The sequence below is a fragment of the Rhizobium phaseoli genome, assembly GCF_010668805.1.
Lineage (GTDB): Bacteria > Pseudomonadota > Alphaproteobacteria > Rhizobiales > Rhizobiaceae > Rhizobium > Rhizobium phaseoli_A.
Genome location: NZ_WUFT01000015.1, coordinates 113,105 through 162,323 on the forward strand (window position 1 = coordinate 113,105; position 49,219 = coordinate 162,323).

Annotated in this window: 46 protein-coding genes and 2 pseudogenes (1 of these 48 only partly in view); 26 read left to right on the forward strand and 22 right to left on the reverse strand. The window is 60.9% G+C overall.

All coding sequences use genetic code 11. The annotated features are described in order from the left end of the window. The 4 genes from leuA to GR197_RS22680 form a co-directional block, all read right to left on the reverse strand. Positions 1 to 241: the beginning of a 2-isopropylmalate synthase gene (gene leuA / locus GR197_RS22670; protein WP_164013631.1), read on the reverse strand. 1,490 nt of this gene lie to the left of the window's left edge; the window shows 241 of its 1,731 coding nt (coding positions 1–241); it begins with the start codon at positions 239 to 241; its stop codon lies beyond the left edge, outside the window. 155 nt (positions 242 to 396) lie between these two features. Continuing rightward, complete coding sequence (locus tag GR197_RS32675; protein WP_281409533.1) at positions 397 to 522, reverse strand: hypothetical protein; 126 nt, start codon at positions 520 to 522, stop codon at positions 397 to 399. Between the two features lie 80 nt (positions 523 to 602). Beyond that, a complete protein-coding gene (locus GR197_RS22675) occupies positions 603 to 1,802 on the reverse strand; it encodes a benzoate/H(+) symporter BenE family transporter (protein ID WP_164013633.1) in 1,200 nt (399 codons plus the stop codon). A 194-nt stretch (positions 1,803 to 1,996) separates the two neighbouring features. Then, positions 1,997 to 2,581 (reverse strand): ATP-dependent Clp protease proteolytic subunit, encoded by a 585-nt coding sequence (locus GR197_RS22680; RefSeq protein WP_164013635.1) that lies wholly within the window; start codon positions 2,579 to 2,581, stop codon positions 1,997 to 1,999. 278 nt (positions 2,582 to 2,859) lie between these two features. Between GR197_RS22680 and GR197_RS22685 the strand changes: the two genes are divergently transcribed. After that, positions 2,860 to 3,642, forward strand: coding sequence for a DUF2076 domain-containing protein (locus GR197_RS22685; RefSeq protein ID WP_164013637.1), 783 nt, complete (start codon positions 2,860 to 2,862; stop codon positions 3,640 to 3,642). A 135-nt stretch (positions 3,643 to 3,777) separates the two neighbouring features. Here the strand turns inward: GR197_RS22685 and queF are convergent, their stop codons facing one another. From queF to GR197_RS22715, 6 genes are all read right to left on the reverse strand, one after another. Beyond that, complete coding sequence (gene queF, locus GR197_RS22690; protein ID WP_164013639.1) at positions 3,778 to 4,242, reverse strand: preQ(1) synthase; 465 nt, start codon at positions 4,240 to 4,242, stop codon at positions 3,778 to 3,780. Beyond that, positions 4,242 to 5,156, reverse strand: coding sequence for a CDF family cation efflux transporter EmfA (emfA, locus tag GR197_RS22695; protein ID WP_164013641.1), 915 nt, complete (start codon positions 5,154 to 5,156; stop codon positions 4,242 to 4,244). Before emfA ends, queF begins: the two co-directional genes overlap by 1 nt. Before the next feature lie 205 nt (positions 5,157 to 5,361). After that, entirely contained in the window at positions 5,362 to 6,033 is a 672-nt protein-coding gene (locus tag GR197_RS22700; protein WP_164013643.1) for a DUF2161 domain-containing phosphodiesterase, read from the reverse strand. 14 nt (positions 6,034 to 6,047) lie between these two features. Then, positions 6,048 to 6,284 carry a hypothetical protein gene (locus GR197_RS22705; RefSeq protein WP_037078786.1) on the reverse strand — a complete coding sequence of 79 codons (237 nt, stop codon included), beginning with the start codon at positions 6,282 to 6,284 and terminating at the stop codon, positions 6,048 to 6,050. A gap of 118 nt (positions 6,285 to 6,402) precedes the next feature. Then, entirely contained in the window at positions 6,403 to 8,592 is a 2,190-nt protein-coding gene (locus GR197_RS22710; protein WP_164013645.1) for an anthranilate synthase, read from the reverse strand. Between the two features lie 263 nt (positions 8,593 to 8,855). Then, positions 8,856 to 11,105, reverse strand: coding sequence for a TonB-dependent hemoglobin/transferrin/lactoferrin family receptor (locus GR197_RS22715; RefSeq protein WP_164013648.1), 2,250 nt, complete (start codon positions 11,103 to 11,105; stop codon positions 8,856 to 8,858). A 254-nt stretch (positions 11,106 to 11,359) separates the two neighbouring features. Between GR197_RS22715 and GR197_RS22720 the strand changes: the two genes are divergently transcribed. Beyond that, positions 11,360 to 12,337 carry an extensin family protein gene (locus tag GR197_RS22720; RefSeq protein ID WP_164013650.1) on the forward strand — a complete coding sequence of 326 codons (978 nt, stop codon included), beginning with the start codon at positions 11,360 to 11,362 and terminating at the stop codon, positions 12,335 to 12,337. Positions 12,338 to 12,406: 69 nt separating this feature from the next. On the opposite strand, the gene GR197_RS22725 is transcribed toward GR197_RS22720, so the two are convergent. Next, positions 12,407 to 14,086, reverse strand: a complete 1,680-nt coding sequence (locus tag GR197_RS22725; protein ID WP_164013651.1) for a formate--tetrahydrofolate ligase — start codon at positions 14,084 to 14,086, stop codon at positions 12,407 to 12,409. Positions 14,087 to 14,246: 160 nt separating this feature from the next. Between GR197_RS22725 and GR197_RS22730 the strand changes: the two genes are divergently transcribed. After that, entirely contained in the window at positions 14,247 to 14,777 is a 531-nt protein-coding gene (locus GR197_RS22730; RefSeq protein WP_164013653.1) for a TIGR00645 family protein, read from the forward strand. A gap of 182 nt (positions 14,778 to 14,959) precedes the next feature. On the opposite strand, the gene GR197_RS22735 is transcribed toward GR197_RS22730, so the two are convergent. Further along, positions 14,960 to 16,624: a hypothetical protein gene (locus GR197_RS22735; protein ID WP_164013655.1), complete on the reverse strand. Its 1,665-nt coding sequence runs from the start codon at positions 16,622 to 16,624 to the stop codon at positions 14,960 to 14,962. Positions 16,625 to 16,953: 329 nt separating this feature from the next. On the opposite strand from GR197_RS22735, the gene GR197_RS22740 reads away from it, so the two are divergent. After that, entirely contained in the window at positions 16,954 to 17,679 is a 726-nt protein-coding gene (locus GR197_RS22740) for a helix-turn-helix transcriptional regulator (RefSeq protein WP_164013657.1), read from the forward strand. 62 nt (positions 17,680 to 17,741) lie between these two features. After that, positions 17,742 to 18,203, forward strand: coding sequence for a PAS domain-containing protein (locus GR197_RS22745; RefSeq protein WP_164013659.1), 462 nt, complete (start codon positions 17,742 to 17,744; stop codon positions 18,201 to 18,203). An 11-nt stretch (positions 18,204 to 18,214) separates the two neighbouring features. Here the strand turns inward: GR197_RS22745 and GR197_RS22750 are convergent, their stop codons facing one another. The 3 genes from GR197_RS22750 to GR197_RS22760 all read right to left on the reverse strand — a co-directional run bounded on the left by GR197_RS22750 (position 18,215) and on the right by GR197_RS22760 (position 21,306). Next, positions 18,215 to 19,345, reverse strand: a complete 1,131-nt coding sequence (locus tag GR197_RS22750) for a DUF2333 family protein (protein ID WP_164013661.1) — start codon at positions 19,343 to 19,345, stop codon at positions 18,215 to 18,217. A 148-nt stretch (positions 19,346 to 19,493) separates the two neighbouring features. Then, on the reverse strand, positions 19,494 to 20,567 hold the full coding sequence (locus GR197_RS22755; protein WP_164013662.1) for a hypothetical protein: 1,074 nt from the start codon (positions 20,565 to 20,567) through the stop codon (positions 19,494 to 19,496). A gap of 136 nt (positions 20,568 to 20,703) precedes the next feature. Next, entirely contained in the window at positions 20,704 to 21,306 is a 603-nt protein-coding gene (locus tag GR197_RS22760) for a thymidine kinase (RefSeq protein WP_164013664.1), read from the reverse strand. A gap of 236 nt (positions 21,307 to 21,542) precedes the next feature. Between GR197_RS22760 and GR197_RS22765 the strand changes: the two genes are divergently transcribed. The 6 genes from GR197_RS22765 (at position 21,543) to GR197_RS22790 (ending at position 27,323) form a co-directional block, all read left to right on the forward strand. Beyond that, positions 21,543 to 22,499 (forward strand): choline ABC transporter substrate-binding protein, encoded by a 957-nt coding sequence (locus tag GR197_RS22765; protein ID WP_164013667.1) that lies wholly within the window; start codon positions 21,543 to 21,545, stop codon positions 22,497 to 22,499. 73 nt (positions 22,500 to 22,572) lie between these two features. Continuing rightward, on the forward strand, positions 22,573 to 23,418 hold the full coding sequence (gene choW, locus GR197_RS22770; RefSeq protein ID WP_164013669.1) for a choline ABC transporter permease subunit: 846 nt from the start codon (positions 22,573 to 22,575) through the stop codon (positions 23,416 to 23,418). After that, positions 23,415 to 24,467, forward strand: coding sequence for a choline ABC transporter ATP-binding protein (gene choV, locus GR197_RS22775; protein WP_164013670.1), 1,053 nt, complete (start codon positions 23,415 to 23,417; stop codon positions 24,465 to 24,467). The genes choW and choV overlap by 4 nt, the downstream gene beginning before the upstream one ends. 31 nt (positions 24,468 to 24,498) lie before the next feature. Further along, on the forward strand, positions 24,499 to 25,248 hold the full coding sequence (locus tag GR197_RS22780) for a HugZ family protein (protein WP_164013672.1): 750 nt from the start codon (positions 24,499 to 24,501) through the stop codon (positions 25,246 to 25,248). A gap of 117 nt (positions 25,249 to 25,365) precedes the next feature. Next, positions 25,366 to 25,683, forward strand: coding sequence for an ArsR/SmtB family transcription factor (locus tag GR197_RS22785; protein ID WP_164013673.1), 318 nt, complete (start codon positions 25,366 to 25,368; stop codon positions 25,681 to 25,683). Between the two features lie 314 nt (positions 25,684 to 25,997). After that, positions 25,998 to 27,323, forward strand: a complete 1,326-nt coding sequence (locus tag GR197_RS22790; protein WP_164013674.1) for an aspartate aminotransferase family protein — start codon at positions 25,998 to 26,000, stop codon at positions 27,321 to 27,323. Positions 27,324 to 27,398: 75 nt separating this feature from the next. Here the strand turns inward: GR197_RS22790 and GR197_RS22795 are convergent, their stop codons facing one another. Continuing rightward, positions 27,399 to 28,313 carry an HD-GYP domain-containing protein gene (locus tag GR197_RS22795; RefSeq protein WP_164013677.1) on the reverse strand — a complete coding sequence of 305 codons (915 nt, stop codon included), beginning with the start codon at positions 28,311 to 28,313 and terminating at the stop codon, positions 27,399 to 27,401. A gap of 128 nt (positions 28,314 to 28,441) precedes the next feature. Further along, the gene (locus GR197_RS22800) at positions 28,442 to 28,744 is read right to left on the reverse strand and encodes a hypothetical protein (protein WP_164013430.1); all 303 of its coding nucleotides are present in this window, start codon (positions 28,742 to 28,744) and stop codon (positions 28,442 to 28,444) included. A 24-nt stretch (positions 28,745 to 28,768) separates the two neighbouring features. On the opposite strand from GR197_RS22800, the gene GR197_RS22805 reads away from it, so the two are divergent. The 3 genes from GR197_RS22805 (at position 28,769) to GR197_RS22815 (ending at position 31,950) form a co-directional block, all read left to right on the forward strand. After that, the gene (locus tag GR197_RS22805) at positions 28,769 to 29,872 is read left to right on the forward strand and encodes a branched-chain amino acid ABC transporter substrate-binding protein (RefSeq protein ID WP_164013679.1); all 1,104 of its coding nucleotides are present in this window, start codon (positions 28,769 to 28,771) and stop codon (positions 29,870 to 29,872) included. A gap of 119 nt (positions 29,873 to 29,991) precedes the next feature. Further along, positions 29,992 to 31,689, forward strand: a complete 1,698-nt coding sequence (gene ade / locus GR197_RS22810; protein WP_164013681.1) for an adenine deaminase — start codon at positions 29,992 to 29,994, stop codon at positions 31,687 to 31,689. 63 nt (positions 31,690 to 31,752) lie between these two features. Further along, positions 31,753 to 31,950 (forward strand): hypothetical protein, encoded by a 198-nt coding sequence (locus GR197_RS22815; protein ID WP_164013683.1) that lies wholly within the window; start codon positions 31,753 to 31,755, stop codon positions 31,948 to 31,950. 267 nt (positions 31,951 to 32,217) lie between these two features. Here the strand turns inward: GR197_RS22815 and GR197_RS22820 are convergent, their stop codons facing one another. Continuing rightward, positions 32,218 to 33,864, reverse strand: coding sequence for an alpha-glucosidase family protein (locus GR197_RS22820; protein ID WP_164013685.1), 1,647 nt, complete (start codon positions 33,862 to 33,864; stop codon positions 32,218 to 32,220). A 285-nt stretch (positions 33,865 to 34,149) separates the two neighbouring features. Between GR197_RS22820 and GR197_RS22825 the strand changes: the two genes are divergently transcribed. The 7 genes from GR197_RS22825 to GR197_RS22855 all read left to right on the forward strand — a co-directional run bounded on the left by GR197_RS22825 (position 34,150) and on the right by GR197_RS22855 (position 41,156). Then, entirely contained in the window at positions 34,150 to 35,730 is a 1,581-nt protein-coding gene (locus tag GR197_RS22825) for a peptide ABC transporter substrate-binding protein (protein ID WP_164013686.1), read from the forward strand. A gap of 48 nt (positions 35,731 to 35,778) precedes the next feature. Further along, positions 35,779 to 36,702, forward strand: a complete 924-nt coding sequence (locus GR197_RS22830) for an ABC transporter permease subunit (protein ID WP_164013688.1) — start codon at positions 35,779 to 35,781, stop codon at positions 36,700 to 36,702. Continuing rightward, a complete protein-coding gene (locus GR197_RS22835) occupies positions 36,699 to 37,616 on the forward strand; it encodes an ABC transporter permease (protein WP_164013690.1) in 918 nt (305 codons plus the stop codon). Before GR197_RS22830 ends, GR197_RS22835 begins: the two co-directional genes overlap by 4 nt. Position 37,617: 1 nt before the next feature. Then, the gene (locus GR197_RS22840) at positions 37,618 to 38,625 is read left to right on the forward strand and encodes an ABC transporter ATP-binding protein (RefSeq protein WP_164013692.1); all 1,008 of its coding nucleotides are present in this window, start codon (positions 37,618 to 37,620) and stop codon (positions 38,623 to 38,625) included. Then, the gene (locus tag GR197_RS22845; RefSeq protein ID WP_164013694.1) at positions 38,618 to 39,604 is read left to right on the forward strand and encodes an ABC transporter ATP-binding protein; all 987 of its coding nucleotides are present in this window, start codon (positions 38,618 to 38,620) and stop codon (positions 39,602 to 39,604) included. Before GR197_RS22840 ends, GR197_RS22845 begins: the two co-directional genes overlap by 8 nt. 132 nt (positions 39,605 to 39,736) lie before the next feature. Beyond that, positions 39,737 to 40,078, forward strand: coding sequence for a hypothetical protein (locus GR197_RS22850; protein WP_164013696.1), 342 nt, complete (start codon positions 39,737 to 39,739; stop codon positions 40,076 to 40,078). A 157-nt stretch (positions 40,079 to 40,235) separates the two neighbouring features. Next, positions 40,236 to 41,156 (forward strand): PfkB family carbohydrate kinase, encoded by a 921-nt coding sequence (locus tag GR197_RS22855; protein WP_164013698.1) that lies wholly within the window; start codon positions 40,236 to 40,238, stop codon positions 41,154 to 41,156. 59 nt (positions 41,157 to 41,215) lie between these two features. On the opposite strand, the gene gstI is transcribed toward GR197_RS22855, so the two are convergent. Next, entirely contained in the window at positions 41,216 to 41,407 is a 192-nt protein-coding gene (gene gstI, locus GR197_RS22860) for a glutamine synthetase translation inhibitor GstI (protein ID WP_164013700.1), read from the reverse strand. 430 nt (positions 41,408 to 41,837) lie between these two features. Between gstI and GR197_RS22865 the strand changes: the two genes are divergently transcribed. From GR197_RS22865 to GR197_RS22875, 3 genes and pseudogenes are all read left to right on the forward strand, one after another. After that, entirely contained in the window at positions 41,838 to 42,878 is a 1,041-nt protein-coding gene (locus GR197_RS22865) for a glutamine synthetase beta-grasp domain-containing protein (protein ID WP_164013702.1), read from the forward strand. A gap of 239 nt (positions 42,879 to 43,117) precedes the next feature. Further along, the gene (locus tag GR197_RS22870) at positions 43,118 to 44,299 is read left to right on the forward strand and encodes a glycosyltransferase family 4 protein (protein ID WP_164013704.1); all 1,182 of its coding nucleotides are present in this window, start codon (positions 43,118 to 43,120) and stop codon (positions 44,297 to 44,299) included. 96 nt (positions 44,300 to 44,395) lie between these two features. After that, a pseudogene (locus GR197_RS22875) lies at positions 44,396 to 44,533 on the forward strand (MarR family transcriptional regulator); the annotation flags it as partial. A 216-nt stretch (positions 44,534 to 44,749) separates the two neighbouring features. Here the strand turns inward: GR197_RS22875 and der are convergent. From der to GR197_RS22890, 3 genes are all read right to left on the reverse strand, one after another. After that, positions 44,750 to 46,174, reverse strand: coding sequence for a ribosome biogenesis GTPase Der (gene der / locus GR197_RS22880; protein ID WP_164013706.1), 1,425 nt, complete (start codon positions 46,172 to 46,174; stop codon positions 44,750 to 44,752). A 16-nt stretch (positions 46,175 to 46,190) separates the two neighbouring features. Beyond that, positions 46,191 to 46,874 (reverse strand): tetratricopeptide repeat protein, encoded by a 684-nt coding sequence (locus tag GR197_RS22885; RefSeq protein WP_164013708.1) that lies wholly within the window; start codon positions 46,872 to 46,874, stop codon positions 46,191 to 46,193. A gap of 216 nt (positions 46,875 to 47,090) precedes the next feature. After that, entirely contained in the window at positions 47,091 to 47,669 is a 579-nt protein-coding gene (locus tag GR197_RS22890; RefSeq protein WP_164013711.1) for an NnrU family protein, read from the reverse strand. A 123-nt stretch (positions 47,670 to 47,792) separates the two neighbouring features. Between GR197_RS22890 and GR197_RS22895 the strand changes: the two genes are divergently transcribed. Both GR197_RS22895 and GR197_RS22900 read left to right on the forward strand, forming a co-directional pair. Beyond that, positions 47,793 to 48,782 carry a polysaccharide deacetylase gene (locus GR197_RS22895; protein WP_164013713.1) on the forward strand — a complete coding sequence of 330 codons (990 nt, stop codon included), beginning with the start codon at positions 47,793 to 47,795 and terminating at the stop codon, positions 48,780 to 48,782. 254 nt (positions 48,783 to 49,036) lie between these two features. Beyond that, positions 49,037 to 49,219: pseudogene (locus tag GR197_RS22900) on the forward strand (IS110 family transposase); the annotation flags it as partial.

Sequence of the window (49,219 nt, forward strand, 5' to 3'; positions counted from 1 at the left end):
AGCCCATCTCCAGCAGCAGCTGGAACATGCGCGCCTTGCGATCGTGACCCATCGGGTCGACCAGCGCCTGGTTGCCGTCGCGCAGGTCGACCGAGCACCAGACCGGCGCCTTGGTGATGGTCTTCGTCGGCCAGGTGCGGTCGGGAATGTTCACCTGCGGATACGCCCGGTATTTCACCGCAGCGTCGGGCATGCCTTTTGTCGGGGCAGTCTTCCGTGAGGATTGCGTCTTCGCGTCCATCGTATCGTCTCCTCGTCCCGGCATTTGCCCGCTCTTAGCCGATCGTATCGGGCTTGGCGATAAACAAATGCGGACCTTTGTCGGTCAATAGGTCAATTTTGAAAGTGAGTCGCGAGGAGCGATGGCCGGGCGGGCTTTCGGCCGCCGGGCGCTCCTCAAAGGACCCGGCAACCGCGCGTAAGGCCGAGGAGAAGAAGCGAGGTCAGGGCGCGCGTATTGTCACGCAGGGCGATGCGGCCGCGTGCAATCGTGTCGGAAATTCTGGCGCCAGTGGTCTTCATGGCCGCGCTTATAACCTCGGGCGGTGGAACTGGCAAGCCCTTGCCAGGCTTTTGGCGGCCGATGGCGCAACGACATTCCGCTATCGCGGCTGGCTTCGATCTTTCCAAACACTCACCAGCTTCGCCAGCGCCAGCATCAACCCGCCCGCGATCAAGCCCCAGAAAGCGCCGGAAATGCCGCCGAAGGAAACGCCTGAGGCGGTGACGAGAAAGGTGATCGCCGCCGCCTCGCGCGACTCGGGGGCCTGAAACGCCGACATTGCCGAGGAGGAGAAGGCGCCGACCAGCGCCAATCCCGCCACCGCCTGGATCAGGACGGGGGGTGCGAGCGCCACGAAGGCCGTCACCGCCCCGGCGAGCAGCCCGAGGATGATATAACCAACGCCGGCGATCAGCGCTGCCCAATAGCGCCTCTTCGGATCGGCATGGGCATCCTGTCCAGCACACATCGCCGCGGTGATTGCGGCCAGATTGACGGCGTGGCCGCCGAACGGCGCCGACAGCAGCGAGAAGAAACCGGTAACGGCAAAGAGCGGGCCGGGTTTCGGATCGTAGTGATTGACCTTCAGCACCGCGATACCTGGAATATTCTGCGAGGCCATGGTGACGATGAACAGCGGCAGCGCGATCGAGACAAGGCCGGCAAGATTGAACACCGGCCAGACGATCTCCGCCGTCGGCACCAGCGACCGTTCGAGCGAACTCAGTGCACCGTCGGGAATATCGACGCCAAAGACCAGCACCAGCACGAAGGCTGCGAGCGCTGCCGGTACCGCCCAGAGCCGCTTGAAGGCGCCGACGACGATCCAGGCGATGACGATCGGCAGGCCGAGAAGCGGGTTGAAGCCGATCGCCTTCACCGGCGCGAAGCAGAGGCCGATCAGCACGCCTGATAGCATCGCATTGGCGAGCGGCGCGGGAATGGCGGCAACCGCCCGGCCGAGCGGCTTGAAAAGTCCGGCGACGACAATCAACGCAGCACAGATCAGAAATGCGCCGACCGCCGCATTGAAGCCGCCCTCGATCGCCCCGGTGCTTGCCAGCAGCGCCGCGCCCGGCGTCGACCAGGCAATACTGATCGGCAATCGCGTCACGGCACAGAGCACGATTGCGCAGACACCCATGGAGATCGACAATGCCATCAGCCCCGAAGCCGCTTGCGCATCCGTCGCACCGACCGCTTCGAGCCCGTGCAGCACGACGGCAAACGAGCTGGCCGAACCGACGAAGGCGGTCAGCAGCCCCATGAACAGGGCCTGGACGGAAAAATCTTTGAGCATGGCGGAACTCTTGGACTGTGAGAACGGCGCATGGAGCATGATGGTTGTCGCAGGCGCAAGTCCTGATTCAAGCCTTTCCGTTCAGTCCTCGCCGGCAGGAGCGCTATACAAGCTCAAGCACTTCTGAAAGCAAACCGCCCTTACCTGCGATCTGCAGGCAAGGGCGGGTTCTTAGCAGCTTTGAATTAGAGAACTCAGATATCTGCCTGCGACGTCACGATCCGCGAGACGAGGCCATAGTCCTTCGCTTCTTCGGCCGAAAGCCAGTAGTCGCGATCGGTATCCCTGGCGATCTTGTCGAGCGGCTGACCGGTGGCCTCAGCCATGATCTTGTTCAGGCGGTCGTTCATCTTGATGATCTCGCGCGCCTGGATCTCGATATCGGATGCCATGCCGCGCGTGCCGCCAGAGGGCTGATGCAGCAGGAAGCGGGTATTCGGCAGGCACAGGCGCCGCTCCTTAGGAGTGGCGACATAGATTAGCGCGCCGGCGGAGGCGACCCAGCCGGTGCCGATCATCCAGACCTTCGGCTTGATGAACTTGATCATGTCATGAATGGAATCGCCGGATTCGACGTGGCCGCCGGGCGAGTTGACATAGATGCGGATGTCCTCGTCACTGGCTGCGGCAAGCGCCACGAGCTGCGAGCAGACCTTCTGCGCCAATTCCTGATTGATCGGTCCGTAGATGAAGATCGAACGCGACTTGAAAAGATTCGCCTCCGTTTCCTTGCCGAGCGGCAGTTCCTTCGTCTTGTCGTCCTGGTCTTCGTCGTTCATTCGAACCTCTTGGAGATGAATTCGGCTTCCCCGCACATAGTGCGACTCAATGCCTAAAACAATGTGGGAAAAACACAAGGCACCGAAGCGATGGAGATATCCTTAAGAAGCCGCGCGCTGTTCTGCAAGCCTTACCGAATTGTAACGGGCAAAGGCTTTGAAAAGCCTAAATCGGTTCCTACCTCAACCTCACGCAGCGAAAGCTGCACCGAAACATCGAGCATTCTTAACGCGTCCGGTCGGACACGGGAGCGCTCTGGAGCAACAGGAGACAGGACATGTCACCCGAAGAACGCCAACTGCTGACTGCCCTCTTCGATCGTGTACGCACCGCAGCCGCACAGCCGCGCGACCGCGACGCCGAAGCCCTGATCGACCAGGCGACGCGCGAGCAGCCCTCGGCCACCTATTATCTCGCTCAGGCCGTCATCGTTCAGGAAAAGGGACTGGAGGCGGCGGCCAACCATATCAAGGAGCTCGAGGAGCATGTCCGCCAGCTGGAAGCCGGCGCGAACGATCACCGCCAGGCCGAACAGGGCGGCGGCTTCCTGAGCTCGATCTTCGGCAACACCCAGACGCAGCAGCCGGCACCCATCCCGTCCAGCCCCGGCGCTTCCGGTCCCTGGGGCCAGCAATCCCGCGCCTATGACGAACCCCGCGGCTACGACCGCGATGCCCGCCAGCCGCAGCAGCAGCCGACCGGCCCCTGGACCCAGCAAGCCTCTGCGCCTTCGGCCGGCGGCGGCTTCCTGCGCGGCGCGCTCGGCACGGCAGCGGGCGTTGCCGGCGGCATGCTGCTTGCCAATTCACTGAGCGGCATCTTCGGCAATCACATGTCCTCGCTCGGCTGGGGCTCGCCCTTCGGCGCAAACCCCTTCGGCAATGCCAGCGCGCCCACCGAGGAAACCGTCATCAACAACTATTATGGCAATGACGACAAAAGCCAGGCCTCCGACAACGCTGTCGATGACAACGACAATGCCAATGTGCAGCAGGCCGATTACGACGACGGCGATGATTACACCGACGACTCATCCGGTGGCGACGTTACGGATGTTTGAGGTTTAACGAGCAGAAATGGGCGGCAGTTGGTTTTAGATTGCCGCACCGTATACCGGCCCTTCGTTTAAACTCAGGGCGTTCGCCGCTGCAATCGATTCACTGGATCGATTGCTCGGGCTGCGCCCGACCGCGGCTCACCCACGCCCGCGATAGGCGGCGACGCCCTGCTCCGGCAGCCACACGCCTTCCGGTGGCGTGCCCGTCTGCCAGAACACGTCGATCGGAATGCCGCCGCGCGGATACCAGTAGGCGCCGATCCTCAACCACCTGGGATCGAGCAGCTCGACGATGCGCTTGGCAATGTAGATCGAGCAATCCTCATGAAAAGCGCCGTGATTGCGGAAGGAATGCAGGAAGAGCTTCAGCGACTTCGATTCCACCAGCCATTCGCCGGGAATGTAGTCGATGACGATATGGGCGAAATCCGGCTGGCCGGTCATCGGGCAGAGCGAGGTGAATTCTGGCGCGGTGAAGCGCACCACGTAATCGGTGCCGGCATGGTTGGACGGCACTTTTTCAAGTACCGCCGCCTCCGGCGACTGCGCGGTTTCGGTTTGCTGGCCCAGCATCGACAGGCTGGAGGTATCGGTATTCGGCATCATGCCTCCTTGACGACTTTGACGCGGATGCCATGGGCCTTTTCGCCCTCCGGCTCCACGTGAATGGCAATTTTGGCGCCCTCGTGCACCGCACTGATGGCATCCTCAAGGCGGTCGCATATATCATGCGCCTGGCGCACCGACATAGTGCCGGGCACCACCATGTGAAAATCGATGAAGGTGACGGCGCCGGCCCGCCTGGTCTTCAGGTCGTGCACGCCGATCGAGCCTGCCGCATGAGTGGCGATCGCCTGCTTGATCGCTTCCTCCTCGCGCGGTTCGACGGCTTGGTCCATCAGCCCGCCGATCGATTGCGAGATCACCTTCCAGCCCTGATAGATGATGTTGACGGCAACGAGGATGGCAAGCACCGGATCGAAGATCGCATAGCCGGTCGCCAGCGCCAGCAGCAGGCCGGCGAGCACGCCGATGGAGGTCACCACATCCGACATGATATGCTGCCCGTCTGCGGCAAGCGCCGCCGAGCGATACTTGCGCCCGGTCCTGATCAACAGCCGCGCCCAGACCGCATTGATGACACCGGCCGCGAAATTGATCGCAAGGCCAAGCACAGGTGCGTCGAGCATGCGCGGCGCGGCGAGGTAACCAACCGCCTCGTTGACGATCAGAAGCGCGGCGACGACAATCAGCACGCCCTCGGTCACCGCCGACAGATACTCAGCCTTGTGATGGCCGAAGGGATGGTCGTGATCGGCCGGCTTCTGCGCATAGCGAATGACGAAAAAGGCGATGAAGGCGGCAACGACGTTGACCGTCGATTCGAGGCCGTCCGACAGCAGCGCCACCGACCCGGTGACCCACCAGGCCACCATCTTCAGGCCCATGACGCCAAGCGACAGCGGAATCCCCCACATCGCCAGCGTCCGAACCGTAAGGTCGCCGTTGTCACTCATATCGTCCCCCTGCGGTTGCGAATGAATTGCAGCTCTTAAGCCGTTGAAACGCAAAACCGCCCACGCGACGATCGCGAAGGCGGTTCAGATTGAGGGGTGATATGGGCGATGAAGGAGGATTTGTCAAAGGGAATGAAACGGCGTTCACAGGCGGGGCCTCCCCCATTGAGGGCTGCGTAACCTCCGATGGCGGGTGCCGGGCGGTTCAAGGGGCCGCGTCGGAAAGGACAGGTTGCGGCCAGCGCAAGAGCGCGGCCTGCCCTGCGGGCGTCAGGGCGTAGATACCCTTCTCTATACGCTCGAACCATCCGTAGACGTTGTCGCGCAGAATCGGCCCGGCATTCGCCGCAAGCGCCTTCATCTCCCGCGGTCGTACCAGACCTCGTTCGAGTGCCGAGGCGCAGAGCAGTGCCTGCTGGCGATAAGCGGTCATGATCGGTGCTCGCGAACCGCCGCCGACGGCAGGATCGCCACGGCGGCGCTGGTGCTCGCTGACGAGGCGCGAGCGCCGCTTTGGGTTGGTCCGCGGCATCGGTGAAATGGAACTGACGATAATGCTGACCTCGCCGCCATCGGAGACGCCGAGCATGCCGATACCGAGCCGCCGGCAGAGGTCGCGGTAACGCCTGTCGGCCTCCCGCCCGCGGCCCTTGGCGGAAACACGCGCCGCGATCCAGACTTCATCGCTCATCGCCGCGCGGTCGACCGCCTGCAGAAGCAGTTCGAGGTTGAAGGAGAGTTTCAGTTCGCAGACCACCACGACCGGCGGCTCGCCATCACTCAAGCCAACGAGATCGCACTTTCCGACCTCGCCCTTCACGACATAACCAGCCGCCTCCAGGAAAGCTTTGACGGGCAGGTAAAGCGACGTCTCCATGGCAGAACGATGCTTCAGGCGGCGTTGAGATCGGCAATCTCGCCATATCGCGCGAGCAGCCGCGGCGAGGACATGTCGCCGGTTTCCTCGTCGACAATTACGGCATAGGCCGCCACGCCGACGAAACGCTCCGCCATCGCCGAAGCGATCTTTTCCGCGCTGACGGAGTTCGATGCCTGGCGCATTTCGCCGGGTACGAGGTTGCCGCGGTTCTTGCGGTAAGGGAGAACGATGAATTTTTCACTGGCCACGGCAACGGGTTCCGGTTGATCGTTCCTGAAATGTTCTGATTTGCGTGAGAAAGTCAACCGAACTCTTCGGTGGAAGCTCGCCCTTCCCGCAAATACAGGAAGGGCGAGGGAATTAGGCTCAGGCGGCCTTCGTCTTCACCTTGCGCGCCAGATGCGCCACGACGTTTTCGATCATCCGCATCCCGGCGTCGCCGCCGAGCGTCATGATCGATTCCGGATGGAACTGCACTGCGGCGATCGGCTCCTTGGCGTGTTCGATGCCCATGATCGTGCCGTCCTCGCTTTCCGCCGTGATGATGAACTCGCGCGGCAGCGTCGAGGGATCGGCAAAGATCGAGTGGTAGCGGCCGACCGTCACTTCCTTGGAAAGGCCGGAGAAAACGATGCCCGGCTCGAGCACGCGGATGCGCGAGGGCTTGCCGTGCATCGGCAGCGCCAGATGGCGCAGTTCCCCGCCATAGGCTTCAGCGAGCGCCTGCAGCCCGAGGCAGACGCCGAAGATCGGCAGGTTGCGCGCCCGCGCCTTCTTGATCGTCGCCTTGCAGTCGAAATCCTTGGGCGTTCCGGGGCCCGGCGACAGCACGACGAGGTCCGGGTTCAGCCGGTCGAATATTTCCTCCGGCACCGGCGTGCGCACCGTCGAAACGGTCGCCCCCGTCTGGCGGAAATAATTGGCAAGCGTATGGACGAAGCTGTCCTCATGGTCGACGAGCAGGATGCTGACGCCCTTGCCGACGCTTGCGACGTCGCGCTGGGTCTTGCCGGAATTGCCGGTCTTGGCGTCGCGGATGGCGGAAAGCATGGCAGAGGCCTTCAATTCTGTTTCGGCTTCTTCTTCCTCAGGAATGGAATCGTTGAGCAGCGTCGCACCGGCGCGCACCTCGGCGATACCGTCCTTGATGCGCACGGTGCGCAGCGTCAGGCCGGTGTTCATGTCGCCGTTGAAGCCGACCATGCCGATCGCCCCACCATACCATGCGCGCGGGCTCTTTTCACGGCTCTCGATGAAGCGCATCGCCCAGAGCTTCGGGGCGCCGGTGACGGTGACAGCCCAGGCGTGGCTGAGAAAACCGTCGAAGGCGTCCATGTCGTCGCGCAGCCGTCCCTCGATATGATCGACCGTGTGGATGAGGCGCGAATACATCTCGATCTGCCGGCGGCCGATCACCTTGACCGAGCCGGGCTCGCACACGCGGCTCTTGTCGTTGCGGTCGACGTCGGAGCACATGGTCAGCTCGGATTCGTCCTTCTTCGAATTCAGAAGCTTCAGGATCTGCTCGCTGTCGGCGATCGGGTCGTCACCGCGCTTGATCGTGCCCGAGATCGGGCAGGTCTCGATCCGGCGGCCGGAAACGCGCACGAACATCTCAGGTGAGGCGCCGACCAGATATTCCTGATGGCCGAGATTGATGAAGAAGGAATAGGGCGACGGATTGATCGCCTTCAGCCGCTTGGAAATGTCGGAAGGCTTGCTTTCGCAACGCTCCATGAATTTCTGTCCGGGAACGACTTCGAAGAGGTCGCCCTTGCGGAAACTCTCCTTCGCCTTGGTGACGAGCTCGGCATATTCACCCGGCCGATGATCGCTCTTCGGCGGGATGGAATCCGTGTGCTGGAAGGGTTCGGGCGCGATATCGCCGGCCTTACCCTCGGTCGACACGCCGCCTTTCTCGAAATCGTAACGGTCGATCCAGGCTTTGGCGGCGTAATTGTCGACAACGAGGATCTCGTCGGGCAGGTAGAGCACCATGTCGCGCTGGTCGGAGGGCCGCGTCAGCTTCAGATCGACCGCGTCGAACTGGAAGGCGATGTCGTAGCCGAAGGCGCCGTAGAGCCCGAGGCTCGCATCCGCCTGCGAATAGAACAGATCGGTCACAGCGCGCAGCACAGTGAAGACCGTCGGCATCTTCGAGCGCTCTTCCTCGGTGAATACCCGGTCCGGCGTCTTGACCGAGAGGTCGAGACGCCGGGCGGAGGAAGCGCCGAGCACGAGGTCGGACACAGTCTTCAGCCGCTCGGTCACGAAGCCGAGAAGCACTTCGCCGCGTTCGTTGTAGGCTTCGATCCAGACCTCCCGCCCGAAGGAAGAGATGCCGAGCGGCGGATCGACGACGGCAGTATCCCAGCGCGTATAACGTCCCGGATATTCGTAGTTCGACGAGAACACCGCGCCGCGGCGCTCGTCGAGCTTGTCGATATAGGAAGAGACCGCATCGCCGTAGGGGATTGCCCGCCGCTGTCGCGTGACCGATATGCCGCCCTTGGTCTCGTAGATTTCCGCACCATCATCCCGCAGGATCGTTACCATTGTTCCACTCCGTTATCGGGGCCCGGACGACAGGCGGCGATAAATAAAAAAGCCGCCTCGAAGTTTCGGGCGGCTCACTCGTCGTCGTCTTTGGACACGATTGGTCGAGGCCGCCTCAGCGAGCCCACCACCAAACAGCAATGTTCAAGGACTTGATCATGGGAAAATTGTTAGCCTGAGATCGGCCGCCACGCAAGAGGCGATTGCGTAATGAAAAAGGGCGGCCCGAAAGCCGCCCGATCTGATGTCCTGCTCCGACCCGATCAGAACGTTTTCGTCAGCGAGACCTTGAAGGTGCGGCCGGGCTCGGAATACCAATCTTGCGGCTGCGATGCGGCCGAGTTCGGGTTGAGGTCGCGCAGGGCGAGCGCATTAAAATATTCCTGGTCGAAAATGTTGTAGACGCCCGCCTGCACGCGCAGGCCCGGCACCTGTTCCGGCGTCCACCAGCCGGTCAGGTCGACGATTGCATAGCCGGGCGCATCGAAGGTCGTATCGGCGGTCGAGCCGACGGTCTTGAGATGGTCGGTGAGCATGCCCGCGGCAAGCGTCGAGGAAAGGTCGAAGCCAAAAGTCTCGTTGCTCCAGCCGCCGCCGACGATCGCCTTGAAGGGCGCGACCGAGCGCAGGCGCTGGGCGGTTTCCTCGTTCCTGCCGTAAGCATAGGCAAGTGCTGCGTGCAGGTTGATGCCGTTATTGAACGTCTTGTCGGCGCTCGCTTCGACACCCGAGATCGTCACACTGCTGACATTGGTATAGTTGAACTCCGTAATGCCGGTGGAGGCGTTGACGCTCGTCACCGTTTCGATGAAGTTGTGATATCGGTTGTGGAAGAGCGCTAAGCGACCGTTGAAATCGCCGGCGTCGAAATTGGCACCCATTTCGACACCGTAGCCGGTCTCGGGCTTCAGGTCGGGATTGCCGAGCTGGGCATAATTGCCGCCCGCATTGTAGAAGCGGCTATAGAGCTCGTCGACAGTCGGGGCGCGGAAGGCTGACGACAGCTGGGTGTAGAGCTGCACATCGGGTGTCAGTTGGTAAGTAGCGAGCACCTTCGGCGACGCATGTTGATCGCTGCGATCGGACAGCGTACCGAATTTTGCAAGCGCGGGGTTGCTGGCAAAACCGCCACCCGTCGACGGATCATAGCTGAACCAGTCGAAACGAATGCCCGGCGTCAGCGCAAAATTCGTATCGCCGAACTCGATTTTGTCTTCGATCGACAGGCCGATCGTCTTGCTGTCGACGTCCGGCACTTCCGACTGATTGTTGAGCGAAGGGCACGTGGTCGGCGTCGGGCATAGTGCGGAGCTGTACTGGTTCCAGGCCGACGTCGTCGCGTCAAGCGTTGCCTTCACGGAATGACGGACGTTGGAATATTCGAAATCCTTGGTGACCGTGCCGTGGAAGCCCCAGGTCTTGTTTTCGATCTCATTGTTTCGGCCGTAGGCGACATTGGCCGCTGTGCGTCCATGGCTGCCCGACTCCTTCTTCAGATCCTGCCAGTAGAGCGTGGCCCGGGCGCTGGTGAAGAATGCATCTGAGGACTGCGCTTCATAGTCATAGTCGAGCGATACACGATCGCGGTCGCGCAATTCGCGGCCGTCATAATTGTCGATCATGTAGGTGCGCCCGGTTCCCTGCAGCTCTCTCAGGTCGGTTTGGAGATCGCGGCGAAACCGCTCCGCCGTCAGGCCGATACGATGACCGCCTTCCAGCTCCTGGCGGAGCTTGAAGAGCAGGTTGTGCTGGTCGAAATCGGCGGGATCCGACTCGGTCCGCAAACGACCGTAACTGTCGTTATCGCCCATATTGTCGCGTTCATGCCCTTTGCGGTAGCCGCCCTGAAAGAGGATCGACGTGCCGCCGATCTTCTTGGCGGCGGCGGCCGAACCGGAAAGGCTGCTGTCTTCGCTGTCATAGGTGGACTTGACGACCGCGCCCCAGTCGCGGCCTTCGGGAATGATATCCTCCGGCTCCAGCGTATTGACGACGATCGCGCCGCCGAGCATCCCCGAGCCGCCCTTGCTCGAATCCGCGCCGCGCACGATATCAAGCGACGAGAGCGAGTTGAAATCGAACGTATCGCCGCCGCCATTGGCGTTGGCCGGCGCGAAGGCACCTTGGCGCGAGCTGTTCGAGAGATAGGGAATCGGAATGCCGTCGACAACAGTCAGGATGCGTGCGCCGGAGAGGCCGCGCAGATTGACGCCGGCATCGCCGCGCGAGAAATTCACGCCGGGATCGACACTGCGTCCGAGGTCTTCGAGATTGGTGACCTGTTTCTCGTCGAGCTGTTTGTCGGTGATCTCGGTTGCAAGCGGCGTGTCGGCGACGCTGCCCGGCGCCACGCGTTTGCCCTTGACGACGATCTTCTGCAGGACGGTGCTGTCGTCGGCCGTTGCTTGCGGCGTGGTGGCCGAGGCGCTTTGCGCGAAAGACTGCGAAACAGGAAGAACAACTGCGGCTGCCGTGCAGACCAATAGAACCGAGCGCCAATACCGGACGATCATAACCTACCCTCTCATGATGGTTACCGGGCTGGCTGGTCGTGGCGCGTCGAACGCTCGAGGGGCTGGCTGGGCTTTTGCGGATGAAGGCGATGCTGAATTTCGCCTTCTTTTCGCCGCATAAAAAACATGAGGTATTTTGTCAACATAAACTGACGCTATATGTTGATTTAATTTATCAAGTTTTAACGATCTTTCCTCCCGTTGCGCAATTGCAACGAAAACCGCGCTGACGCGTTATCCCCTACGCGATCGACATGACGGAACCGGATGCGTTGAGAAAACTTTCGATACTGGCGATCCTTCTCGCCGCAACCGCCTTTCTTGCCGGCGCCCGCCTGCCCCCGTACGGCCCTTTACCCCAACCTCGACCGGACGCCGGTGCTGCAACCACCCCTACCCCGCTTCCTGACAAGGCTGAACCGCCCGCACAGGACGATGTACCCGCGCCTCAGCCAAAGCCTGATACAAAGGAGCCAGCGGCGCCAGACCAGCCGGCAGCGCCCCAAACCAAACCGGGAAAGACCGAACCGGTAAAGCCCGCACCGGCAGAACCGATGCAAGGTCCGCCGCTCCCGCCGGGCAAGCTCGAAGGCCCGCAGGCTCCGGCGGAGGAGAATAAACCGCCGGCCGAACAGACACTCGAAGAGCAGCACCTGACGATCGAACCCGAAAGCGATGCCGAGCACGCCGAATGCACTGCTGCGCTTAAGGCCTTGGGCGTCGTATTCAAGGATGCACCGCGCATCGACGACGGCAACGGCTGCGGCATCGACAAGCCGATCATCGTCTCAGAAGCTCTGCCCGGCATCAGTTTGAAGCCGGAGGCAACGATCCGCTGCCCGGCCGCGCTCGCCCTTGCCCGCTGGATGAAGGAAAGCGTCATCCCCGCAGCCTCCGCCGCTCTGCCCGAGCAGGGCCGCCTGACGACAGTCAACCAGGCATCGGCCTATATCTGCCGCCTGCGCAACAGCGCCGAAACCGGCAAGATCTCCGAACATGCCCGCGGCAACGCCATCGACATTGCAAGCTTCCATTTCGAAAAGGGCGAGGATGTCGCCATCCGCTCCCGCCGCGAGGACCCGACATTGACCGGCGCCTTCCAGCGCACCGTCAGCGCCGCCGGCTGCCTCTATTTCACCACCGTCCTCGACCCCGAAAGCGACGCCGCCCACGAGACCCATTTTCATCTCGACGTGATCGAAAGAAAGGGCGCCTATCGCTATTGCCATTAGCCATTGGCCATTGGCCATTGGCCATTGAAGCTTGCAGTTCCCATTGGGCAGATAGCAACCGTCACCGGATCAGAACAAACCCTCGACATAACCTTGGTCGTTCAGGAAAATCCGCTCCGCCGAGGGTGATTTCGGCAGGCCGGGCATTGTCATGATCTCGCCGGTGATGGCGACGACGAAGCCGGCTCCCGCCGAAAGCCGCACCTCGCGCACGGTGACGATGTGGCCTTCCGGCGCGCCGCGCAGGCTCGGATCGGTGGAGAAGGAATGTTGCGTCTTGGCCATGCAGACCGGCAGCTTGCCGTAACCCTGCTCCTCCCATGTCTGCAACTGGTCGCGCACCGCCTTGTCGGCCGTCACCTCGCCGGCATGGTAGATCTTTGAGGCGACGATCTCGATCTTCTCGAACAGCGAAATGTCGTCGCCGTAGAGCGGCTGGAATTTCGCTTGTCCGGATTCGGCCAGTTCCACCACCTTGTGCGCCAGTTCCTCGATGCCGGCCGAACCCAGCGCCCAGTGGCGGCAAAGGATCGCCTCGGCGCCGAGCCTCGAAACAAATTCCTTCACTGCCGCGATCTCGGCGTCGGTATCGGAGACGAAATGGTTGATCGCCACGACGACCGGCACGCCGAACCGGCGGACATTAGCGACGTGCCGGCCAAGATTGGCGCAGCCCTTCTTCACCGCCGCGACATCCTCCGTGCCGAGGTCCTCTTTCTTCACCCCGCCATTCATCTTCAACGCCCGGACGGTGGCGACGATGACCGCCGCATCCGGCTTCAGTCCGGCCTTGCGGCACTTGATGTCGAAAAATTTCTCGGCGCCGAGATCGGCTCCGAAGCCCGCCTCCGTCACCACATAGTCGCCGAGCTTCAACGCCGTCTTCGTCGCCGTCACCGAATTGCAGCCATGGGCGATATTGGCAAACGGCCCGCCATGCACGAAGGCCGGATTATTCTCGAGCGTCTGCACCAGGTTCGGCTGCATCGCATCCTTCAAGAGCACCGCCATGGCCCCGTCGGCTTTCAGATCGCGCGCATGCACCGGCGTCCTATCGAAGCGATAGCCGATGATGATGTCGCCGAGCCGCCGCTCCAGATCCTTGAGGTCGGTGGCGAGGCAGAGGATCGCCATCACTTCGGAGGCGACGGTGATGTCGAACCCGCCTTGGCGCGGGAAACCATTGGCAACGCCGCCGAGCGAGGAGACCATGCTTCTGAGCGCCCGGTCGTTCATGTCCATCACCCGGCGCCAGGTGATGCGGCGGATATCGATATTCTCTTCGTTGCCCCAGTAGATGTGATTGTCGATCATCGCCGCCAGCAGATTGTGCGCCGAGGTGATCGCATGGAAATCGCCGGTGAAATGCAGGTTGATGTCCTCCATCGGCACGACCTGCGCATAACCGCCGCCGGCCGCGCCGCCCTTGACGCCGAAGCAGGGGCCGAGCGAAGCCTCGCGGATGCAGACGATGGCCTTCTTGCCGATCCGGTTCAGCCCGTCGCCGAGGCCGACGGTGGTCGTCGTCTTGCCCTCGCCCGCCGGTGTCGGATTGATCGCGGTGACGAGGATCAGCCTGCCGTCTTTCTTGCCCGCTTGCCCGGCGATGAACTCGGCGCTGACCTTTGCCTTGTCGTGACCGTAGGGAACGAGCTGTTCGACCGGAATGCCGAGTTTCGCCCCGATCTCGAAGATCGGCTTCTTGGCCGCAGCGCGCGCGATTTCGATATCGGATTTGATTGATGGCATGGATGTTCCCCGTCCCGGCCTTCCGCGAACGCGGAGGTACTTTTTCTCTATCTATCGGGATAGCGAAATATCGGCGGGGTGTGAATAGCACTGCGCCTTGCGGCCGCCACGCTGGGTGTTTATGAGGCGGTCAACGATCGCGGTTTTACAGGATAAAGACATGAAAGCACTGGAACTCATCATCGAGCGCATCATCCTGTCGAGCCGCTGGATCCTCGTCGCCTTCTATATCGGCCTGGTGGCGGCGCTCGCCGTCTATGCCGTTTCCTTCGGCTACAAGCTCCTGAAGATCGCCTCTGGTGTCTTCGCTCTCGACGAGGCCGAGATGATCCTTGCCATGCTCAGCCTCATCGATGCGGCCCTTGTCGCAAGCCTGATCGTCATGGTGATGATCTCGGGTTATGAAAATTTCGTCAGCCGCTTCGATGAGGCGACCGAAGCCGACAATGAAGTCTCTTTTCTCGGCAAGCTCGATTCAGGCAGCCTGAAGATCAAGGTCGCCTCCTCGATCGTCGCCATTTCCTCCATCCACCTGCTGCAGGTCTTTCTCAATGCCGACAAATACGAGGACGGCAAGATCATGTGGCTGACCCTGATGCACCTCGCCTTCGTCGTCTCCGCCGTCATGCTCGGCTTCCTGGAGAAGCTGATGAGCGCGACATCGAAGAATGACTTGAAGGATAAGGCCTGATGCATGTCGCCGGGAAGTGTGCAGCGATTCCCGGACAACGACTTGCATAAAAATAAAGAGCTAGCGCGTCGCATGAATCAAGTGACCTGTGACGCGCTTAGAGGGCGGCACAGAGGCGCCTTCGAAGGGCGAACAAGCAACAGCCCGACGCAAAACGCCGAACTGCTCTTCGCATCTTGATATCAATTTAGCGAAGCAGAAGCAGGAACCATCTCTGCCTCAGCTTTTCTGGGGCATCGAAGACTTTCCTTGGCATCGGGTCCACAGAGGCGAGAACCGGGTTCTTCACCATAAGGGATGATACCATTGATGATGCCAAGATCGAGCGCCTGAGAACGAAGTATATTCTTTCGCTCAATCGAGGTCGCGAGCATCATCGTCTCATAAGACTCGGCATTGACGCCCATCTCGTGGAAATAGGCGAAGAATTTCGTATATTCAGCCGTCGTGGGCCTGTCGAGGCCGATATCGGAATATCCGACAAGCCGCGGCGTTCCGCTCGCCAAGACGAGAGTACAGGTCGAAAGGCAGTATGCACCGCCGGCGGAGACCTCGCCCTTGGTCGGTCCGCTTTTGGCCATGCTCGCCTTGCAACGCGGATCCAGCGTCGGGCAGTTCGGCAACCGCGTTCTGCCAATCGAAGTCTCCAGACCTGCAGCCCGGATCATCCGCCCCATCGCGAAAGCCGCATCCATGTCCCCGCCATAGGATTGAAGGACGACCGGCAGCTTTCTCTCGCCAAGCGTTTTCAAGATCGACGACAGCCGAGCCGGCGTGTCCGGCGTGATCTCTCCTTCCGCAGAAATCCACTGCGTGCACTCGTCCTGGCAATTGCCGTTATACATCAGCAGAAAATCCATCGGCCGGTTTTCCGGCAGAATCTCGTTTGTGGCCGCGACCGTAGCCTGCACAGACGCCTTGGATACAGGCGTCTCCGCCGCCGAACGGCGATGACAAACGGCCTCGGCCGCTGCATCCGCAGCACAGAGCGGCATGCCAGGCCATTCGTTGTAAGCCAACATGTCCGTCGTGAGACCGATTTCAAGTGCGTCTGCGGCCGGCACGATGTTGATGCGGTCAGGGGTGGCGCTCATCATCAGGCCAATCAAATCGGCGCTAACGCCCATTTCCTTCAGGTAGGCCGTGAGAGCAGCGGTGGCCTTCTTGCCCAGCTTGGTGGAACTGCTCCTCCCTGCTGACTTTCGGCCCACCTCCTTGCGGGAGATTTCGGTCTTCTTGCCGTTTACCATCTTGTATTCGATGCGGTAGGAAACACGCACCTTGCTGTAGATTGTCGTGATCTGGTGAACGCCGATGAAAGCCCATTGCGACGCGACCCGCGAGGTTCCGCCGGAAAAGACCAGCGGACAGGCGGAAAAGCAGTATGCGCCATAGGAATAGGTATCGCCAAGCGAGTGCCCATTCCTCGCGATAGCAGCATCGCAACGCATATCACCTTCTGGACAATCCTTCAGCCGTGTGCCGCCCACGGCGGTTTCAAGACCGGCCTTGCGGATCATCCTGCCCATTGCATATGCAGCGTCTACTTCACCACCCTCCGAAAGAAAGACGATCGGTATTTTCCGGTTGCCGATTGTCTTCAGAATTTTTCTGAGTTGGGCCGACGTATCGGAGGTTATGCGTCCTTCTGCCGATATCCATTCCGGACAGTCTTCCATGCAGAGGAGACTGCGCACGAGGATAAAGCGCATCGGCGGTTGGCCTGCCTGCTGCTTCTGCCCAGCAGCCTGCGAGGTTGCCGCGCCGAGCGGAAGGGTCAGAAATAATAAAACAAGTAATATCAGGGGAAATAAGAACTTCACGAAAAACGAAATCGCAGAGCGCACGATTAAATTGCCTCAGTTATACATGGTACGACGCTTAGCAATTGCATTGATCGTCAGCAAGCCGGTTTTCGACAAGTGTTGCCGCCAGGCTCTCTCCAAGGTGATTCTCTGCCTGCATCGCAGCGCGAGACCCATGACTATGCGCATGGAGGAAATCAAAGATACCACAACGCTATATCCGCAAGTCGAAACTCAACTAAAGCGCGACCTCCTGTCGCTAGTTTTACACAATATGAGTAAATCGGTAGAGGCTGAGTCAATTTCGACTAGCGTTCGGCCGCCCTTCTGTGTTTGATAGCGATAACATTAGGGCTGCCGGGGGCGTACAAATGTCTTATATGACTACCTCTGAAAGACAGTCATTGCTTTCGGCAGAACTTGCCACTGTACGAACGCGCAGCCTGTTTGCGCAGGCGCTGGGCCGGGTTTCCGCAGCCTTCGGATTGTCGCATGCAACGCTGATGCACGCTCCCTCCCCGGAAGACCTCCTGTTGAAACCCCTGCTGATCGAAAGTTCGCTTCCGGCCGCCTATATCAGGGAATTCGACCGCGCCCACATGATGCGCGGCTGCCCTTTCGGCTTACGGCTGAGAGAATCCGCCGTCCCCCCGGTCTGGCACCTCAACGACGCTTTCAACGGTCAGGCCTTCCCCGCCGAACTGCGTGCCCTGATGCTGCGCCATGCCATACCGGCGGGCGTTGCCATGCCCACCATTGCGGCCGACGGCCAGCGCTTGGTTTTCTGGTTCTGCGGCGAGCGCGCCGCACTTGGCCAGAGCGAGGTCAATGAGCTGGCAATGATCATTCTGCATGCACTCGATGCATACAATGCAGTCAAGCGCAACGAGGAATGCGCGTATAACGCGCTGTCGACCCGAGAACTAGAGGTTGTCCGCTGGACTGCCCAGGGCAAGACCTCGATCGAAATCGGCCAGATCCTGACTTTGTCGGACCACACGGTGAACGCCTATATGACGAACGCGATCAAAAAACTCGATTGCGTCAACCGCACCCAGTTGGTAGCTAAGGCAATTCGATTGAAGCTGATCAACTGAGGAATCGGAAGAGAGTCGGCACGTCGTCCCGTGATCTGGGGGACCCGTCATCTGGGGGAATCGTGTCTCTTCGCTTCGAACAGCCCATCATTGACAAGACAGAGCAATCCCGCGCCCACATCGGCATCACCGATGCGGAAATCCTTCAGATGCTTGCTGCCTACCGCCTTTTCGGCTTCTGGCGCATCGACATCGAGACCGGACATTTCTTTGCGAGCGAGGATGTACATGAGATCTTCGACCTTCCCTACAGCAACGGCCCCGTCAACCTGACAGAGCTGATGTCGCGCATCCATGAGGAGGATCGCAGCCTGATCGCCCAGACCTTCGAAGAGGCAAGCCTTCATGGCGTTGGCTTCCATTTCGTATACCGCGTCGACAACCGGCTCGGCGGTTACAAGCTGGTGCGAAGCGTCGGCCGCTTTCGTGACGGTGAAAGCGGCGGCGGCATCGTCGGCGTCACCTATGAATTCGACGAGAGGCTGCGCGTCGTCGGTTTCGAGGACAATACGACACCACGCTGACTCGAGAATGTTTAACGGTCGAGCACCGAGCGGATCTCGACGAGGTTCGAGCGCACCCTCAGAATATAAAAGCCCATGGTGGCGAGATGGCTCGGCATGATCCAGCCGTCCTCGCGCCCGTTCGAAATGATCGCCGGCTGAATGCGCAGCGCCGCTTGGAACTGCCGCATCGTGCTGCCCCAGACAGCTCCGAGATTGCGCTCCTGCACCACCTGCGAGAAATCCGCCTGCGCGGCGGCAAGGATGGCGTAATAGGCGTAGAGCTGGCCGTAGGCGAACCAGAACCGGTCGTCGGCGCGTGTATCGAACCAGCCGCGATTGTGGTTTTCCGATCGCTCGGCGAGCATGTCGGACGTACCGCCGAGATCGTTGGCGATGCGGTCGATGAATTCCATGAGGTTGTCGGCGCGGCCGTCGAAAATGACGTTGCACACGGAAAGATCGGTATTGAACTTGCGCAGGCTGCCGATCGCCGAGCGGTAGTAGGAGGGTGTCGGCGTCTTCGGGCCGAAGGGGTTGAGCCCGAAATACCAGCTGTATTCGTCGAACTGCAGATTGCCGCGGGCGCTCTGCAGGTCGTTGTTGATGCCCGACGTGCCGCGCACGCGCCCGAGCGTATCGACGAGCTCCGCCGACGTCCGGCGAACCGCCTGATTGATGCCCCGCTGGAACGACGCCTTGTTGTCGAGGAAAGGCGTGTGATCCCAGTCGATACCGAAAAAGCCCATTTTGTAGAGCAGCATGGAGGAGATCCATGCGTTCTGGTTGACGTTGAAGTCGGTCAGGTCGGCCGTGACGTCGATGATTGCCGAACGCTGGCAGGCCTTGGCCGTCGTGGCGTTGCTTCCCTCGGTGACCGGCAATTCCTGTCCAGCGGCAACCTTGCGTTCGGAAAGCCGATATTGTTCGACGAAGGCGGTGTTGAAATTCGACCAGACCTGCGTCTGCCAGAAGAAATAGCCGTAGAGTACGACGAAGAGCGCCACGAACGCGATCACCGGCAGCCGGATCATCCAGCTCCGACGCTGATACCAGCCATGCGCAGCAAGAAAGGGCCAGAAGGCCCAGGCGGAAAACAGGCGGACCCAACGGCCGATCGTTTGGCCGATCAGCCTGAAAAAACCGGCTATCCGGTCAAGCATCGTCGTCTCCTGTCAGGCGAGGCGAACATCGGGACATCGCGGCCCCGTCGCATCCACATATGCGCTCGATGGGCCGAGCACAACACGAGCCCTCCGATTTTTCGCACGGACGCCTTGCGGAAAAGAGGCACTGACTGCGTCTTTCGCGTCAGTAACGCAGGAAAGGCAGGTTTAAACGGAAGGACCTGCGCGCCGTGTCGATCAGAGGGGCTCCCGATTTTTCCGGCGCCGGCTCGGCGTAGGTCGGAAACCTGCCGGTAAACTCCAGATCGGCGCGGCTCTTGCGCCGCTCCAGATCCTGGGCGACCAGCATGCCCTTTTCGAACAGCCTGATCGGCGCGGCGATATCGGGAAAGACTTCCGGCTTGATCCGCATCTTCATGCCCGGCCGGTCGGTATCGACCTGCGCCTGGTAGATGATCAGCCGCTCCTCGACGTCGATCATCAGCTTGCGCAGCAGCACGTTACAGGCGGCGATCCGGCCATTCAGCGAATCGACAAAGGTCTGGAACAGGCCGATAAACCGCTCGCGCCGCTGGCTGTCGTCGCGCATTTCGTGCTCCCCGGCGGAAATCTGCTCGGCCTCCGCCTTCAGCGCCCGCCGCTCCGCCTCCATCTGCTCCCAGTGCGCCCTGTTGCCGTAGACGCCGATACGGCCCTGGGTCGTCAGCGCCTTGGCATTGAGCTCCTTCATCTTGAGGCGGGCAATATCGATGGAATCGACCAGCCGGCGCCGTTGCTCGATGATGTCGACGAGACCGCGTTCGGCGGCCCTGTGCCGTTCGGTGATCGAAGCGCGCTGGCCGGCGATCAGCCGGGCGAGCGCATCCGATTTCGTCAAAAGTTCGAGCAGCCGTTCGATGACCGGGGCCTCGCGCACACGTTCGGTATACATGCGCCACATCCGCTGGCGCGACGTCCAGCCGGCCATCTTCTCGCGCAGCGTCAGCCCCCTGAAACTGTCGAGATCCGCCGAAACCTCCGCCGTCAGCCGGTCGAGAGAAAAGACCAGCTCCGCCTGCAGGGCGTCGAGCGCCGCAGCATCGGCGATATGGGCCTGGAAACGAGAATTCTGCTCGAGGAAGGCCTCGTCGGCCGAACGTGCTTCATCGGCGCTGAAGGCGTTGATTGCGGCCACGCAATAGTCTCCGTCGGCCGCAATCCTCTCGGCAAGGATGCCTGCAGCTTCGTATTGGCTGTCGAATGGCGGAGGTTTACGCACCAGGCCTCTCCAGGGAATCTCATGCTTCCCAAGCTAGATCATGATGCCGAAAAGTGTGAGCGGTTTTCCGTCCGCATCTGCGTAAAATCGAAAGCACCTTGCTTGCGACGCCAAAGAAACAACCGGCGTCGCGGCTTCAGACCGGCTCGGCGACCCAGGCCCCGTTCATCGCTTCGTCCCAATGCCTGCGGCAGAGCGAGACATATTTCTCATTGCCGCCGACCTCGATCTGCGCGCCTTCGTGCAACACCTTCCCCTCCGCGTCGAGCCGCACCACCATCGTTGCCTTGCGCCCGCAATGGCAGATCGTGCGCACCTCACGCATTTCGTCGGCGATCGCCAACAGTTCCTGCGAGGCCGGAAACAATTTGCCTTGGAAATCGGTTCTCAACCCGTAGACCATCACAGGAATGCCGAGCCTGTCGACGACGCGGGCAAGCTGCCAGACCTGGACGGGCGTCATGAAATGCGCTTCGTCGACGAAGATGCAGGCAATCGGCGCCCCTTCGCCGCTCAGCGTCGCGATCAGCCGGAACAGGTCCTCATGCGGTTCGAAGGGAATGGCGCTCGCCTCCAGCCCGATCCGCGAGCCGATGACGCCCCGGCCGGTGCGCTCGTCGAAGGCAGCGATCAGCTGCACCGTGCGCATGCCGCGCTCCTGATAATTGTAGGAGGCTTGCAGCAGCATCGTCGACTTGCCGGCATTCATCGTCGAGTAGTTGAAATAGAGTTTTGCCATCCGATCTCTCCTTGATCGGCTTATTGAAAGCTCACAATGGCAAAGAAAAGCCCTGCAACAGTGATAATCACAGGAATCCCGCTCAAAAACTGCTGAAAGCCCCAAAAACAAGATGCTTCCCAAAATCTGCCCGACGTCGCAATCGCATGGGTCGATACGACGCAAACGCACTGAGGTCGCTTGTCAAACTCGGCTATTGGTGGTTGGCTTGGGAACTTAAAGACTGGGAGTCTAAAATGAAAACAACAAGCACGTTCAAATTCGTCACTGCCACTGCCATCGCCACACTCTCCATTGCGACCGCGGCTTTCGCTGCGGATCCCGACAGCTGCTCCACCGTTCATTTCTCGGACGTCGGCTGGACTGACATTACCGCAACCACCGCCACTGCCTCCGTCGTCCTGAAAAGCATCGGCTATCAGACCGACATCAAGGTCCTCTCGGTACCGGTCACCTATACCTCGCTGAAGAACAAGGACATCGACATCTTCCTCGGCAACTGGATGCCGACGCAGGAAAAGGACGTCCGCCCCTATCTCGACGACAAGTCGGTCGAATCCTTCGGCCCCAACCTCGTCGGCGCCAAGTACACGCTCGCCACCAACGCCAAGGGTGCGGAACTCGGCATCAAGGACTTCAAGGATATCGCCGCCCACAAGGACGATCTCGACGGCAAGATCTACGGCATCGAGCCCGGCAATGACGGCAACCGTCTCGTCATGGATCTGATCGAAAAGAACACCTTCGGCATGAAGGATCTGGAAGTCGTCGAATCCTCCGAACAGGGCATGCTCGCCCAGGTAGCTCGCGCCGAAAAAGCAGGCAAGCCCGTCGTCTTCCTCGGCTGGGAACCCCATCCGATGAACACCAATTTCAAGCTGACCTACCTCACAGGCGGTGACGACGTCTTCGGTCCGGACTTCGGCGGCGCCAAGGTCTACACCAATGTCCGCGCCGGTTATCTCGGCGAATGCCCGAATGTCGGCGCAATGCTGAAGAACCTGACATTCTCCCTCGATATGGAGAATAAGATCATGGGCAAGATCCTCGACGACGGCAAGGAGCCGGAAGCTGCGGCGACCGAATGGCTGAAGGCCAACCCCTCCGCCCTCGACCCCTGGCTTGCAGGCGTCAAGACCCGCGACGGCAAGGGCGACGCTCTGGCGGCTGCCAAGACCGGCCTCGGCCTTTGATGATATGACGGGGCGGCTCGCCGCCCCGTTTCATTTTTGTCCGATTGTTGATTTTTTTGGATAGGCGCGCCCCTTGAATTGGATCACCGACGCTAAGATTCCCATCGGCTCATGGGCCAAATCCTTCGTGGACTGGCTGACATCGAACGGCGAGTGGTTCTTCAACCAGCTCGCATTCCTGCTGTCGAGCGCCATAGACGGCCTGCTCTTCGTGCTGCAGAAGCCCCACCCGCTGATCGTCATCGCTGCCATCACCGCCCTTGCCTTCTGGCTGCGCCGGTCGATCGCAGTCACGCTGTTCACCTGTCTTGGGCTGCTCCTCATCGTGAACCAGGGTTATTGGAAGGAGACGACGGAGACGCTCGCCCTCGTACTCGCCGCCACCTTTGTCTGCATGGTGATCGGCATTCCCTTCGGCATTGCCGCTGCCCGCCGCCCTTGGGTCTATGCCGCCATGCGCCCGGTGCTCGATCTGATGCAGACCATTCCGACATTCGTCTATCTGATTCCGGCGCTCATCCTGTTCGGCCTCGGCATGGTTCCGGGCCTGATAGCGACCGTCATCTTCGCCATCCCCGCCCCCATTCGGCTGACGCGCCTCGGCATCATCTCGACGCCGCCTTCCCTCGTCGAAGCCGCCATTGCTTTTGGCGCAACGCCGACCCAGGTGCTGCGCAAGATCGAACTTCCCTTTGCAATGCCGCAGATCATGGCTGGCCTCACCCAGACCATCATGCTGTCGTTGTCGATGGTGGTCATCGCCGCCCTCGTCGGGGCTCCCGGGCTTGGCGTGCCGGTCGTGCGCGCGCTGAACACCGTCAATATCGCCAAGGGCTTCGAAGCCGGTTTCTGCATCGTCATCCTGGCGATCATTCTCGACCGCATATTCCGCACGGCGGGTGAAGGAGGCGGCGCATGACCGCGGTAAGCTTCAGGGATGTCAGCATCATTTTCGGCGACCGGCCGGAAACAGCGCTTGCCATGGTCGACCAGGGCAAAACACGTGACGAAATCGGCGCCGCCACCGGCCTGGTCCTCGGTGTCGCCAACGCCTCGCTGACCATTGAGGAAGGCGAAATCCTGGTGCTGATGGGGCTTTCCGGCTCGGGCAAGTCGACACTGCTGCGCGCCGTCAACGGCCTCGCCCCTGTCGTGCGCGGTGACGTCTCGGTCTCGACCTCCAATGGTCCGGTCAACCCTTACAGATGCAATGCCAGGGCGCTGCGGGAGCTGCGCACCCACACCGTCTCCATGGTGTTCCAGCAATTCGCTCTTCTGCCCTGGCGCACCGTCGCCGAGAATGTCGGCTTCGGCCTCGAACTCGCCGGCATGCCGGAGGCCGAACGCAAGCGGCGCGTCGGCGAACAGCTCGAACTCGTCAACCTGACGAAATGGGCCGACCGCAAGGTCAACGAACTCTCAGGCGGCATGCAGCAGCGCGTCGGTCTTGCCCGCGCCTTTGCCACCGGCGCCCCGATCCTGCTGATGGACGAGCCTTTCTCGGCGCTCGATCCCCTGATCCGTACCCGCCTGCAGGACGAACTCCTGGAGTTCCAGCGGCGGCTGAAGAAGACCATCCTCTTCGTCAGCCACGATCTCGACGAGGCCTTCCGCATCGGCAACCGCATCGCCATCATGGAGGGCGGCCACATCATCCAGTGCGGAACGCCGCACGACATCGTCAAGAACCCCGCCGACCAATATGTCGCCGATTTCGTGCAGCATCTCAACCCGATCAGCATGCTGACGGCCGCCGACGTGATGCAGCCCGGCCTCGGTCAGACGGCCGCCGGCATGAGCGTCAGCGCCACGGCCCGCGCCGCGACCCCGCTCGTCGATATCCTCGATGCCCTTGCCCGCCAGCCCGGCAGCATCGGCATCGTCGAGAACGGCACGATCGTCGGCACCGTCTCGGCCCAGGATATCGTTGCCGGCCTCACCCGCCATCGCCGCAAGCAGGACGCTTGATGTTTTCAATCCGCTTTGCCACAAAGCGGATATGAAAGATCAACCCTCGCCCATACGCGAAACCGACGACGATGCCCGCAAGCTCGCCCGCGTGCTTCTGCGCTCCGCGCGGCACGCGGCGATTGCCGTTCTCGACCCCGAGACCGGCTTCCCCTTCGCCAGCCGCGTACTGGTCGCGACCGATATTGACGGCACCCCCGTCATCCTCGTTTCAAAACTGTCGGCCCATACCAGGGCGCTCGCCAAGGACCCGCGCGCCTCACTTCTGACCGGCGAGCCCGGCAAGGGAGATCCCCTCGCCCACCCTCGCCTGACAACCCAATGCCTGGCTGAACCCGTCGAGCGCGGCAATGCGTTCTACGAGCGCATCCGCACGCGTTTTCTCGCTCGCCACGCCAAGGCGGCGCTTTATATCGACTTTCCCGATTTCCTGTTCTTCCGTCTCAAGCCGGAACGGGCCAGCCTCAATGGCGGATTCGGCCGCGCCTACCTGCTCGACGCAAACGATCTCGCAATCCAGTCGTCCGCGAATGAAGAAGTCGCCGCCGGAGCGGCAGAAGCAGTGCGAGATTTAGTAGCGCGCTACCCCAATGTGGCCGAGACCCTCGCCACCAGGCTAAAGGCGCCGGAATCAGCTTCTTGGCGCATTTGTGGTATCGATCCCTCAGGTTTCGACATGATTTCCGGCGATTATATGCTGCGATACGAATTCGAAACCCTCGCTGGGGATGCCGATCACATTTGTTCAAACATATCTAAAATAGCATACTCGATACCTTAAATTTAGGTATATACAATCTTCGACCCCAGTTGCTAGTTTTCTGGCGTCGGTCAAAATACCGACTGGCGGCCAGTGCCCACATGGATGATGTACGTTTCGCATTAGGAAGATAACAATATGGACACCACGGATTTGGCCGATCACACCAATGTGGCGGCAGCGTTATTATCGGCCATGGCCAACCCGAAGAGATTGCTGATCCTGTGTAGCCTCGTAAAGGGCGAAGTGGCCGTCGGCGTGCTTGCAACGCAGGTCGGCCTCAGCCAGTCGGCCCTCTCCCAGCACCTGTCGAAACTGCGCGCTCAAAAGCTGGTCAAGACCCGCCGAGACGCACAAACCATTTATTATTCGAGCACCTCCGAGCCGGTGATGAAGATCCTGGCGACGCTCGAAGACATTTACCTCGTGCAGAACCGGAACAGATCCGCCGCTTGATGATAGCGCTGACATGAATGTCAGCCTATGTCGCGACCTAAGGGGATGTTCCCGGAGGCGCGGCAACGATATTTCAGCACCTGAACCTTATGGTACGACCGGCAAACCTTGCGATTTGCCGGTCGTGCTTTTTTGACTTCGCCTGTCGGCCCCGAGCTATTCCCAGATTGATTGGGGCAACTCGAACCTCCCGCCACCAGTGGCGCTCTGGCGTTTTCCCGTTGACGCCTCGGGAAGCCCTGATAATTTGACCGGGCAGTCAAAATTTGGGCGTGAAGCCCCGGGAAAGGGCCGCCAGCGGCCAGGAGAACAGCATGTCCAATCGCCTCAACGCACCGAACGATCTTCGCGCCTTCTGGATGCCGTTCACGGCAAATCGCCAGTTCAAGAAGGAGCCGCGCATGTTCGTCGGCGCCAAGGATATGTATTATACGACCCATGACGGCCGTCAGGTGCTGGACGGCACTGCCGGCCTCTGGTGCGTCAACGCGGGTCACTGCCGCCCGAAGATCACCGAGGCAATCCGTGAGCAGGCCGGCGAGCTCGATTACGCCCCGGCCTTCCAGCTGGGTCACCCCAAGGCCTTCGAACTGGCAAACCGCCTGGTCGACATCGCGCCCGAAGGCCTGAACCACGTTCTCTATACCAATTCCGGATCCGAATCCGTCGAGACGGCGCTCAAGGTGGCGCTCGCCTATCACCGGGTGAAAGGCAATGGGTCTCGCTTCCGCCTGATCGGCCGCGAGCGCGGCTATCACGGCGTCAACTTCGGCGGCATTTCCGTCGGCGGCATCGTCAGCAATCGCAAGATGTTCGGCACGCTGCTGACCGGCGTCGATCACATGCCGCATACCCACCAGCCCGGCAAGAACAACTTCACCCGCGGCGAGCCCGAGCATGGCGGCGACATCGCCACCGAGCTCGAGCGCATCGTCACCCTGCATGATGCCTCCACCGTTGCCGCCGTCATCGTCGAGCCGGTGGCCGGCTCCACCGGCGTGCTGATCCCGCCGAAGGGCTACCTGCAGAAGCTGCGCGAGATCTGCACCAAGCACGGCATCCTTCTGATCTTCGACGAGGTCATCACCGGCTTCGGCCGCCTCGGCGCCCCCTTCGCCGCGCAATATTACGACGTCAAGCCCGACATGATCACCGCAGCCAAGGGACTGACCAATGGCGTCATTCCGATGGGCGCGGTCTTCGTCACCTCCGAAATCCATGATGCCTTCATGAACGGTCCGGAGCATATGATCGAGTTCTTCCACGGCTACACCTATTCCGGCAACCCGATCGCCTCCGCCGCCGCCCTCGCCACGCTCGACACCTACAAGGAAGAGGGGTTGCTGACACGCGCCGCCGAGCTTTCCGATTACTGGGCCGACGCGCTGCATTCACTGAAAGACTGCCCCAATGTCATCGACATCAGGAACACCGGCCTGATCGGCGCGATCGAACTCGATCCGATCGCGGGCGAGCCGACCAAGCGGGCCTTCACCGCTTTCCTAAAGGCCTATGAAACCGGTCTGCTGATCCGCACCACCGGCGATATCATCGCACTCTCTCCGCCGCTGATCATCGAGAAGCACCACATCGATGAACTCTTCGGCAAGCTGCGGACCATCCTGCAGAACAATATCTGAGAAAGTTCTCAGGCTTTCGGCATCATGGCCTGCGGCGGGCGCAAGTCCACGCAGGCCTTTTTTGATGGATCCACCTCAGGTCACGGCGGCGACGGACAGACAGAGGGCGAATTTCTTCAGAAGCCGGCGATCGAAATGCCCTTCATTGCCAAGCATCCATTTCAGTGCCTGGCTGGCGCTCCATGGCGCCCTGTAGGGCCGCACCGAGGTGACGGCGTCATACACGTCGCAAATCGCCGCAAGACGGGCATGAAAGCTGACCTGCGTCTCAGAAAGTTTGCGGGGATAACCCTTGCCGTCGATCCGCTCATGATGGTTGAGACAGACGTCGAGAACGATCTCCGGCATGCCTTCCTGGCGCGACAGGATTGCGTGTCCCTTTTCCGGATGGTCGCGGATCATCTTGATCTCGTCTTCGTCCAGGCGTCCTTCCTTGTTGAGCACCTCGAGCGGAATTTCGAGCTTGCCGACGTCGTGCAACAATCCTGCTGTGCCGAGCATCTGCACGGTTGTCTCGTCAAGTCCGAGATGGCGGCTGAAAAGGATCATCAGCGCACTCACGGAAATGGAATGCAGGAACGTCACCTCGTCTCTGGATTTCAGCCGCGTGACGCTTAGGAAGACGGTCGGGTTCTGATCGATCGACTTGGAGACCGAGGAAATCACCGGCGCCACCTGATCGACGCTGATCCCATCGCCATGCTGCAACCGACCGAAAACATTCTCCAGCACCTGCACGGATTTCTGAATCGTCTCGTGTGCGGCCTTGGTGTCGATCTCGATATTGCCAGCTGGCAGGCCATCAATATCGAGGCCCCTGCTGGTATTGATGACTACGCCTGGAATACCGCTCTTGCGAAGAGTCAGGGCATCCATTTCACGGCGCAGGAGAAATCTTCTCTTGGACAGAAGAGGATCTTGCCACACACCCTCGATCGCCTCGACAAACATTCCGGTGCGCACCTGTCTGGCTTCGATACGCTTGAGCATGCAGATCTCTGTTCCTGAAATATCTCTCTGTCTATCGTCGACCGTTTTGCATCGCAGCAATATATGCACGAACAATGGTTCTACTCCGATTGGTAGAATCAAATGTTAATCTCAGACAAAATTGAAGTTCAGATACGAGAGAACATCCGCTCATCGCTGATACTGGCTGCCTGAGCGTCCGCCGAAAAGCGGAAAACAGGGCCGGATCGAACGATTTTCGACGAAACCGTGCCGGGCTGCCGCGATTTTCGTTTCATTTTGTTATCATCTTGCGGAATCTCACCAAAATTCTTAGAAATCTTGCCGTTGCATCCATCCGAGCCAAATATGGCCGGAGGACGTATTGATCGCGCCGAAATCGATCGTCCTTGGCACAGCCTAGCGCTGTTGAACGATCCGGAAAACCGGCGCGGCACCTCATCGCGGGTCAATGACCCCATCCAAGGAGACAGACTATGACCCTCAAGACATTGACGGCGACCCTCGTTGCGTCGCTCGCCTTTGCATCGCTTGCTCACGCCGATATCACCATCGGCCTGATTGCGCCGCTGACCGGTCCCGTCGCCGCCTATGGCGACCAGGTAAAGAACGGCGCTCAGATCGCCGTCGACGAGATCAACAAGAAGGGCGGCATTCTCGGCGAGAAGGTGGTCCTCGAACTGGCCGACGATGCCGGCGAACCGAAGCAGGGCGTTTCCGCCGCCAACAAGGTCGTCGCCGACGGCATTCGCTTCGTCGTCGGCCCGGTCACCTCGGGTGTCGCCATTCCGGTTTCGGACGTGCTGGCTGAAAACGGCGTGCTGATGGTCACTCCGACTGCGACGGCCCCCGACCTGACCAAGCGCGGCCTCACCACCGTGCTGCGCACCTGCGGCCGCGACGACCAGCAGGCCGAAGTTGCCGCCAAATACGTGCTGAAGAATTTCAAGGACAAGCGCGTCGCCATCGTCAATGACAAGGGCGCCTATGGCAAAGGCCTCGCCGACGCCTTCAAGGCGACGCTGAACGCGGGCGGCATCACCGAAGTCGTCAATGACGCGATCACCCCTGGTGACAAGGACTTCAGCGCGCTCACCACCCGCATCAAGTCGGAGAAGGTCGACGTCGTCTATTTCGGCGGTTACCACCCGGAAGGCGGCCTGCTCGCCCGCCAGCTGCATGACCTCGCCGCCAACGCCACGATCATCGGTGGCGACGGCCTCTCCAACACCGAATTCTGGGCAATCGGCACCGATGCCGCCGCCGGCACCGTCTTCACCAACGCCTCGGATGCAACGAAGAGCCCGGATTCCAAGGCCGCAGCCGAGGCGCTCGCTGCCAAGAACATCCCGGCCGAAGCTTTCACACTCAACGCCTATGCCGCTGTCGAAGTGCTGAAGGCCGGCATCGAGAAGGCCGGCAGTGCGGAGGATGGTGCAGCCGTCGCGGCCGCTCTGAAGGACGGCAAGGAGATCCCAACCGCTATCGGCAAGGTCACCTATGGCGAAACCGGCGACCTGACCTCGCAAAGCTTCTCGCTCTACAAGTGGGAAGGCGGCAAGATCGTTTCCGCCGAGTAAGCCACGACATATCGAGACAGCGACCGGGCGCCACCACGGCGCCCGGTTTTGTTTGCAGGCATCGCATGTCGCCGCAGATCGGCTATAACTTTGGAATCGATTGCAATGTGAGCAATGCCATGACCAGCAGACTTGAGCGTTTCATCGACCAGGGCGTCGGCCGCATGCCGGCCGATATCGTCCTGAAGGGTGGACATTTCTTCGATCTCGTCACCGGTGAGCTCGTCCAGTCGGACATCGCCATCGGCGGTGATCGCATCGTCGGCACCTCAGGCAATTATCGGGGCGGAACCGAGATCGACATATCGGGAAAAATAGTCGTTCCCGGCTTCATCGACACGCATCTGCACATCGAATCCTCGCTGGTGACGCCACATGAATTCGACCGCTGCGTCCTGCCCTACGGCGTCACCACCGCGATCTGCGATCCGCACGAAATCGCCAATGTGCTCGGCGCAGCCGGCATCGAGTTCTTTCTCGAATCCGCGCTCGAGACGATCATGGACATCCGCGTCCAGCTCTCCTCCTGCGTTCCGGCAACCCATCTCGAAACCTCCGGCGCGGATCTGCCGATCGAGCGCCTCCTGCCCTTCCGCCACCATCCGAAGGTCATCGGCCTTGCCGAATTCATGAATTTCCCCGGCGTGATCCACAAGGATCCGGTCTGCATGGCCAAGCTCGACGCCTTCCAGGGCGGCCACATCGACGGTCACGCGCCGCTTCTTTCCGGCAATGACCTCAATGGCTACCTCGCAGCCGGCATCCGCACCGAGCATGAATGCACGACCGCCACCGAGGCGCTGGAAAAGATCCGCAAAGGCATGCATATCCTGGTGCGCGAGGGCTCGGTGTCCAAGGATCTTGCCGCACTGATGCCCATTATTACCGAGCGGCTTTCACCCTTTCTGGCGCTCTGCACCGACGACCGCAATCCGCTCGATATCGCCGAACAGGGCCATCTCGATCACATGATTCGCACGGCGATCGCCAGCGGCGTCGAGCCCCTGGCGATCTACCGCGCCGCCTCGATCTCGGCTGCCCGCGCCTTCGGCCTCAGGGACCGTGGCCTGGTGGCGCCGGGCTGGCGCGCCGACTTAGTGGTACTCGACAGCCTGGAGGGTTGCCGTGCCGACATGGTCTTCTCCGCCGGCCGCCGCGTCACCGATGCGCTCTTTTCCTCACGCAGACCGGTTGCCCCGATCGGCCTCGACAGCGTCAAGGCCCGGCCCGTCAACGCCGCCCATTTCGGCGTGCCGGTCGCCGAGGGCGAAACGCCTGTCATCGGCGTCATGCCGGGCAAAATCATCACCGAGCATCGCCGCTACCGCCTGCCCGTCAGGGGCAACGAGACGGCGGTCGATCTTGCCAACGATATCATCAAGGTCGCCGTCATCGAGCGCCACGGCAAGAACGGCAACCACGCCAACGGCTTCGTCCAGGGCTTTGGCCTGAAGAAGGGCGCGATCGCCTCCACAGTCGGCCATGACAGCCACAATATCTGCGTCGTCGGCGTCAGCGAGGATGATATGGCCCGCGCCGCAAACCGCCTCGGCGAGATCAAGGGCGGCTTTGTCGTCGTCGAAGACGGCAAGGTTACCGGCGAAATCGCCCTGCCCATCGCCGGCCTGATGAGCCTCGAACCCTATGAGACGGTCCGCGATACGCTGCACCATCTGCGCAAGGCCGCCTTCGCTCTCGGCGCCACGCTGGAGGAACCCTTCCTCCAACTCGCCTTTCTGCCGCTGCCGGTCATCCCGCACCTGAAGATCTCCGACCGCGGCATGGTCGATGTGGACAAATTCGCACTGATCGGGTGATCTGCCTGCCGAGCACCGGAGGAAGACAGACTGTGCCTTTCGCCAGCCTTCCGGTAATTCATCATGCTCGGCGGGTTCTGCATCCGGCACCTTGTCGAGCAGCTCCAAAAAACCATCACCAGTCGCGCCGCCGGCCCGTCTCTTGAGAAATTCCTCGGCAGTTTCGACGGCACCGACTTTTTGCGCGACCGCCGATGCGATCCACTGATTGAGAGACACGCCGTCTTCCCTCGCAAGGCGGGCAGCAGCCGCCTTGATTGAGCTTGGAAGCTTGAGCGGATAGGTGTTCGTGCTCATTTCCTGATTTCCTCCAGCAACTCCGAGGGACGAATGACCCGGAGCCCGAACCGGTCCTTCACTGCTTCGAAATCCCGGATATTGCACGTCACAAGCGCATCCGCACGTCCATTCACCGCCGCCTCGAGTACCGTCCTGCGGATCCGACAGTTGGGGCCGCCAGCGGAAATGCACATCCACCGCCTCGGCCAACGCAGCCATTTCCGCCATCAGGTCATCGATCTCCGGCCGTCAAACCCGCGCACAGAACCCGTCCAGCGCCGCAAGCTTCACCAGCCCCGAACCGGCCACCGCGTCAAAGCCCGGCAGCTCAAGCCGTTCCCCGAGCACCACGCCTTCAGGCAGGCGGAATTCCGCCGGTTCGCGCGTCAGGTTGAAAACGAAAAGCAATCTTTCGCCCTCCTTCTCGCGGGTGAAGGCGAGAAGGTCCTGGTTGGTGCCGATGAAGGTCATCTCGCCGTCGATCAGCGCGGCATGGCTCTTCCGGAATGCGAGCGTCCTGCGGTAGTGATGCAGCACCGAGCTGCCGCTGCCCTCCTGCGTATCCACGGAAAGTGCCGCCTGTTCGTAGGGGACCGGCAACCAGCTCTTCTCAGCCGATGTGAAGCCGGCATGCGCCTTGCCCGCCTCCCAGGGCATCGGTGTGCGGCATCCGTCGCGGCCCTTGAAGGCCGGCCAGAAGCGGATGCCGTAGGGATCGCGCAGATCCTCGAAGGCGAGCTCGGCCTCCGGCAGACCGAGCTCCTCGCCCTGATAGAGGCAGATCGAGCCGCGCAGCGCTGCAAGCACGGAGATCGCCAGCTTGGCGATGACGGGCCGCTCATCGGCCGTCAGCGCAAAACGGCTGACATGGCGCATGACGTCGTGGTTTGAAAAAGCCCAGCAGACCCAGCCGTCGGTCACCGACTTCTGGAAAGCTTCAACGCAGCCGCGAATATGCTCGGCGGTGAAATCCGGCCCCAAGAGGTCGAATGTGTAGCACATATGCAGCTTATCGCCGCCGCTGGTATAGGCGGCCACCGTCTTCAGCGAACGCCCGCCGTCGCCGACTTCGCCAACGGTCGTGCGATCCTCGTACTGGTCGAGCAGCACCCGGAAGCGCTTTAGGAAATCGACGTTTTCCGGTTGCGTCTTGTCATAGAGGTGATTCTGCATTCCATAGGGATTGCTGTCTGGCGCATCGAGACCTGCGTCGCCCTCATCAGGCTCGTGCGGCGGATTGCTTCTGAGCTGCTTGTCGCAGAAATAATAGTTGACCGTGTCCAGCCGGAAACCGTCGACGCCGCGGTCGAGCCAGAACTTCACCGTCTCCAGCACAGCATCCTGCACCGCCGTGCTGTGGAAATTCAGGTCCGGCTGCGAGGTCAGGAAATTGTGCTGGTAATATTGCCGGCGCACGCCGTCCCACTCCCAGCCCGGCCCGCCGAAGATCGACAGCCAATTGTTCGGCGCCGTGCCATCCGGCTTCGGATCGGCCCAGACATACCAGTCCGCCTTCTCATTGGTTCGGCTCGTCCGGCTCTCGACGAACCAGGGGTGCCGGTCCGAGGTATGCGAGATCACCTGGTCGATGACGACCTTGATGCCGAGCCTGTGCGCCTCCACCATCATCTCGTCGAAATCGGCGAGCGTCCCGAAGATCGGGTCGACGTCGCAATAATCGGAAACGTCGTAGCCCATGTCGGCCATCGGCGACTTGAAGAAGGGCGAAAGCCAGATGGCGTCGACACCGAGACTGGCGATATGCGGCAGCCGGCGGGTGATTCCCTTGAGGTCGCCGAGCCCGTCGCTGTTGGTGTCCTGAAACGAGCGCGGATAAACCTGATAGATCACCGCGCCGCGCCACCAGTCCGCATTCCCGCCTGCCTGCAATGCCATCGACTACATCTCCTGCCTCGTCTGCGCCGCCACACTAAAGCGGACGGGGCAAAAGACAACTAGGGTGCGGCCTTAACGGAGACGGTTAGGAGGCAGCGGCGGGTCGTCGCGATCCGACAAGGGGGAGACGTATATAGGCTTGTCCACAACCCGTTTCCAGCTTCCGGATTTGGGGTTGCAACGCGATTCCTTTGCGATAAGGTGCGCGCTGACCTGCACGTAAGAGGTCAAATGTCGGGAACAGATGTCTAATAAAGGCGCAAAGCCTTGAAAGGTGGACCCACCATGAACCAGTTCACGAAAAAATTTCTCGCCTCCGCAATGCTTGGCACATTGCTGGCGTTTTCGGCGCAAGCGGCAACGCTGAATATTCACAATGGTGGCGACCCGCAGTCGCTCGATCCGCAGAAGCTTTCCGGCGACTGGGAAAATCGTATCGCCGGCGACATCTTCGAAGGCCTCGTCACCGAGGACGCCAAGGATAATCCGGTCCCCGGCCAGGCAGAAAGCTGGACGATTTCGCCTGACGGCAAGGTTTACACCTTCAAGCTTCGCGACGGCATCAAGTGGTCCGATGGCCAGCCGGTAACGGCGGGAGACTTCGTCTTCGCCTTCCAGCGCCTCGTCGACCCGAAGAACGCCGCCGACTATGCCTATCTGCAGTTCACCATCAAGAATGCCGAAAAGATCAACAAGGGTGAGATCACCGACCTCAACCAGCTCGGCGTCAAGGCGATCGACGACAAGACCCTCGAAATCACCCTCGAAAACCCGACACCCTATTTCCTCAATGCCCTGATGCATTACACCGCCTATCCACTGCCCAAGCACGTCGTCGAAGCGAAGGGCCAGGATTGGGTCAAGATCGGCAACATCGTCACCAACGGTCCTTACAAGCCGGTCGAATGGGTTCCGGGCTCGCATGTCACCACGGTCAAGAACGACCAGTGGTACGGCGCCAAGGATCTGAAGATCGACGGCGCGAAGTTCTTCGTGCTTGAGGATCAGGAAGCCGCGCTGAAACGCTACCGCGCCGGCGAATTCGATATCCTCACCGACTTCCCGACCGACCAGTACGAGTGGATGAAGAAGAACCTGCCTGGCCAGGCGCATGTGGCTCCCTTTTCCGGCCTCTACTACTATGTCATCAATTCGACCAAACCGCCCTTCGCCGACAAGCGCGTGCGCCAGGCTCTCTCCATGGCGATCAACCGCGAAGTCATCGGCCCGCAAATTCTCGGCACCGGCGAACTGCCGGCCTATTCCTGGGTCCCGCCGGGCACGGCAAACTATGGCGAACCGGCCTACGTCTCCTGGAAGGATCTTCCCTACAAGGACAAGGTCGAAGAAGCCAAGAAGCTGCTGAAGGAAGCCGGTTTCGGTCCGGATCATCCGCTGACTGCCGAGCTCAAATACAACACCAACGACAATCACAAGCGCATCGCCGTGGCGATCGCCTCGATGTGGAAGCCGCTCGGCGTCAATGTCGAACTCGTCAATGCCGAGACCAAGGTGCACTATGACCAGTTGCAGCGCGGCGAAGTGCAGATCGGCCGCGCCGGCTGGCTCGCCGATTACAACGATCCGGACAATTTCCTGAACCTCCTGGTCACCGGCGTCCAGATGAACTACGGGCGCTGGTCCAATCCCGAGTACGACAAGTTGATCAAGGACGGCAACGCCGAGACGGATCTGAAGAAGCGCGCCGAAATCTTCAAGAAGGCCGAGCAGCTGGCGCTGGATGATTCCGCCGCCCTGCCGATCTACTACTACGTTTCGAAGAACGTCGTTTCCCCGAAGATCGAAGGCTTCGTCGACAACATCCAGGACATCCACCGCACCCGTTGGCTGTCGATGAAAGAGTAAGGGAAAACGGTCCTTCCCGCTCGTTGCGGGAAGGACCGGCCCACGATCATGATCAAATACGCCCTCCGTCGATTGCTTTCGACGATCCCCGTTTTGTGGATCGCCGTCACAGCCTGCTTTTTCGTTTTGCGCCTCGCCCCCGGCGGCCCGTTCGATGGCGAAAGGCCATTGCCGCCGGTGATCCTGAAGAACCTCGCGATCCACTACAATCTCGATAAGCCGCTGATCCAGCAGTACCTGATCTATGTCGGTGACCTGCTCCGGGGCGATCTCGGCCCCTCCTTTGCGAGTGAGGATTTTACCGTCGCCCAGCAGATCATGATCGGTCTGCCCTACACCTTCACCATCGGCACGGCCGCCTTCCTGCTTGCCATCATCATCGGCGTCGCCGTTGGCTGTCTTGGGGCGCTCTACCAGAACAAGACGCCGGATTACATTCTGGGCAGCCTCATCCTGGTCGGCGTCGTGTTGCCGAACTTCCTGATCGCGCCGATCCTGCAGCTTGTCTTCGGCATCCATCTCGCCTGGTTTCCGGTCGGCGGCTGGGGTGATGGCTCGATCAAATACCTGATCCTGCCGATCGTCGTTCTGGCCCTGCCGCATGCAGGTCGCATCTCGCGCATCACCCGTGGCTCGATGATCGAGGTGATGAACCAGAACTTCATCCGAACAGCCAAGGCCAAGGGCATCGGCCCGCGGCTGACGGTAATGCGTCATGCGCTGAAACCGGCGCTGATGCCTGTCGTCTCCTATCTTGGGCCGGCGGCAAGCTATCTTCTCACTGGTTCGCTCGTTGTTGAAAGCATCTTCGGATTGCCCGGCATCGGCCGCTACTTCGTCAACGCAGCGCTGAACCGCGATTACGGCATGGTTCTCGGCACGGTCATCTTCTACATGGTGCTGATCGTGTTCCTGAACCTTCTGGTCGATATCGCCTATGCCTGGCTCGACCCGAAAGTGAGAAACCGATGATTCTCAACCCCGCAAAACGCGAACTGCTCGCCCAGGAGCTGCTGGAAGCCGAGGGCCTGGCACCCGAAGGCCGTTCGCTCACCAGGGATGCACTGCGCCGTCTCGGGCGCAACAAGGCGGCCGTCCTGTCGATCGTGGTCCTGGCGCTACTGATCCTCGCCGCCTTCCTCGGCCCCTGGTTCATTCCCTTCAATTACGAGGATCCTGATTGGGCCGCCTTCCGCATCCCGCCCTCGATCGAGACCGGCCATTATTTCGGCACCGACCCGAACGGTCGCGACCTTCTCGCCCGCGTGCTTTACGGCACCCGCATCTCGCTTGCGGTGGCGTTGACGGCGACCGTCGTCTCGGTCGTCATCGGCGTGCTCTACGGTGCGATTTCGGGCTATATTGGCGGCAGGCTGGACGCGATCATGATGCGCTTCGTCGACATCATGTACGCATTCCCCTACATCCTCTTCGTCATCCTGCTGATGGTGATCTTCGGCCGCAACGTCTATCTGCTTTTCGCCGCGATCGGCGCGTTGGAATGGCTGACCATGGCCCGCATCGTGCGTGGCCAGACCCTGTCGATCAAGCACCGGGAATTCATCGAGGCGGCCCGTGCCTCCGGGCAGAGGCCGCTCAAGATCATCCTCAAGCACATCATTCCGAACCTCGTCGGACCCGTAGTGATCTTCGCAGCACTGACCGTGCCTGAAATCATCGCCACCGAAAGCTTTCTTTCCTATCTCGGCTTCGGCGTCCAGGAACCGCTGACCTCGCTCGGCACGCTGATCGCCGAGGGGAGCGATGCCATGGAAAGCATGCCGTGGCTGCTGATCTTCCCGGCAAGCTTCCTCGTGGCACTGCTGCTCAGCCTGCTCTTCATCGGCGACGGCCTGCGCGACGCGTTCGACCCGAAGGATCGCTAGAATGCCCCATGAAACGCAGAAAGAAATACTCCTTGAACTCAAGGACTATTCGATCACCTTCAAAACGCCCGACGGCGAGGTGAAGGCGGTCTCGAACATCAACCTCACCGTCCGGCGCGGCGAGCGCATCGCCATCGTCGGCGAATCCGGTTCCGGCAAGAGCCAGACCTTCCTCGGCATCATGGGCCTGCTCGCCAAGAACGGCAGGACGACGGGCCAAGCCTTGCTCGAAGGCAAGGACGTACTGTCGCTGAGGCCGCGCGCGCTCGACCAGATCCGCGGCAAGGACATGGCGATGGTTTTCCAGGACCCGATGACCGCCTTGAACCCGTCGCTGAAGATCTCCCGGCAGCTGACGGAACAGCTCGAGGTCCACCGCGGCCTGACGGCGCGAGCTGCATCCGAGGCGGCCCTCGACATGCTGAAACGCGTCGGCATCCCCGACCCGACGCGGCGCTTCCACCTCTATCCGCATGAGCTTTCCGGCGGCATGCGCCAGCGCATCGTCATTGCCATGGCGCTGCTGACCAAACCGAAGCTGCTGATCGCCGACGAACCGACGACGGCGCTCGACGTCACCATCCAGGCGCAGATCCTCGATCTGTTCAACGATCTGACGGCGGAGATGAACACGGCCCTCATCATGATCACCCACGATCTCGGCGTCGTCGCCGGCCTCGCCGACCGTGTCGCAGTCATGTATGCCGGCCGCATCGTCGAGGAGGCGCCCGTCGACGAACTCTTCGACAACCCAGCCCATCCCTATACGGCTGCGCTGCATGCCTCGATCCCGCGGCCGGACCAGGATGTCGACGATCTCGTCGTTATCCCTGGGCGCCCGCCGAACCTGCAGCACCTGCCGAAGGGCTGCAATTTCTCGCCGCGCTGTTCGCAGGTCCAGGACGATTGCATCGACCTTCCGCCGCCACTCGAAACACTGGCACCGCGCCACTGCGCCGCCTGCTACCACCCGTTCCCGCGTCGCGAGGAGTTGCTGAACCATGGCTGACCGATCGCTTCTGCGGGTCGAGAACCTGACGACCCAGTTCGAATTGCCGGCGAAGGGCCTGTTCAAGCCGCCGGTCTTCCTCACCGCCGTCAACAATGTCAGCTTCGATCTCGCCGAAGGCCGCACTCTCGGCATCGTCGGCGAATCCGGCTGCGGCAAGTCCACGCTCGGCCGCTCCATCCTGCGGCTGCTGAAGTCGCAGAAGGGCCGCATCCTCTGGCAAGGCCGCAACCTTCTCGACCTGTCTGAAGAGGAAATGCGCGCCGCGCGCCGCGACATGCAGATCATCTTCCAGGATCCGATCGCTTCGCTCGACCCGCGCATGACGGTCGGCGACATCATCGCCGAGCCGCTCACCGTCTTCGAGCCGAAGCTTTCGAAGGCCGGACGCACCGAACGCGTCCGCGAAATCATGACCGCCGTCGGCCTAGTGCCGGAGATGATCAACCGCTATCCGCACGAATTCTCCGGCGGTCAGGCGCAACGTATCGGCATTGCCCGCGCCGTCATCACCAAACCGAAGCTCATCATCTGCGACGAGCCGGTTTCGGCCCTCGACGTTTCGATCCAGGGCCAGGTCATCACGCTTCTGCGCAAATTGCGCAAGGAATTCGGCCTGACGCTGATCTTCATCAGCCACGACCTTTCGGTCGTGCGGCTGATCTCTGACGATGTGCTGGTGCTCTATCTCGGCAGGGTGGTGGAAGCCGGAGATTGCGCCACCGTCTTCGATCATCCGGCCCATCCCTATACGCAGGCGCTGTTTTCCGCAGCACCCATCCCGGATCCGAAGCTCGCGCGGCTGCGCACCCGCATCCGCCTGCAGGGCGATCCGCCCTCGCCGCTCAACCCGCCGAAAGGCTGTGTCTTCTCACCGCGCTGCTGGAAAGCGACCGATATCTGTCGCACCGAGATGCCGCCGACCGAGGAGGTTCGCCCCGGTCAGAAGGCCGCCTGTTATCATATGGACAGGCCTTAAGCGGCCACGCAAATTCGGGATGAAGTGCGTGGAAAGCGGACTTATTTTGGGTTCTAAAATCCCCGATAAGAAAGATTTATCTGCGCACGTGCTATTTTTTTCCCGTCCAATCATGGGCTGGGGAACGCATATATGAAATCGAAACTATCAGGATTGATCGCGGTTGCGGCCGCGATTATCGCCGCCTCCGCCGTTTCGGCACAGGCCGAAGATCTGAAATTCAAGCTGACCAACGGCACGAACTCCGTCCTGCAGCGCTTCTACAGCGCTCCGACCGGTGTCGATAACTGGGAGGAGGACGTCTTCGGCGATCAGGTTCTCAATCCGGGCGAAAGCATGGATATTACCATCGCCGATGGCCGCACCGTCTGCAAATACGATATGCGCTTCGAGTTCGAGGAAGGATCAAACCTCGACACCACCGAAGATACGCAGGATCTTTGCCAGATGGGCAGCTACACCATCCACGAATAAAGAGCCTTCGCCGATGCCTGCCTTCGCCTCGTCCGCGAAGGCGGGTTTTTACCTCCCGCGACATCGGCGCCAATGATATCAGCGCCAACGATATCAGCGCTTGTCACTCTGCCCAGCTCCGCGTATCAGCGATGAAGAGCAATGCCGGGAGGACAAGGTGAGCAGACGGTTTCTATCGATCGGTGAATGCATGGTGGAACTCTCGCAGGCAGGTGACGGCCTGCTGCGCAAAGGCTTCGCCGGCGATACTTTCAACACCGCCTGGTATGCCCGCGCCTGCCTTGCAGCCGACTGGTCGGTCGATTATTTCACCGCCCTTGGCGAGGACGCCATGTCGGATGAGATGGCGGCCTTCATCGACAAGGCAGGCATCGGCACCAGCCTTATTCACCGAATCAAGGGCAAGACGCCCGGCCTCTATATGATCAACCTGAAGAACGGCGAGCGCTCCTTCAGCTACTGGCGCGATAATTCGGCTGCCCGCAGCCTCGCAGCCGACCCGGATCGCCTGCGTGAAGCGGTGGAGAGTGCTGATGTCGTCTACTTCTCCGGCATTACCCTCGCCATCCTGCCGCAGGAGGATGCCGCGACGCTGCTTGCAGAAATCCGCCGCGCCAAGGCCGCCGGCAAGCTGGTGGTGTTCGACCCGAACATCCGCCCGCGTCTGTGGTCGAGCTATGACATCATGCACGCGACGATCAGCGAGGGCGCCCGCTCCTCCGTTCTCGTGATGCCGAGCTTCGACGACGAGGCCGCCCATTTCGGTGACGATTCCATCGAGGCGACGATCCACCGCTATCACGGGCTCGGCGCTGCCAACGTCGTCGTCAAGAACGGCGCGGACGGCGTCAGGCTGAATTTTGCCGGCGAAGAGAGCTTCGTTCCGGCCGAAAAGGTGGAGAAGGTGGTCGATACCACCAGCGCGGGCGACAGCTTTAATGGCGCCTTCCTCGCACACTATCTTGAAACAGAGGACGCAACCGCAGCAGCCGGCTTCGCCGCAGGCGTTGCAGCCCGCGTCGTCAGTGAACACGGCGCGCTGGTGGCAAAGGACAAGCTTGGATTGAAGTGCGGCTGAGCCCGCGCGCAAGCGCGCTCGCCTGTTAACGTTTTGCCCCGGGTTGAGGGGATAAAAAATCAGGACTTCGTCGGCCGATCGGTCTCGCGAACCGCCTCGTCATGGTACCAGCAGCTGTCGAGCGCTGCGTCGCAGACGTCAGCTGCCTCGCGTTCCATCAGCCGGGCGCGTTCGAACCGGTTGGCGGTCCGCGTCGGCTTGACGGGAAACTGGTAGATCGTTGCAGATTCACGGTGGAAACCGGTGGGCATGAGATCGCCTCCATTCAGTTCGGCGCATCAACATTCAAGGCCACGACCATAACATGATGCCCATAGTTTATGCAAATTGCACAATTTATATGCATCGCTATATTATGATTGATCGATATGCTGTCCGTGCCGAGAGCGTCCGCCTATTTGTTCAACACTTCATCATCTTCAACTAACGCCGAAATTTTCATCCGGTTCCGCAGCGAAAAACTCGGTTTCTTGCTGATTGATACGGCCTTTCCCCGTCAAAACCGGGTGGTTTCGGCAAAAGAAAATGCATGTTGGTCTGCCGATTTGCGATTTTTTCTTCTCCCTCAGGCAAACTGGCACGCTACGTGCTTTTAAAGTGTCATCCCCTGGCGGTCGGATGTGCTTGCGCGCCGAAATCGCTTCCGGATTTGCTCACCTTTGTCGCATTGAGAGAGTCACGATGACAAAATATAAGCTCGAGTATATTTGGCTCGATGGGTACACTCCGGTACCGAACCTGCGTGGTAAGACGCAGATCAAGGAATTCGACGTATTCCCGACGCTGGAACAGCTTCCGCTCTGGGGCTTCGACGGTTCGTCGACCATGCAGGCCGAAGGCCGCAGTTCCGATTGCGTGCTGAAGCCCGTCGCCATCTATCCCGACCCGGCCCGCACCAACGGCGCGCTCGTCATGTGCGAAGTCATGATGCCCGATGGCGTCACACCGCATTCGAGCAACGCTCGCGCGACCATTCTCGACGATGAAGATGCCTGGTTCGGTTTCGAGCAGGAATATTTCTTCTACCAGAACGGCCGTCCGCTTGGCTTCCCCGAGCAGGGCTACCCGGCTCCGCAGGGTCCATATTACACCGGCGTCGGCTATTCGAACGTCGGCGACGTTGCCCGCGAAATCGTCGAAGAACATCTCGATCTCTGCCTCGCTGCCGGCATCAACCACGAAGGCATCAATGCCGAAGTGGCCAAGGGCCAGTGGGAATTCCAGATTTTCGGCAAGGGCTCCAAGAAAGCCGCCGACCAGATCTGGATGGCTCGCTACCTGCTGCAGCGCCTGACTGAAAAGTACGGCATCGACATCGAGTATCACTGCAAGCCGCTCGGCGATACCGACTGGAATGGTTCGGGCATGCATTGCAACTTCTCGACCAAGTTCATGCGCGAAGTCGGCGGCAAGGCCTATTTCGAAGCGCTGATGGCGCAGTTCGAAACGAACCTGATGGACCACATCGACGTCTACGGTCCTGACAACGACAAGCGCCTGACCGGCAAGCACGAAACGGCACCGTGGAACAAGTTCTCCTACGGCGTTGCCGACCGCGGCGCTTCGATCCGCGTCCCGCACTCCTTCGTCAAGAACGATTACAAGGGCTATCTGGAAGACCGCCGTCCGAACTCGCAGGGCTGCCCCTACCAGATCGCTTCGCAGGTTCTGAAGACGATTTCGGAAGTGCCGACTGCAAGCTCGGCTTCCGCTGCCGCTTAACCTCCCAAACGGCGCCGGTCCACGACCGGCGCCGTCATTCGTTCCGCGCGGAAGCCGCGATCGACCGCTGACATACTCGCGGCGATCCGGCCGCTAAAAGCCTGCAAACGCTGGCATGCGGCTGTAATATTTCCATCATGATCATGCCTCAAAATAGGCAGGCGGGAATCGCCGTTCCGGAGCCCCGCTTTTGGGGCTAAGCGTTGGCATATCGAGGCAACGCGGATGGAAATCATGACATGCTGCAACGTCCAGCAAACACTCATCATGGCGAGAGCTGGGCCAATGCTACAGCCGCCGGCAACCTGCCCGAACGGCTGGTGATCGTCACCGATGCCTGGCATCCACAGGTCAACGGCGTCGTGCGCTCGATCGAGAACACCAATCGCGAATTGGCGAAGATGGGCGTTGCGGTTTCGATGGTCACACCGGAGCGCTTCAACAGCATCCCCTGCCCAACCTATCCCGAGATCCGCCTGTCGATCGCCAATTACCGCCGCATCGCCCGCGAGATCGAAAAACACAATCCTTCCTATGTGCATATCGCCACCGAAGGACCGCTGGGGCTGACCGCCCGCCGCTGGTGCCTGCGCAAGGGCATGCCCTTCTCCACCAGCTATCACACGCGCTTTCCCGAATATGTGTCCGCCCGCCTGCCGATACCGCAGAGTTGGCTTTATGCCTTCGTACGCTGGTTCCATAATGGCGGCGCCGGCTGCATGGTCGCGACCCCGAGCCTTGCTCGCGAACTTTCGGCACGTGGCATCAAGAACCTGATGCCCTGGACCCGTGGCATTGACGCCACGCAATTCCACCCCATGCCGCTTGAGGAGGCGCCATTCGGCCTCCCTCGCCCGATCTTCATGACGGTCGGCCGCGTGGCACTGGAAAAGAACCTGCCGGCCTTTCTCGATCTCGACCTGCCCGGTTCGAAGGTTGTCGTGGGCGACGGACCGGCACGCGCCGAGCTGGAGCAGCGGTATCCCGACGTGCACTTTACCGGGGTGATGTTCGGCGAGGATCTGGCCAAAGCCTATGCCCAGGCCGACGTCTTCGTCTTCCCCTCGCTCACCGACACTTTCGGCAACACCATCCTCGAAGCGCTGGCATCGGGCGTGCCGGTCGCAGCCTACCCCGTCACCGGCCCGCTCGATATCATCGGCGAGGACAGCGCGGTCGGCGCGCTCGACCAGAACCTGCAAACCGCTTGCCTTGCCGCCCTCTCCGCTTCGCGCGTCAAGGCGCGCGAGCTTGCCATGCAATATTCGTGGGAAGCGGCGACGCTGCAGTTCATCAACAACATCCGCGCCGCCAACGGCGTGATCACGCCGAAATGGAAGAAGGCCTGGCAATTTGCCAAGTCGCTGCCTAGAAGCAGAAAGCCCGGCGAAACCGCCGGGCCTCTCCCCTCCGCAGACTAAAGCAATTCCAGCAAAAGTGTGAAACGGTTTTGCGTCCGGAATTGCGTGAAGACAAAGAACTCTAATCGCCCTTACTTGTTGCGCTACGCGCAGCAGGGGAAGCGGCTGAAAGAAAAGGCGACTGGCATTCCTGGCTGCAACGTGGCAGCGAGCGGCCCCGATGCAGCGAATCTCAACCGGCTGCAGGCCGAGATCGTAGCGCTGCTCGAGGCGCTGAATAAGAGCGCGGCTTAGGTTCAGGACGATCAAGATAGGTCGTGCCTGAGGCGCCCCCTCTGCCCTGCCGGGCATCTCCCCCACAGGTGGGGAGATCGGCTGGGCGGACCCGCTCGCTTCAACATCGATTGTTTGGGGAGATCCTATCCGCCAGTCGATCTCCCTCCTTGTGGGGGAGATGCCCGGCAGGGCAGAGGGGGGTGCCCCAAGCCCGAGCAGCGCCCCAAAATAACCCTACGTCCGCCTCTTCTTGCCTTCGAACGGATTCTCAGCCGAACGGAAATGAATGCGGATCGGCACGCTCGGCATGTCGAAATCGGCACGCAGCCCGTTGATCAGATAACGCGTATAGGATTCCGGCAGCGCGTCGGAGCGGGTGCAGGAAATCATGAAGGCCGGTGGGCGGGCCTTGACCTGCGTCATGTACTTCAACTTGATGCGGCGGCCGGAAACGGCCGGTGGCGGATGCTGGATCTGCTGCGTCTCCAGCCAGCGATTGAGCTTCGCCGTCGAAATGCGCTTGTTCCAGATCCTGTCGGTGTCGATGATCGACTGCATCAGCTTGTCGAGCCCCCAGCCGGTCTGGCCGGAGATTGGCACCGCGCGGATGCCGCGCGCCTGCGGCAACAGCCGGTCGGTCTTTTCGCGCAGGTCCGCAAGCACCGCCTGCCGGTCCTCGATCATGTCCCACTTGTTGAAAGCGAGAACGGCCGCGCGGCCCTCGCGCAGCACCAGGTCGACGATCTGCAGGTCCTGTTTCTCGAAGGGGATCGTCGCATCGAAGACGATCACCACCGTCTCGGCGAAGCGGATGGCGCGCAACGCGTCGGCGACGGAAAGCTTCTCCAGCTTCTCGATCACCCGTGCCTTGCGGCGCATGCCTGCCGTATCGAACATCTTGATGGTGCGACCGCGCCAGTCCCATTCGACCGAGATGGAATCGCGGGTAATGCCTGCCTCCGGCCCGGTCAAAAGCCGGTCCTCGCCAAGAAAGCGATTGATCAGCGTCGATTTGCCGGCATTCGGCCGGCCGACGATCGCCACCCGCAGCGGCTTGGTGTCGTCATAGGCGGGCTCTTCGTCCTCGTCGCTGCCCTCTTCAGACTGCGGAATGTCGACGTCGGTGACGGCGGCATCCTCCTTGGCGGCGGGATAGGCCCGATCCTCGCCGATTGCCGCGACGATCGCATCGCGCAGGTCGAGCATGCCCTCGCCGTGTTCGGCCGAGATCGGTGTCGGTTCGCCGAGCCCGAGGGCATAGGCGTCATAAAAGCCACTGTCGGAGCCGCGTGCCTCGGATTTGTTGGCGACGAGAACCACCGGCTTGCCGCGCCGGCGCAGCATTTCGGCAAGGTCGGTATCGACGGGCGTCAAGCCGCTCTTGGCGTCGACGACGAAAAGCGAAAGATCCGCCTCGTCGATCGCCGCTTCCGTCTGGGCGCGCATCCGGCCCTGCAGGCTTTCCGCGTCGGCCTCTTCCAGACCGGCCGTGTCGATGATGGTGAAGGTCAGGCCCATCAGCCGCGCATCACCCGGACGGCGGTCGCGGGTCACACCCGGCGTGTCATCGACAAGCGCCAGCTTCTTACCCACCAGGCGGTTGAAAAGCGTTGACTTGCCGACATTCGGACGACCGACGATCGCGACCGTGAAACTCATTCTTTTTCCTTAAAACTCAGCCCTGCGCGGCGGGTGCCTTGCCGGATGCGGTAATGAGATCAAGCATCATGTGGGCGCGATTGGCAACATTGCGCGGGCTGTCGGTATCATCGACGATCGACTGGAACCACTGCCGCGCCTGCGCCATGTTGGCGGCCTTATAGGAAGCAAGGCCGAGCGCTTCGCGTGCCGAATGGCGGAAAGCATTGCCCGGGACGGCCATTTCCTCGATCGCGGCCGAAACCTGTTCGTAAGAGCCGTTCTCGATCAGCAGCCAGCCGGCCCGCATTTTGGCGGCATCGCGCACGGCGGCCGGAACCCCATTGTCCTTGCCGATCTCGTTGAAGGAAGCGATCGCCGCGGCGGTATCGCCCTTCTGCACCTCGACAGTCGCGGCCCGCATGCGCGCCAGCACCGGATAAGCGCCGTGGCCTTCCTTTTCGAGCTTGTCGAGCGCGGCCAGCGCCTCGTCATTCTTGTTCTCGTCGGCAAGCTTCATCGCCGCCAGGAACTGGTCGCCGGCGCCCGAGGAGCGGGTATCGTCCCAATATTCATAGAGAACCTTGCCGGCGGTGCCGGCGACGATCAGGATGGCGACGACGATGATATAGCGGCCGAACCGGCGCCAGACGCCCTTCATCTGGTCGGAGCGCAATTCCTCATTGACTTCACGGATGAAGCTGTCGTCGTTGAATGCCATTCTCGTCTCCGGCCGCGGAAATACCTATAGCATGTTCATGACATGCACATTGTCGGGCCTTCTACCCCATTTTGCCGCGGTTGTAAGGGGGATATGAAAGATTCGTTACGTCCAATGCATGTCGCCGGGAAGTGTGCAGCGGTTCCCGGATAACGACATGCATAAAAAACAAAGAGCTAAAGCGCGTCGCATGAATCAAGTTAACCGCGACGCGCTTTAGAGCGGCGAAACGCCGATCAGCCATTCGTGCAGCTTCCAGATGATCAGCGCCCAGACGACGATGCCGATGACGATCGCATAGAGATCGTATTTGGCCGACACGAACGGCCGGAGCACGATCTCGCCCGCGCGCTGCCGTCGTTTCAGCGAGATGCGCAGGATGACGCCCCAGGCGAGAAAGGCTGCAAACAGCAGCACCGACGAGGTCTCGCCATTGGCGAGCAGATGCGCCAGCGCCCAGATTTTCACCGACAGCACCATCGGATGTTTGGTCTTGGTGGCGATATGCCCCGCCGGCAGCAGCGAGGCGACGAGACAGATCATCGCGATCAGCATCAGCGTGATCGCGATATGCGCCGTCCAGACCGGCGGATTATAAAGCATGCCGGTTACTTCACGCGCCTGCCCGAAACCGTAGATCAACAGGATCAGCGTCGCCAGACTCGCGATCGAATAGGCCGCCCGCCAGCCCTTCTCGCCGAGGTTTGCGATCATCGAACGGCGAAAGCCGGGGGCCACCACCCGCACCAGATGCACCCCGAGGAAAAGTAAGATGCCGACGATAAGCAAAGTCATGGCGGGTCCCTTCCGTGCCGTTTGTCATGACTTACCGGCTGGCGGGAAAAAATACCAGTTGAGACCGCAGCTTCGCCTCAATTCTATCGGAGGTAAACCGCGAACAAATTGTCGCGGGTGCCCATGTCTCGTCCTCTGCTCTCCGCCTGTCTGGCTGCCTCCTTCCTCCTCCCCGCCATAGCGGAAGCGGCTGACCGGCCGAAACAACTGGTCATCATCTCGTTCGACGGCGCCCACGACAATGCGCTCTGGCTGAAAAGCCGCGAGATGGCAGCGAAGAACGACGCCCACTTCACCTATTTCCTCTCCTGCACCTTCCTGATGAACGAGGACGCGAAGAAGGCCTACCAGGCGCCGCACCAGAAACGCGGAAAATCCAATGTCGGCTTCGCCCAGAGCGACGACGAAATCCGCGAACGCCTTGGCAATATCTGGCATGCCCATCTCGAAGGCCACGACATATCGAGCCATGCCTGCGGCCATTTCGACGGCCGTCTTTGGAGCGAGGCCGACTGGTCGGCCGAATATGCCGCCTTTCACGCGACCCTGAAAAATGCCTGGACAAGCGTCGGCCTCGAGGAGCCGGCCGGCTGGCAGAATCTGGTCGATCACGGCATCAAGGGTTTTCGCGCGCCCTACCTCTCAGCGACGGCAGGCACCGACATGATCGCCGCCGAAAAGAAGGCGGGTTTCAGTTACGATGCGAGCCTTGTCACCAAAGGCCCCGCCATGCCTGTCGAGGAAGATGGCATCATCCGCTTCGGCCTGCCGCTGATCCCCGAGGGCCCGAGCGAGAAGCCGATCATCGGCATGGACTACAATCTCTTCGTGCGGCACTCGAAGGGCGAGGAAGACACCGCAGACAGCGCGGCCTTCGAGGAGCGCGCCTATTCAGCCTTCAAAGAGGCTTTCGAAAAACAATATGCCGGCGGCCGCATCCCCCTCCAGCTCGGCTTCCACTTCGTCGAGATGAACGGCGGCGCCTACTGGCGCGCCCTCGACCGTCTGGTCGCCGACGTCTGCCACCGCACCGACGTCGCCTGCGTCAGCTATTCCGAAGCGATCCCGATGATCGAGGCGCGCGGAAGATTGCAGCAGACGTCGGGGCTGTGAAGAACTTTTTTGAAGTGGCGTGCCGCGCGGCCCCCTCATCCGGCTGCCGCCACCTTTGTAACTTCCCTTTACCCGCTATTGGCGTAGTACTGCCTATTGCGGTGGCGGATGGAAGACCGTTGCACCTTTGGGACACCAAGCCCGTGGGGGGTCCGAAGGACGGGTCTCCGTCCGCCGTTCCATTGAACCCGAACAGTCGCCGGGGCCGCTTGCGAAAGCAAAGCCCGCTTAGGCAAGGATGGGATCAGATGGATATGAATGAGAGCGTGGTTGTCGGTATCGATGTTTCCAAAGACCGCTTGGATGTGGCGCTGCACCCTTCGGGCGAGCACTTCGCGGTCAGCAACGACCACGCCGGCCTTGAGGAATTAATCGCCAGGCTGGGCGCCTCCAGGCCGACGATCGTCGGCCTGGAGGCGCCCGGCGGCTACGAGATG

Bases quoted from the DNA above. Each gene is read 5' to 3' on its own strand.
- GR197_RS32675 (WP_281409533.1), bottom strand. From the start codon at position 522: ATGAAGACCACTGGCGCCAGAATTTCCGACACGATTGCACGCGGCCGC.
- GR197_RS22675 (WP_164013633.1), bottom strand. From the start codon at position 1,802: ATGCTCAAAGATTTTTCCGTCCAGGCCCTGTTCATGGGGCTGCTGACC.
- GR197_RS22680 (WP_164013635.1), bottom strand. From the start codon at position 2,581: ATGAACGACGAAGACCAGGACGACAAGACGAAGGAACTGCCGCTCGGC.
- GR197_RS22685 (WP_164013637.1), top strand. From the start codon at position 2,860: ATGTCACCCGAAGAACGCCAACTGCTGACTGCCCTCTTCGATCGTGTA.
- queF (WP_164013639.1), bottom strand. From the start codon at position 4,242: ATGCCGAATACCGATACCTCCAGCCTGTCGATGCTGGGCCAGCAAACC.
- emfA (WP_164013641.1), bottom strand. From the start codon at position 5,156: ATGAGTGACAACGGCGACCTTACGGTTCGGACGCTGGCGATGTGGGGG.
- GR197_RS22700 (WP_164013643.1), bottom strand. From the start codon at position 6,033: ATGGAGACGTCGCTTTACCTGCCCGTCAAAGCTTTCCTGGAGGCGGCT.
- GR197_RS22710 (WP_164013645.1), bottom strand. From the start codon at position 8,592: ATGGTAACGATCCTGCGGGATGATGGTGCGGAAATCTACGAGACCAAG.
- GR197_RS22715 (WP_164013648.1), bottom strand. From the start codon at position 11,105: ATGATCGTCCGGTATTGGCGCTCGGTTCTATTGGTCTGCACGGCAGCC.
- GR197_RS22720 (WP_164013650.1), top strand. From the start codon at position 11,360: ATGACGGAACCGGATGCGTTGAGAAAACTTTCGATACTGGCGATCCTT.
- GR197_RS22725 (WP_164013651.1), bottom strand. From the start codon at position 14,086: ATGCCATCAATCAAATCCGATATCGAAATCGCGCGCGCTGCGGCCAAG.
- GR197_RS22730 (WP_164013653.1), top strand. From the start codon at position 14,247: ATGAAAGCACTGGAACTCATCATCGAGCGCATCATCCTGTCGAGCCGC.
- GR197_RS22740 (WP_164013657.1), top strand. From the start codon at position 16,954: ATGTCTTATATGACTACCTCTGAAAGACAGTCATTGCTTTCGGCAGAA.
- GR197_RS22750 (WP_164013661.1), bottom strand. From the start codon at position 19,345: ATGCTTGACCGGATAGCCGGTTTTTTCAGGCTGATCGGCCAAACGATC.
- GR197_RS22760 (WP_164013664.1), bottom strand. From the start codon at position 21,306: ATGGCAAAACTCTATTTCAACTACTCGACGATGAATGCCGGCAAGTCG.
- GR197_RS22765 (WP_164013667.1), top strand. From the start codon at position 21,543: ATGAAAACAACAAGCACGTTCAAATTCGTCACTGCCACTGCCATCGCC.
- choV (WP_164013670.1), top strand. From the start codon at position 23,415: ATGACCGCGGTAAGCTTCAGGGATGTCAGCATCATTTTCGGCGACCGG.
- GR197_RS22780 (WP_164013672.1), top strand. From the start codon at position 24,499: ATGAAAGATCAACCCTCGCCCATACGCGAAACCGACGACGATGCCCGC.
- GR197_RS22785 (WP_164013673.1), top strand. From the start codon at position 25,366: ATGGACACCACGGATTTGGCCGATCACACCAATGTGGCGGCAGCGTTA.
- GR197_RS22790 (WP_164013674.1), top strand. From the start codon at position 25,998: ATGTCCAATCGCCTCAACGCACCGAACGATCTTCGCGCCTTCTGGATG.
- GR197_RS22795 (WP_164013677.1), bottom strand. From the start codon at position 28,313: ATGCTCAAGCGTATCGAAGCCAGACAGGTGCGCACCGGAATGTTTGTC.
- GR197_RS22805 (WP_164013679.1), top strand. From the start codon at position 28,769: ATGACCCTCAAGACATTGACGGCGACCCTCGTTGCGTCGCTCGCCTTT.
- ade (WP_164013681.1), top strand. From the start codon at position 29,992: ATGACCAGCAGACTTGAGCGTTTCATCGACCAGGGCGTCGGCCGCATG.
- GR197_RS22815 (WP_164013683.1), top strand. From the start codon at position 31,753: ATGCTCGGCGGGTTCTGCATCCGGCACCTTGTCGAGCAGCTCCAAAAA.
- GR197_RS22820 (WP_164013685.1), bottom strand. From the start codon at position 33,864: ATGGCATTGCAGGCAGGCGGGAATGCGGACTGGTGGCGCGGCGCGGTG.
- GR197_RS22825 (WP_164013686.1), top strand. From the start codon at position 34,150: ATGAACCAGTTCACGAAAAAATTTCTCGCCTCCGCAATGCTTGGCACA.
- GR197_RS22830 (WP_164013688.1), top strand. From the start codon at position 35,779: ATGATCAAATACGCCCTCCGTCGATTGCTTTCGACGATCCCCGTTTTG.
- GR197_RS22835 (WP_164013690.1), top strand. From the start codon at position 36,699: ATGATTCTCAACCCCGCAAAACGCGAACTGCTCGCCCAGGAGCTGCTG.
- GR197_RS22840 (WP_164013692.1), top strand. From the start codon at position 37,618: ATGCCCCATGAAACGCAGAAAGAAATACTCCTTGAACTCAAGGACTAT.
- GR197_RS22845 (WP_164013694.1), top strand. From the start codon at position 38,618: ATGGCTGACCGATCGCTTCTGCGGGTCGAGAACCTGACGACCCAGTTC.
- GR197_RS22850 (WP_164013696.1), top strand. From the start codon at position 39,737: ATGAAATCGAAACTATCAGGATTGATCGCGGTTGCGGCCGCGATTATC.
- gstI (WP_164013700.1), bottom strand. From the start codon at position 41,407: ATGCCCACCGGTTTCCACCGTGAATCTGCAACGATCTACCAGTTTCCC.
- GR197_RS22865 (WP_164013702.1), top strand. From the start codon at position 41,838: ATGACAAAATATAAGCTCGAGTATATTTGGCTCGATGGGTACACTCCG.
- GR197_RS22870 (WP_164013704.1), top strand. From the start codon at position 43,118: ATGCTGCAACGTCCAGCAAACACTCATCATGGCGAGAGCTGGGCCAAT.
- der (WP_164013706.1), bottom strand. From the start codon at position 46,174: ATGAGTTTCACGGTCGCGATCGTCGGTCGTCCGAATGTCGGCAAGTCA.
- GR197_RS22885 (WP_164013708.1), bottom strand. From the start codon at position 46,874: ATGGCATTCAACGACGACAGCTTCATCCGTGAAGTCAATGAGGAATTG.
- GR197_RS22890 (WP_164013711.1), bottom strand. From the start codon at position 47,669: ATGACTTTGCTTATCGTCGGCATCTTACTTTTCCTCGGGGTGCATCTG.
- GR197_RS22895 (WP_164013713.1), top strand. From the start codon at position 47,793: ATGTCTCGTCCTCTGCTCTCCGCCTGTCTGGCTGCCTCCTTCCTCCTC.